This window comes from Psychromonas arctica (assembly GCF_036697365.1).
Classification (GTDB): domain Bacteria; phylum Pseudomonadota; class Gammaproteobacteria; order Enterobacterales; family Psychromonadaceae; genus Psychromonas; species Psychromonas arctica_A.
Map to the genome: position 1 here is coordinate 57,672 of NZ_JBAHZA010000013.1, position 43,813 is coordinate 101,484.

Consider the following 43,813-nt stretch of genomic DNA (forward strand, 5'->3'; position numbering starts at 1 on the left):
GTTTAATCTACTGAATAAATTACAATTATGTTGGTTAAGATGGATAAGGTGAGTGAATGAAAAAAATTAAGAATGAATCACAGTTACTGCAACATGCCACAAAATTAGGTACAGCCTACGCTTTAAAACGAGGTTATGTTGGAATCGACAGTACAACTTCAGCTAAAGACAAACAAGAGTGTATCTATCGTTTATTGGTACAGGATAAATTGATTAATCCACTCAATGTAGCCGATGAAAATACGGCAAACATCCGCCATAAGCTGGTTACTTGGATCATGAAGAACTTACCAGAAGACCATTCTTTACTTAAATAGTCCTTAAATAATGGTGAGCAAACAGTGGTTTGTTCACCATTGAGGATTGATTCTATGCTGATTTTTTACTTGGTAGGATAGCTGCTAGTGCAACTACAATAAAGATACAAAGGTAAATTGCAAAGCTAACGATCAACCATTGAGGCATTGAATAACCCAGGAAAGTCCAAACAATATCTGAGCAGTAACCAGTAGGGTTAAATAGCCATGGAAGCATTTCATGCAAAGGTAACCATTCAGGAAAATTAGGGTAAAAATCACAAGTTGCAAAAGGTGATGGGTTCATTTGATAATCAGTATGTTCTATTGCGAGTAATAAGCCCCACACAGAACCCAATGCCCAAACAGCAAAAGCACTTAATCGAATAAAAATATTATTAGGAGCAATTGCTCCTAATAATCCAGCTGCAACAATCGCTAACATAGTTAACCGTTCATAAATACACATCACACAAGGTTCAAGGTGCATAACATGTTGAAAGAACAAAGCTGTTAACTCCATTATTAGTGCACTAGCTGCTAATAATAGCCAAGGCCATCGTTGTTGAGAAAGGTATTTTAACTTGCTTTGAGAAGGGTTTGAAATCAAGGGGTTCTCCTAATAGAATATTTCAGGACGTATATAACCTCGTATTTCATAAAAATTCAACATAAATAGAAGGCGTTGAGTTTAAATTTAGATAATATAGGCGAGTTGTTATCTTTATTAAAATTAAGCATTTGATCTAAAGCAGACCGAATGAAAAATTAATTTCATTTAAAATCAATCTATTATATCTCTATAATAGATGAACTAATATGCATATTTATGGTACTAAGCATGAGAAACTCTCATCTTTATGTCGAATTACAGTCGGTTATTGCTACTGTTTTTTCAAACAGTCATCATAGAGTCAAATGAATATGTTAAGATGCGGTTATATTATATTGGAAAATCAAAATAACAATGATAATGAAAGTTAAAGGGCCTGCCGACGTAGCAGAGCAATATCTAATAGAGTCTATTTGGAATGGTAGTATACCGATTCATTCCGAGTTACCCGCTGAACGATTATTAGCAGATAAAATTGGTGTAACTAGAACAACTTTACGTGAAGTACTGCAGCGTTTATCTAAAGAAGGCTGGATAACCATTCGTCATGGTAAGGCTACTAAGGTAAATGATTTCTGGGAAACCTCTGGTTTAAATGTATTAAGCACAATTACTCGTTTAGATAAGGAACGTCGTGGCGATTTTATTGACCAACTCATGTCAGTAAGAACAAACATCAGTACGATCATTTTGCGCATGGCTGCAAAACATAACAGTAAAAGCATTATTGAGTTTTTAAAAGAGGTGCCTTCTGTTGATGCTAGTAGTGAAGCATTTACTGAGTTCGATTACCGTTTCTATCATCATGTAGCGGTATCATCAAACAATATGATTTATGTATTGATTCTTAACGGCTTACAAGATCTTTATCGTAAGGTTGGAATGTTCTATTTTTCGAACAGCGAAGCTAAACTCATTGCATTATCATTTTATGCGGATATTAAAAGAGTATTTGAAGAAGGGAACGGCCAACAAATCATGCAAATAGTGCGAGAAACAGCTTTTGCGAGTGGTAAAATTTGGCTACGTTTACGCGATCAATTACCCGATGACTTTTTAGATTAATTATATTTTCGTTTTTTACCATGCCTTAGGGCAATTTTTATATTTAGGGTTATTTTCTTGTCAAATCGCAAATTATTAAATCACCTATCAGGGGTGCAAAAATTACTGGAAGTGGGCATTATCATTAGTGCCTTCGTTGCCATCTTTATTACTTTATCCCTATTCACTTTTTCTCCTGTTGATCCAAGCTGGTCTCAGCAACAGTGGGTGGCAGAAATTCAAAATTCAGGCGGTCGAGTAGGGGCGTGGATTGCGGATATCCTATTTTTTGGGTTCGGTTTTATGGCCTATTTAATCCCCGTGATTATTGTTTCATTCGCTTGGGCTATTTTATGGAAACCATCATTTAGTTTGGATGTAGATTTTTTAAATCTCAGTTTACGAATTGTCGGTTTCATTTTCACATTCTTTAGCTTGAGTGCTCTGATTGCGCTTAATGTCAGTGATTATTTTTATTATCCTTCGGGTGGTTTAGTTGGCGATATATTAGCACAAAGTATGCTGGGCTTTTTTAGCTTGGTTGCAGTTAATCTTATCTTACTAACTTTTTTAATTTCTGGTACCACTCTTTTATTTGGCTTTTCTTGGATACGTTTAATTGATGGAATAGGTGAATACACACTTAATTTTATTGCTTGGCTAGGTAATTTGCCTGCTACGTTGAACGAAATGAAAGAAAAGCGAGAAACTGGTGAAGACCAACGTTTATTCGAGAAACAGCAATCTTTACAAGATAAATTAGAGAAAAAGCAACAAAAGCAAACAGAAAAAGAAAATAAAAGACTGGCTAAAATAGCCGAGAAAGAATCACAAATTGAAGTGGATGAACAAGATGAAGAGATCGACTTCAGTCATTCATTTGAGCAAGATAATCAACCTGATGACGCTTTCCTTGGAACAAACTTTATTGACCAACAAGAAGAGCAGTTACCTGAACTAAATATCGATAATATTGAATGGCAAGCTGAAACTGATGAAGCACAGCTCGAAGTAGAAGAACCACCAGTGGTAAAGAAACAAGCTAAAACTGACTTCTCACACTTACCTGAGCATGCTCGACCTGCAGAAAGGTTTGTCGCTGAAACAAATATTGCACCTCTGCCTAGCATTGACCTGTTGGATAGACCTGACAAAAAAGAAAATCCAGTTTCTCAACAAGAGTTGGACAATGCAGCTCGTTTAGTTGAATCAAAGCTACTTGAATTTAAAATAAAAGCAGATGTGGTTAACGTTTTACCTGGACCAGTTATTACTCGTTTCGAATTAGATTTAGCGCCAGGTATGAAAGTTAGTACCGTTAGCAGCTTAGAAAAAGATTTAGCGCGTGCTTTATCTGCAATGAGTGTACGTGTTGTTGACCAAATCCCAGGTAAGTCAGTAATTGCATTGGAGCTACCAAACCGACATCGTGAGATAGTGTACATCTCGGAAGTATTGGATTGTACAAAGTTTCATGAGAATAAGTCTGCTCTAACCATGGTATTGGGGGCTGATATTTCAGGTTCTCCTGTGGTTGTTGATTTAGCCAAAATGCCACATTTATTAGTGGCGGGTACAACCGGTTCAGGTAAGTCTGTTGGTGTGAACTGTATGCTTGTTAGTTTATTGTATAAATCCTCTCCAGAAGATTTACGCATGATCTTAATCGACCCTAAAATGTTGGAATTAAATGTTTATGAAGGTATCCCTCATCTACTCACCGAAGTTGTAACCGATATGAAAGATGCAGCTAACGCTTTACGTTGGTGTGTTGGTGAGATGGAACGTCGTTATAAACTATTAGCTGAAATTGGTGTCCGAAACTTAGCGGGTTATAACTCAGCCATTAAAAAAGCCAAAGCGGCCGGAGAACCTATTTATGATCCACTATGGAAGCCAGGTGATAGCATGGCTGAAAGTGCACCAGAGTTAGAAAAACTGCCAACAATCGTAGTTGTGGTTGATGAATTTGCTGACATGATGATGATTGTAGGTAAGAAGTGTGAGGAGTTAATTACACGTATTGCACAAAAAGCACGTGCGGCGGGTATTCACCTTATTCTTGCTACACAACGACCATCTGTGGATGTTATTACAGGTTTAATTAAAGCAAATATTCCAACACGTATTGCTTTCCAAGTATCGAGTAAAATTGACTCCCGTACTATTCTTGGCCAACAAGGTGCGGAAACATTATTAGGCCATGGTGATATGTTGTACATGCCACCAGGATCAGGTATGCCGACTCGTGTACATGGTGCCTTTGTTGATGATCATGAAGTACATAAAGTGGTTGCGGATTGGAAGAAACGTGGCCAACCAAATTATATTCAAGAAATTTTAGCTGGCGATGCAGATTTAGATATGTTGTTACCGGGGGAGCAGTCTGAAGGTGAAGAGGAAATAGATGCACTATTTGATGAAGTCGTTGCCTTTATTACTGAAACTAGAAAAGTCTCTATCTCTAGTATTCAACGTAAATTCCGCATCGGTTATAACCGTTCAGCGCGTTTAGTTGATCAATTACAAGCTCAAGGTGTGATTAGCGCACCTTCTGGTGCTAATAGTAATCGTGATGTATTAGCTCCACCACCCGTTAAGGATTAAAAATGAAAAACAAATTAATTATCGCCCTAACTTTATGGTTTTGTACCTTTTCTGCGGCACATGCGGATACTGATAGTGAGTTATTACAACAAAAGTTGGCTAAAGTAAGTACTATGCAAGCTGATTTTTCACAAGAGGTAGTTAGTGCGCAAGGCGATTTAATTCAACAAAGTGTAGGTAAACTAACTATAGCTCGTCCAGGTAATTTCCGCTGGCAAGTGACTTCACCAGATGAAGAACTTATTGTTTCGAACGGGCTTGATATGTGGCTATACAGTCCGTTCATTGAACAAGTAACTATTATGAACTTTTCTGATGCAATAGCAGGCACACCATTCGCTTTATTATCAGGAGCAGATACGTCTGAATGGACAAATTTTGATGTTGAAAAAGTAAATAACACATTTGTTGTCACTAATAACCACAATAAAGTAAATGCAAATCAATTTACTTTTGTATTTGATAAAACAGATAACATCAGCGAATTTAGTGTAAAAGAAGCACAGGGCCAAACCAGTACTTTTACACTAAGTAACAATAAGGCTGTAACTAATCTTGCTAACGATTTTTTTGAGTTTGATATACCTGCTGGTATTGAGATAGACGATCAACGCTAATGCAAGATCTGTTCTCCTTCGAAAATCAATTTCAACCTTTGGCTGCACGTATGCGGCCAAAAAACTTTGATCAATATATTGGTCAATCTCACCTCATTGCAAAAGATAAACCACTGCGTAAAGCACTAGAAGCAGGCTATGCTCACTCGATGATATTATGGGGACCTCCTGGTACCGGTAAAACAACTTTAGCGGAATTAATTGCTGAATATTGTGACGCGCATGTTGAACGTTTATCAGCGGTTACCTCTGGAATTAAAGAGATTCGTGCAGCTATTGATATTGCCAAACAAAACCAAGTTGCAGGCCGCCGTACTTTATTATTTGTCGATGAAGTGCATCGTTTTAATAAAAGCCAGCAAGATGCTTTCCTCCCTTATATCGAAGATGGAACCTTTTTATTTATTGGTGCAACCACTGAAAACCCGTCTTTTGAACTTAATAATGCATTGCTTTCTCGTGCTCGTGTTTATCTATTAAAAAAGCTAACAGAAACTGAAATAGTTGAAGTGATTATGCAAGCATGTCAATCATCAATTGGTTTAGCAGAGCAGAATATTGAATTTGCTGAAAGCGTATTGGATAAACTAGCTCAGCTAGTGCAAGGGGATGCACGAAAGGCATTAAATTATCTAGAATTATTAAGTGACATGGGCGAACAACATAATAACAAACTAGTTATTGATGTATCTTTATTAATGGAAATAGCAGGGCGAGAAGGTGTTAGCTTTGATAAACAAGGCGATCTTTTTTATGATTTGATTTCTGCTTTTCATAAGTCTGTTCGTGGTTCAGATCCAAATGCAGCTTTATATTGGTATGCACGAATGCTTGCTGGTGGTTGCGACCCTTTATATGTGGCAAGACGTTTATTAGCAATTGCTTCTGAAGATATTGGTAACGCGGATCCAAGAGCGATGCAAGTCGCTATGTCTGCTTGGGATTGTTTTACTCGAATTGGACCTAAAGAAGGTGAACGAGCAATTGCACAAGCTGCGGTTTATTGTGCTTGTGCAGCTAAAAGTAATGCGGTCTACACTGCATTTGCACAAGCTAAGCAAGCCGTTGAGGCTTATCCTGATTTAGAAGTACCAGTTCATTTACGAAATGCACCAACAGAATTAATGAAATCTTTAAATTACGGTGAAGGTTATCGTTATGCGCATGATGAACCAGGGGCTTTTGCGGCTGGAGAAGTCTATTTACCGGAAGCATTAGCGGGAATGGAATTTTATCACCCTGTGGAGCGCGGTTTAGAAAGCAAAATAGCAGAAAAACTGCGTTATTTAAAAAATAGTGACCAACAAAGTGATAAAAAACGCTATTAATCAATGTTAGTTGGCGATGCTTTGTGTGTTTGAGGATGTAAAATGAACAATCTTATGGTGAATATTGCTTTTGTTGCTTTTGGTGGCGCATTTGGTGCAACTTTCCGTTATTTAATTGGTATTGGTATGGTTAGCCTCTTTGGAAAAGGTTTTCCTTTTGCTACACTTACGGTCAATGTGATTGGCTCGCTGATAATGGGCTGTATTTATCAGTTAGTTCAACAAGAAACAATCTCCTCTTCACCTTGGTGGCCATTAATTGGTGTAGGTTTTTTAGGTGCATTAACCACATTTTCTTCATTCTCCATGGATAGCTTGTTATTAATCCAGCAGGGTGAGTTATTGAAGGCGATGTTGAATGTGGTATTAAATGTGATGGTATGCTTATTGGCAGCATATCTAGGTACTTTATTAGTTTTGAAAAGTTAGGGAATAAGATGTTAGACGCAAAGTTTCTACGTAATGATATTGAGCAAACTGCTGAGTTATTAAAAAAGCGCGGTTTTGATTTAGATATTAAATTACTCGGTGAATTAGAAGAAAAGAGAAAATCGTTACAAATCAGCACTGAAAACTTGCAATCTGAGCGTAATACTCGCTCTAAAGATATTGGTCAAGCAGCAAAACGTGGTGAAGATATTAAACCATTACGTGAAGCGATGAATGAATTAAGTGATGCGTTAGAAAAAGCAAAAGAAGAGTTTTCTGCTGTAAGCGAGCAAATTAAAACTATTTCTGACAGAGTACCTAATTTACCACATGAATCAGCACCTATTGGTAAAGATGAAAGTGAAAATGTTGAAGTATTAACGTGGGGCACGCCTAAGAAATACGACTTTGCGGTTAAAGACCATGTTGAATTAGGTGAAGCACTGGGGGGGTTAGATTTTAAATCAGCAGTCAAAATCTCTGGCTCTCGTTTTATCGTGATGCAAGGGCAAATTGCTAAACTACATCGTTCACTAGCACAATACATGCTTAATCTGCACACTAATGAGCATGGTTATACTGAAATGTATGTTCCTTATTTAGTAAATGCAGATAGCTTATACGGTACTGGCCAGTTACCAAAATTTGGTGATGATCTTTTTAATACTAATCCAGCAACGGAAGAGGGTATTGGTATGTCGTTGATTCCAACGGCTGAAGTACCTTTAACAAATATGAGTCGAGATGTGATTTATGATGAATCAGATCTACCGATTAAAATGACGGCGCATACTCCTTGTTTCCGTAGCGAAGCTGGGTCTTACGGTCGTGATACGCGCGGCCTGATCCGTCAGCATCAATTTGATAAAGTAGAAATGGTGCAACTTGTTCACCCTGATAAAAGCTTCGAAGCATTAGAAGAGCTAACGGGTCATGCAGAGCAAGTATTGAAAAACTTGGAACTACCTTACCGTAAAGTTGTATTGTGTACGGGTGATATGGGCTTTAGTGCAACTAAGACTTATGATTTAGAAGTATGGTTACCAGCACAAGATACTTATCGTGAAATCTCTTCATGTTCTAATGTGGGAGATTTCCAAGCGCGCCGTTTACAAGCAAGATTCCGTCGTGCCGGTGCGAAAAAACCTGAATTACTGCATACTCTAAATGGTTCTGGTTTAGCGGTAGGTCGTACATTAGTAGCTATTTTAGAAAACTATCAATGTGCCGATGGTCGTATTGAAGTACCTGCTGTGTTGCAAAGCTACATGGGTGGCTTAACGCATATTGGTTAAAAACTAAAGAGTTTTATTAGTCAATAGAAAAGGAGCTTAATGCTCCTTTTTAGTGTTTTTATTTATAAAGATCAGTTAATTATCGTGGTTGGCATTACTCGCTAATCATCATCGTTATAGTCACTCAATACTAAATTGGCCGCTGCAAACGCAGCTGATTCTCTTATATTTTCAGGTAAGTTTGTATTTTGTGCTATCTCATCCAATGTATTAACTGCACAAGTGATTGCTTTAGGGACATAAGCGGTATCGCCACTGCCAATTAGATTAATAAGGTTTTTGGTTTTTTCACTGTATTTGAACATAGTAGGTCCTTATGAGTACACATTTATACTAGTTAACCTCAATACTGGATAAGAAAGCGAGCCGACACTGCTATTGACACGGATTTATACATTCAACTATTTTACAATATCGGTTATTGCTTCAATAATTTGCCTTGAGCTACGTATAATTAGCGGTATTGCCTATTAAATGATTTAACTCTCTTATTTTTTATAATGTATTGTTTTCCTTAACTTAACTAGGACTGAGGTTAATTACATTAAATAAGTGTTCTAAATTTGTGTCGTAAAAATGACTTAGCTTAAGATATAATTTATTGTAAGTATTGGCTAACTTTACGAAACTTACAATGAAAATAAGTTATTTTAACAAGTAAAAAAGATCAATTAATTACTGTGATCAGTATTAGCTAAATTTTGATTTAGTCTTTTCGTGTAATGATTCTGCTGTGTCTAAATCTTACAACAATAAAGCTGTCTATAGAATCAATATAAGCAAGGTAACTCACCAATAAATGATTCTAATCAAGTTTATTCATACTAAATATCTTTTTAATTACCTTACTCAATGCCTTACTCGACACTCTTCTATCATGGCTCATTATTCCATTTCAGTAATAAACCGAAGCAGGTGTTCTACTGTGTTGTTAACGAAAAATTTTAAGCTATAAACTTAGTTTATTGATTACAGTAAATAAAACAGCTTGTGTTGGTTTGTTGTGCATCTTCTTCGATTATTGAACGAGTTTGTTCTGTTAATTCGTTTACCCAAGTCACTACTGTGCAGTAATTACTACTTTTCAATAAATTTGAGAGTAGAGTTAGTTGATCGTCTACTTTACTTGAATCGATCATTAATACTCGACTTTTATCGATTCCTGCCGCTTGAAAAAATTGTGTATTGGGTTTCCCTGGTGGTGCTAAAAATAGAATCCAACCTTTATCTTCACCCATTTGCATATGTGTTAATAAATTTTGGTAATTATTTTCTTGATAATGGACATTTACTAGTTTTGAACAAACTGGCGTTGTTGATTCATAACTCTGTAATATGAATGGATTCGTTTGTGATGTCGTCATTAATCTAGATAGCATTGGATTCACCTGTATAAATAAACACTGTATGTAACAACAGTATTATTATTTTCATTATTGATCAAGCAAATTTTGCTTAAATTGTTCATTTTTTGTATTTAATGTTTAAATAATCAGCAGATATCTATGTTTTTATACATAATGCTTTATAAGTAGGTTTGTTAGTTCAATAAGGAAGTAATAACAATTAAAGGATGTTTACAGTGCGAAGAGGTGAGTTTTTATTTGATATAAAAAAACCTGCACAAGGGCAGGTTTAATAATGAAGAGGTAAACAGTCCTTTATAAGTTCTGTTCGCCGCCGAAAATGTCCACTAAAGAAGGAACAAGCTGTTTTATTTCTCCGGTCATCAAAATAAAGTCTGCATCGAAACGCGCTGCATAGTCATCAGCTTCGATATGTTCATTTTGCTCTTGTAACACATCAGAAAATTTTAGACGTTTTAATGCAAACTCTTCTCCGATTACAAAAGAAATACTATCAGCCCAGTTTAACGCTAGTTTGGTTACAAATTTGTCTGAGTCTAAATGTTTTTTAATCTCTTCTGATAACAGATCCTGTTGTTTACAACGAATGATACCGCCACCTTCTAAGGCTGAACATAACTCTGCTTCATCTTCTAATTGGAAGTTTGCTGGGATATTGCCTTCAACTAACCAATCGGTCATTACCACATCTGTTTGATTTTGTAATTGAACAGGAACAACCGGTAAGCTACCTAAGGTTTTACGTAATAGTGAAATAAGCTCTTCTGCCTTACGCGCGCTTGAACAGTCTACGTATAGCATGTTGGTTTCATTATCTATCCATGCGTAAGTTTGGGATGTACGGCTAAATGCGCGAGGTAGCAGCTGCATAATAATATCTTCTTTCAAACTGTCTTTTTCTTTTTTCTTTAATGCTCGACCTTGTTCTAACTCAATGGCTTCAACACGTTCATTCAATTGATCTTTAATGACCCCTGCAGGTAACATTTTTTCTTCTTTTTTAAGACATATCAAAATTTGTTTTTGATGTATATGTGTGAACATACTGCCATTTTTTCCCATTGGAAAAACCCAGCCTAGTTTAGATATATCTTGGCTTCCACAAGGCTTAAATTTAAATTCCTCTAGATTTCTTTCTAGTGCGCTGTCGTCTTGTTCCATAGGGCGAGTAAAACGATAAACTTGAAGGTTTTTAAAAAACATGAAATGCACCTTAATATGTAAGAGGTTAAATAGCAGTCGAGTGTAAATGATTTTATAACAAGCATCAAAACTTGCTTTCATCAGGTAATAAATATTTCATTATTATTTACTCATTTCGATGTATTAATTTGGTTTTTTCATGGCCTTTATGTCTATACTAATACATCAGTTTCATTTTATTGGGTAAACGAGAAGCATTAAATTTTATTTTTGTACTCTACTAGGCCAAATTTAAAAGTGAGTAATAATTAATATGTCACAGAGCAACTAAATATATTACAAAATAAAATAACATAGTATAAACTCTAACTAGTTGATTTTGTTTGTTTATTGTCATGGTTGTTATTTTTTAAGATACGGATTTTTTATATGGAAATTACTAAAGTGAGCATTATGTCGCGTGTGAAACGTTATCAATATTTTTACACGGTGCTATTTGCATTATCTGGTAGCGTATTTTTTGTCGGTTCTGCTTATGCAGAGTTGGAGGAATATAATGATGCTGATGATTTACCGAGCTTGGACTTTGATAGTTTAATGGCAGCAGATATTCAAGTGACGTCTGCCATGAAGCGCTTACAAAATAAATCTGACACAGCCGCTTCTATCTATGTACTCACTAATCGTCAAATTATTCAATCAGGGGTCACTTCAGTTGCTCAAGCGTTAACGTTAGTACCAGGCATGCAAGTAAGGAAATTAGATAATAATCAATGGGCTATTACCTCTAGAAGTACTGCAGGAAGGCATTCTAGTAAATTGTTGGTGATGATTGATGGCCAAAGTATTTATAACCCTGGTTTTGCAGGTGTATATTGGGAAGCCATTAATGTGCCATTGTATGATATTGAACGTATAGAAGTCATACGCGGTCAAGGTGGCTTGTTATGGGGAAGTAATGCAACGAATGGTGTTGTTAATATTATTACTAAACATACCGCAGATACTCGAGATAATATAGCGCAATTAGCTACAGGCACAAAACAAGATTATAAAGCTGACTTTAGAGTTGGTGGTGATTTAGCTAATTATAGTTCCTTTAGGATTTCTGGAGGTGTTGAGCAAAGTGATGCATCAAGTAAAAGTAGTAGAAATGAAGAGAACTTATCTGCACAAGATAATGGTAGAAAATTAAAGCTAAATGGCCGGGTTGATTTTAATATTAGTGATGATTTAAGCTTATTAGCACAAGTTTGGTATAACAATATTGATATGGGGCAGAACCTAAGATTAGCTGATATCAATTCTACGGATTCAAATAATGTTTATGATCAATATTCCCTCGATTATTTACAATTGATGACACGCTTAGACCATCGTATATCACCTGAATCTAATCAAATGCTACAGGTTTCATTTAGCTCACAAACTGGCCAACAAGCTTATTACAGAGATAAATTTTTAACCACAGATATTGATTATCAAATGAATACGTTAATCAAACAGACTCAATTAGATTGGGGAGTAAACTATCGTTATAGTGATGTATTTATTGATGATAATGACTATTTTACTAGCATCAGTGATATTAACCATTACGACCATTTTGGTGGATTTATTCAAGCTCAATTCAATATTATACCGGACTCATTTAAATTAATTGTAGGTAACCGTTCTGAAAAAAATAGTTTTACTGGATGGGAGCATCAGCCTATTGCACGCTTTTTATGGACGCTTAATGATAAACATAGTATCTGGGGATCTGTTTCTCAGGGAGTACGCGTTCCTTCATTCCTTGAATACAATAATATTGCACGTGTTAACTCATCTTCATCTCGAAGTTACATAGCAGGCAATAATGATATTGATGCAGAAAAGTCATTCTCTAAAGAATTGGGGTATCGATATAATAACGATAACTGGGGAGCTGATGTTTCTCTGTTCCATACTAAAGCACGTGATGTGTTAGTAATTAGCCCGGAAGTCAGTGATATCATCATTTTTAATTTTGTTTCCGATGGCGAGTTAACAACCTATGGCGGAGAAGCGACATTAAATTGGACACCTAGCCGTAAATTTAATACTGAAATTGGTTATAGCTTAACTTCTTACCAATACGATCTACCAGAAGGAACAATAGAAGCAATTGGTTATGACGCTTACATGCGTCAACTTATCGCTAAAGCGAATATTACTTTAACCGAAGAGCATCATTTATCATTGATATACAGGGTTGAAGATGGAGAAGCTTACAATACTAAAGATTATGCCGTATTAGATGTCAGTTGGCGATGGCAGATTAATGACACAGTCTCATTTTCATTATCAGGTAACAATTTATTATATGGGAAGCATATCGAATATGGGAATAGTAGTGAAGCCTATACGATTGTTACCTATATTGAACCTAGCTATTTAGCCCAAATAACGGCAAAGTTCTAGGTATAACGTTATGCTGATATTACGTAAGATTCGTCTTGTATTGATATCGCTATTGCTTTTCCTTATGTCAGGAAATACTATGGCGAATTCAAGAGAGGATGCTATAAAATCTGGATTCATATACAACTTTGCTCGCTATTCACAAGGTAAATGGTTTAATGCTAGTGAACAAAAAAGTTATAATATTTGCAGTTTTAATAATGAGTTTATTGTTACGGCAACTAAAACATTAAAGGCGCTTTCAATTGAAAATCGACCTGTAGAACTAGTGCTCTTAACAGGTGATAAACCAGATATGATAAATTGTAATACTCTATTTATATCAAAAGCAGATGCTGATACTTGGCATACAATACTAAAAAATGAAGCGATGCCTCCCTTAATGCTAGTGGGTGATTTTGACCGATTTTTAGCTACTGGAGGCCATATTAATTTTTTTATAATTAGTGGTAAAGTTAGGTTTGAAGTCTCACCAAGTAGATTAAGGAAGTCCGGTATAAAAATGAGTTCTAAAGTACTACGCTTAGGTAGGGTCTTTGAGGAGACTGAATGAGTTTACCTCGAGCGCTAAGCGGGTCATTAAATGCTAAATTACTAATGATCTTAATGATGGTTGCGTTGTTTAGTAGTATGACTATCGCGGCCATGTTTACAGTATACGAACTTAATGCTGTCACCAAAGCTGAGCAATCAAAACTAAATTCAATTGCAAATATTCTTGCACCTAACCTGACTGCTACCTTGATATTCCAAGACGAAGCGAGTGCATCTGAACAGTTAGAGTCATTATTAGGGCAAAGTAATATTGTGAGTGCTGCGATCCTTGATAAGGATGGAGAGCAGTTTGTTGGTGTGTCTACTGAAAAAAACAATCAAATAAAGATTTTTAATAAATTGATGGTAAGTTCAACTCCATTAATGATGAAAGGTGTCAAACATGGCTTACTAACCATTAGTGCAGATTATTCAGTTATCGAACGAAGTTTACTTTTTTTCAGCTTCTTTGTTTTGGCTATTTTAGCCTTAATTTTACTGCTCAGTTTTTTACTTTCTCTCTTTTTAAGAAAAAGCCTTATCTATCCGTTAACCCATTTAGCCAGCGTCGCTGAAAGGGTAACGAAGACTAATAACTACAATTTACGCTCTAAAGTGTTATCTAGTGATGAAGTTGGTAATCTAGCAAATTGTTTTAACTCTATGCTAGAAACGATTAAGCAACGAGATAATTCAATGGAAGAGATTGTCCAACAACGCACAAATGCATTGGAGGCAGCTAATAATAAATTAACCACTCAGGCCTTCAGTGATCCTTTATCAAGTCTACCAAATCGACGTTATATCTTGGATAAACTATCTACTTTAACTAATTTACCAGAAGCTCATGAATTTGCTTTATTAGGGTTAGATTTAGATGGTTTCAAAGAGATTAACGACACCATGGGACATGATTATGGTGATTTACTGCTTATTGAAGTGAGTTGCTGTATTACAAAAATTCTTGATAAGCGCTCAACCTTAGCACGCCTAGGCGGCGATGAATTTTTAATCTTAGTGGAAGGTTGTATTGATAAGCCTGCTTTAAGTGCCTTAGCGACTAAAATTAATCAAGAGCTTACAAAGGGTTTTCTCATTGAAGGTAAACATGTATTTGTAACAACGAGTATTGGTATTGCATTATTTCCTATCGATGGTCAGAGTGTGGAAAATTTAATTAAATATGCCGATCTTGCTATGTACAAATCGAAAGAAGCAGGACGCAATAGCCATCACTTTTTTGAACAAAGTATGCTCAATGCAGTTATTCAAAAACATCAATTAGTTGAAGATCTTCGTCATAGTTTGGCAAACGATCATTTTGAGCTTTATTACCAGCCTATTGTTAACCTTTTAACCAATAAAATGTGCAAAGCAGAAGCATTGATTCGTTGGAATCACCCTGAGAGAGGTCTCATTCCACCGAATGAGTTTATTGCGATAGCTGAAGAGGTGGGGTTAATATTAGAGATGGGGGAGTGGGTCGCTAGAACCGCTGCTAGTGATCTTGCTCAATTTAAAAAGTTAGGTGCAGCAGACGATTTTCAAATTAGTATTAATGTTTCTCCGGTGCAGTTTAAAGGTCATGGACGATGGATATTGGATTGGTTTAAATATACAGAGGCATTAGGTCTGCCACGTGATGCAATCATCATTGAAATTACTGAAAATTTATTGATGGAAAGTGAAGATTCAGTTCGTGCTCAGCTTACCAAATTAAAAAAACGTGGTATTGCGATCGCGATTGATGACTTCGGTGTTGGGTACTCGTCATTATCTTATTTACAAAAGATGGACGTTGATGTGCTAAAAATTGATAAGTCATTCGTTGACGAATTAGAAAATGAAAAAAATAGCCGTGAACTTTGCCAAGTAATTATTATGATGGCGCATCATTTAGATATTCAAGTAGTGGCAGAAGGAATAGAAAACGCGGCACAAAAGCAAATCCTAACTAATGCCGGATGTGAGTTTGGTCAAGGCTATTTGTTTTCAAAACCCCTCCCTATTGAAACCTTTAAAAAACAATATTTTATTCATAGTTCACCTATCGACTTAAGTTTGATATAACCTATAAATATCTGCTTTAATTAAGTAAATAACACTTTTATGACAGTTTGCATACAGTTGTAATATAAATGTAATAGTCAGTGGTAATAATAGCCTTATTTAATAGACATAATGATTAGGTGGATTGAATGGCGAGTCGAATTTTAGTAGTTGAAGATGAAGTAGCAATTAGAGATATGTTAAGTTTTGTTTTAGAGCAGCATGGCTATGAAACATTAGAAGCAGATAACTACCAAGCGGCATTAAATCATTTACACGAACCTTATCCAGACTTAATTCTATTAGATTGGATGTTCCCTGGTGGTAGTGGTATCCAGCTTTTAAAGTTCCTGAAACAAGATGAGATATTACGCCAAATACCTGTTGTAATGTTAACGGCTCGTGGTGAAGAAGAGGATAAAGTACGTGGTTTAGAAAACGGTGCCGATGATTATGTAACTAAACCTTTCTCTCCGAAAGAGTTAATGGCAAGACTTAAAACCGTAATGCGTCGTGTGAACCCAACTTCATTAGATGATACCTTAAAAGTAGGAAAGTTAAAGTTAGATCCTATCTCTCATCGCGCTAGTTTAAATAATACTGCATTGGAAATGGGGCCAACTGAATTCAAGTTACTGCATTTTTTTATGACTCACCCAGAGCGAGTTTATAGCCGAGAACAGCTACTAAATAACGTATGGGGGACCAACGTTTATGTCGAAGATCGCACCGTTGATGTTCATATTCGTCGCTTACGAAAAGCATTAGTTGACCATGACCATTTAGTACAAACAGTACGTGGCGCAGGTTATCGCTTTTCCACACGTTCATAACCTATTTTTTTATAATCATTAGCAATAATTATAAATGACGAGTAACAGTCGTCCCAATGTAGAGTAGTGCATTTGAAAGTATATACATGGAAGCAGTTATCTTGGGCCATCTTCTTAATTTATGTGCCTGTTATTATATTAGGTTTATTAACCGGGCTTTTAATAGAATTATTATTAGTCTCTACCATTGTTCATATCGGTTGGCATTATTATTTCTTAAAAAAACTAAATGACTGGTTGTGGGTCAGTAAAAGTATGGTGTTGCCGCAGGGGAGATCTGTTTGGGAGCATGCTTATATTGGTATCCATAACATGCAGCAAAGGAATCGGAAGCGACGTAATCGCTTAGCCAATGTGATAAGCCGATTCCGTGAGGGCTCTGAAGCATTACCTGATGCTGTAGTGGTATTTAAAAGTGACGGCGAGATTGTTTGGTGTAATAAGTTGGCGCAATACCAATTAGGTTTTAAGTGGCCTGATGATGCGGGTGATAACATTACTAACTTGATTCGTCACCCTGACTTTGTTGAATATCTTCGTAGTGAAGCTTATAACGAACCCTTGGATCTTATTTCACCTATTAATATTGATAAAATCCTTGAATTTAGGGTGATGCCTTACGCTAAGAATCAACGTTTGTTAATTGTCCGAGACGTAACTAATTATCGCCAAATGGATGAAACCAGGCGTAATTTTGTTGCCAATGTTTCTCATGAATTACGCACTCCACTGACTGTATTACAGGGTTATATAGAAATTTTAGAGATGAGTGCACAAGATAATAAAATGCAGTTAAAAACCATTAAGGTGTTAGATCAACAAACGGCAAGAATGTGTTCATTGGTTGAACAATTGATGACATTATCTAAAATTGAAGGTGCAGCTACTTTAGATTTTCATGAGAGTATTAATATTCCTGCATTATTGACTCAAATTGAAAATGAAGCGATTACATTAGGGCGTAAGAAATCACACTCAGTTCAATTTAAAGTTGACCCTAAATTGTCTGTCGTAGGCGATGAAATGCAATTACGTAGCGCCATGTCTAACCTTGTTTACAATGCGATTAATTACACACCAGAAGGTGGCAGCATCAAAGTATTATGGAAAAAACTACCTGAAGGTGCTTATTTTTGTGTAATGGATACAGGTGATGGTATTGCGCCTGAGCATATACTTCATTTAACAGAGCGTTTCTATCGAGTTGATTCATCTCGCTCACGTGATACAGGCGGTTCAGGGCTTGGTTTATCTATTGTGAAACATGCTTTATCGCACTATGACACGCAATTACAAATTGAAAGTAACATTGGTGAAGGTAGCCAATTTTCATTCATTATTTCTAATAACTATGTTCAGTAGTTCTCAACAATGATCCATGTACGAGTTAAATATGATTTTTATTATAAATAATCATATTTAACTTCCACTTTGTTTTAATAAAAATATCAATATATTGAAAATTTCAATTCTATCGATTGTGATCGCAGTTAGTAAACTAATCATGAATGGTTCAAAGCTAACGTTACCAATCCCTTTATATTTTTTAAGTATGGCTATTCCTATCTCAAATAGACTTTTTATTAATTTTTCAATTATTTAAAAGACTTCATTAAGTTCAATAACTACTCTATTATCAGTAGTACTCACTGATTTTTAATACAAATTTAATACCGTATATCTAATACGTTGCTCGGTATATTTACGATAGGGATAATTAATGCAACCAATACTGAGTGATATTGTGACCGCGGTTAGTCAGGTCTTATTGGGGAAGGAAAAGCAGGTGAAATTGGCCGTTGCGTGCCTGATTGGGCGAGGCCATCTCTTGCTAGAAGATTTACCTGGCATGGGGAAAACCACTCTTGCCCATTGTTTGGGAAAAGTACTAGGTTTAGATTATCAACGAGTGCAATTTACCAGTGACCTATTGCCTGCCGATATTTTAGGGGCAGCGGTATTTGATAAACATCAATCGCAATTTGCATTTCATCCAGGGCCTATTTTTACTCAATTGTTGCTAGCAGATGAGATAAACCGCAGCACACCAAAAACGCAAAGTGCTTTATTAGAAGCAATGGAGGAAGGGCAAGTTAGTATTGAAGGTGAAACACGTTTATTACCCTCACCATTTTTTGTGATTGCAACTCAAAATCCTAGCTCTCAGTCTGGTACTTTTATGCTCCCTGAATCGCAATTAGATCGCTTTTTAATGCGTGTTAGCCTTGGTTATCCAGATCACCAGTCAGAACGCTTATTATTAGAAGGGGCTGATCCTCGCCAACGGATCACTGATATGCAACCAGCGATAACCCAACAACAACTGCATACATTACAGGAAGAGGTAGCAGCGATAAGATGTAGTGATGCTTTACTAGACTATTTACAAAGTCTAATCACTTTTACTCGTGAGGATGGACATTTTACTTACGGGGTGTCTCCTCGAGGTGCTCTTGCATGGTTGAGCGCCGCCAAGGCATGGGCATTACTAGCAGGACGTGATTATGTAATTCCTGAAGATATTCAAGACGTTGCGAGAGCTGTTTTAGGACATCGAGTTCGAGGTGGAGAATTTGAGCACGGGCAAACCGACATTATTGATTACTTATTAACATCGGTTAAGGTTATTGCTTAAATGAGCAATAAAAAGCAAGGATTCGCTTCTCCATTCTCCCCTTTACAAAAGCGTTTTTTTAAGTGGATAGATAAACGCAGCCCAATGACGCAAGAGGTCCTTCTCAATAGGCGAAATTTATATATATTTCCAAGTCTTACTGGTTTCAGCTTATTTACATTAAGTGCAATTCTTTGGTTGTTAGGGACCAGTTACCAAAATAATCTAGTGCTTGCTTTAAGTTATTTATTACTTAGTTTAATGATAGTGGCGATTTTTCACACCTATGCAAACTTAGCAGGGTTAACGATTAAAACACTTGGTGTTAAGCCTGTTTTTGTTAATGATGTTGCTTTGTTTAATTTAGAGTTATCAGGGATTTCTCACAAACATTATGAAAATTTAACCATACGCTGGTGGCAAGGTCAGCCAGCTAGTTATGAACTACAAAAAGGTAAAGCATCATCTATACAGGTAGGATTACAGTCAGATAAACGAGGTGTATTGAACCCTGGTAAATTACTTATAGAAACAACTTTTCCGTTAGGGGTGATCCGTTGCTGGACATGGGTTAACCTGAAAATCGCTGCAGATGTTTTTCCTCAGCCTGTTAAAGTGCCATTTCCGACACAGTTGAGTGGTGGTGATGCTGGTGAGCAAGGCAGTGGTGGGCAAGGTAGCGATGACTTTAATGGCTTGAAAGTTTATCAGGCCGGCGACCCTATTAAACATATTGCATGGAAACATTATGCCAGAGAACAAGGGTTATACTCTAAACAATATAGCGCACAATTACAGCGTGACTGTTGGCTTAATTGGGATGATTTTAGTCAATATCAAGGCGAGAGACGATTAAGTGCTTTATGTTATTGGGCCGTTTATTTTGAAAGCATTCAACAACCTTACGGTCTATCAATACCTCATAAACAGATCAAACCCAATCTAGGCGAGCAACATCGTATAAACGTGCTCACTTCATTAGCGCGATTTAATTTCGATGGAGGAAGCCTTTAATATGCAAACGCCACAGCATAGCTTTCAACAACAAAAACTAATCCAACACCATAATTTAATTTGGTTATTGGTTGCACAAGGAATCGTTATTTTACCTTTATTAGTGCAACTACCAATATGGTTGTGGGTGATATGGGGTGGGGCGCTATATTGGAGATGGAAGATCCATGTAGGTAAATATCAATTTCCTCGTAGTCTCAGCAAATCAATCATAAGTATTACAGCGATTACAGGGCTATTTTTAACTTATCAAGGCGCTTTTGGTGTTGAGGCTATGGTTGGTTTCTTAGTCTTTACTTTCATTGTTAAGTTATTAGAGCTACGCACCAGAAAAGATGGATTATTAATCATTTTTATCGGCTTTATTGCAGTAGCCGCCCAGTTTCTTTTTGTTCAATCTATCTGGGCTACCTTGTATGCTGCAGCCTCTTGTATGGTGCTAATCACTGCTTGGAAAACTATTTATACCACTGGAAATTTAACAGCAAAACGTAAGTTAACAGGTGGCGGTATTTTATTACTACAAGCATTGCCGCTAATGTTGTTAATGTTTGTTGTGATGCCTCGGCTTGGCCCTTTATGGCATACGCCTTTATTAAATCAACAAGCACAAACAGGCTTTAGTGAAAGCTTATCACCGGGTGATATTGGTAGTTTAGTGCAATCCACCGGTACCGCTTTTAGAGTGACTTTTCTTGATGATGTTACGCCAAAACAAAGTGAGCTGTATTGGCGAGGGTTAATACTTGAAAATTTTGACGGAAGAACTTGGACAAGAAAAAGACTATCACGTTTTTCAGATAGAGCTCTTGAAGCTAAGCAAGGGGATGTAAGAACGGTTAATTATGAAGTCTTGATGGAAGCACATCGCTATCCTTGGTTATTTAGTTTAGCAAACCCCATTACCGCAGATACAGGCTCGGTTCGATCTAGAATTACTAGCAGTGGCTTATTAGTTGCTAGAGAACCATTAAATACACGTTTGCAATATCAAGTTAGCAGTGTAGATCCGCGTGATACTTTAATAAATGCATTATCTCCACAACAACGCCAACAATTAACGGCTTTGCCATCAGGATTTAATCCCAAAGCAGTGGCTTTAGCGGAAAGCTGGCGTAATACATTAGAATCTCCTGAGCAAATCATTGCTAAAGCGTTAGATTTTTACCATCAAGATTTTCACTATACGTTAAGTCCTCCGCTATTAGGGGAAAATAGCGTGGATGACTTTTTATTCTCTTCAAAACAAGGGTTTTGTGAGCATTTTGCAAGTAGCTTTACCGTATTAATGCGCGCCGCGGACATTCCAGCAAGGGTTGTGGTTGGATACCAAGGAGGACGTTATGAACCATCCGAGAACTATTGGAGTGTTCGCCAAGCAGATGCCCATGCATGGACAGAAGTCTGGTTAGATGGATTGGGTTGGAAACGTATTGATCCAACCAGTGCTGTTGCACCTGATCGAGTGGAACAAGGAATTGATAATGCATTACAAGAAGCTGACAGAAATCGTATTGCAGCAGGGCAATTTAGCTCACCACAATGGTTAACTAATTTGCGTCACCGTTTTGATGCGGCAAATTACCTATGGAGTCGTTGGGTACTCAGTTATGATGCACAACAACAAAACCAATTACTTAAACAGTTATTTGGAGGCAAAGAGCCGTGGCGTATTGCTATAGTATTTTTCGCTATTATTTCATCATTAATGGGCTGTTACATTGCTTTGGTTATTCGTCCCAAATGGCAAGCAAGAAGCCCATTACAAAAAGGCTTAGCTAAATTTGATAGAACCTGTCAACAATGGAAAATACAACGCGCAGAGCATGAAACGTTAGCACAGTTTTGCGTGCGATTAGAGACCAACCAACCGCAATTAGCAGATGCTTGCAAACATCTTGGGGCTTTATCTCAAGCTGCTTTATATGATCCAAAAGAAGGTAATCAGCAACAGTTAGTAAAAGCGTTAAAACAGTTTCCTAAGGACTCGCTATATGCCCAATAAATTAAACCTTTTAGACTTAACTTATTGGCTTTTTTGCTTGGCTTTATTGAGTTTTTCTGTGAGTGCTCATTCAATGACTTCAATATCATTGAGTAAATTAACTGAACGCTTTGCTGTTCCAAAGTTTACGCGTCACATATTTGTAGATCAAAAACTTAAGCAATCTTGTCAGCATTATGACCCGACAACTAGGCAATGTGATGCGACTAAAGCGTTACAACTAGCTTTACCCAGCCTTACAGAAGCGGCCAAAATGGCTGAGCCTGGCGATCTGTTTTTGATTCGTGCTGGACGATATAAACAAGTTTTACATCTTACTAAAAGTGGTACTGCACAGGCTCACATAGGATTCAGTGCTTATCATAATGAGCAGGTATTTATCACTGGCGTTAATTCTCAGGATCAAGGTGAGCAGTATGGAGCGATATGGTTAGATGAAGTCTCTTACAATGTGATTAATGGGATAACAGTTGAAAAAAGTATTGGCTTTGGGCGTTTTAATAATGCGCATCATAATCTTTTTGCTAATAATTATTTTAACGGTTCTACTCTTTATAATGATGGTAAGGGGGCAAGTAAACGTGGTGGTTTATACATCGCCTTTAGCCACCATAATAGCATTGTTAATAATCACCTTCAGAAAGGAACGGATCTTTTAGCCTTAGTACATTCCAACTACAACTTAGTTGAAGGTAATGAGCTGTCATTAGCTGGTCATGATTTATGGAATATTAAATGCGGTAGTTTTAATGTTATTCGAAATAATATTTTTAGTAATAAAAAACAGAAAATTGGCTCAGTATTTGATTGTGAATCAGCAACAATGAACTGGCATGGAAATGGTAGATTTAAGCAAGTACAACCAGTGTTAGATGCAAGTCAATATAATGTTATTGAGCATAATATTTTCAAAGATGCAGTACGTTATTATTCGGCTAGCGGTGGTAACGGTATTCAATATGCAGGGCAAAACGGAATTATTCGTTTTAATTTATTTTACCGCACAAATGTAGGTTTTAGCTTAGCAAGTTATCAAACTGAGGCCGCTTATAACTACGGAAATCGTATTTATAACAACACGTTTCACGATAATTGGTGTGTTGGTATCGCGATAGGCCGTTGGCAAAAACGCCTCGAAGATAATCAGTTCGTTAATAATATTTTATGGAATAACCAAGGGCTAAGTATAAACCAGTGTAAGGACAGAAGTGCAAAGCAGGTTTTATTTATTGCGAGTGAAGGAGACCAGTGGTTTTTAAATAATAATATTGCTAGTAATGAAAGTAATAAGGTCATTGGTTTGTGGGGCAAGAATAAACAAATGAGCATATATGATTTTGAAGGAAGCTTTATCCCAGTACAGTTTAAAGATACTTTAGCGACTGACCCTTTATTTGTTGATTCGGCTCAATCCAATTACCAGTTATCTTCGAATAGCCCGATGATCGATGCAGGTGTGTTATTAACTAAAATACCAAGCAACAGCGGTTCTGGTAAAGTCATAGAAGTAAGTGACAGCCAGTTCTTTTTTGACGGGCAGGGAATTGCAGGAGTAAGCGGTGATAAAGTTGTTTTGCGCTCAAAGCTTACGGGCAAATTACAATATGCGGCCATTGTTAAAGTCGTGCCTGAGCAGAGCCTGCTTTATCTGGATAAAACAGTGACATGGCAAAAAGGCGATCAGGTATCTTTAACTTATTATGGTGAAAATCCAGATATTGGTGCCGTTGAATATGTTCAAAAGTAATCTTTACCTTTATCATAATAAGCTATAACAACAATTCCCCAATTTAGAAGTGAAACCTATGAATAACCGTAAACTTGCCAACAAGCTAGATCAATTTTTAGAAATCCATCAATTTAAAGATTATTGCCCTAATGGTTTGCAAATTGAAGGGAAAGAGCAAGTAAAAAAAATAGTAACTGGAGTGACGGCTAACCAAGCTTTAATCGATGCTGCTATTGAATTAAACGCAGATGCTATTTTAGTTCACCATGGATATTTTTGGAAAGGTGAGTCACAACCGATAGTAGGGATGAAATATAATCGTATCAAAGCATTAATAGAAAATGGCATTAATCTGTACGCTTACCACTTACCATTAGATGTACATCCAGAGCTAGGTAACAATAAACAACTTGCTGAATTATTAGGCATTACCGACAGGCGTCCGTTAGAACCTTGGGATAAGCGTAGTGTTGGTCGAGTAGGCAAGTTTGAACAAGCATTAACACCTCAAACATTGGCTAAAACGATCACTCAGCAATTGAACCGCGAACCTTTATGGATTGATGGTGGCAAGTCAGAAATTAAAACGATTGCTTGGTGTACTGGTGGTGGTCAAGATTATATCACCATTGCTGCCGAACAAGGGATTGATGCATTTATCAGCGGTGAAATATCAGAGCGAACGACACATATTGCCAAAGAGATGGGAATTCATTATTTTACCGCAGGTCATCATGCAACAGAGCGTTATGGTGTTAAAGCGTTAGGTGAATGGTTAGCTGACGAAATGGGATTCGATGTCACATTCATTGATATTGATAATCCTGTTTAACTTAATTTATACGTTATACGCTGCCTTGCTATGAAACTGAGCAGGCAGTGTGCCCCCCATAAAATACACATCACTAATCCAACTTTTAAAATAGAGGTTATTGCTATCTACACTTTTTACCGCTATTGATATAGATAAACAGTAAATTTATCTTACTATTGAAGCTGTTAGCGAGCAAATCAGTACGTTTTTTCAATTTATTTTTAAAAAATACGTCTATTTCCGACTTTGTATTTGCTCTTAAATACAACCATCACATTACATTCTTTCACTTTTGTATAAAGTGATAAAAATTCCAGCATTACTACACAAGAAAAACAACAGTTTATATTATTAAAATTGATTTTAGTTACCTAATTCCTATTTATTGGAATTTTAACTTTTAAAGTAATACTCTATGGATTAATGTTAACCGAATGGTCAGTTTATTGTGTGCTCAGTAAGTGCATGATATTGCACCATTAATATTTATTAATGCACTAGATTGGTGAAAAGCAGCTTGTTAGCCTTTAGATTGTGCTTTAAGTGATTGATATAATTTAAATTATTTTTTGGCTTCTATATTGCTCCCTTTCTACCTGTGTTTACTGAGTAAACTTATACTTGATTATGAAAACGTTATTATTGATTGTCTGTTTTATGTATTTTCATTACTAAGGGAATGTTAAAACAAGATGGTTTAATCATCATATAAAGGAATTAATTGTGAATAAAAATAAAATAACAAAAGCATTACTCGCAGGTTTAAGCCTTTCTTTCGCAGCAACATCATTTAATGCAATCGCTGCAGATGTCCCCGCGGGCACTAAATTAGCAGCTAAACAAGAGTTAGTGAAAGGAAATGGTTCAGAAGTCGCGTCAGTTGATCCGCACAAAACACAAGGTGTACCTGAATCAAACGTTATTTTAGATTTGTTAGAAGGATTAGTCACACAGGATGCAGAAGGGAATACAATCCCGGGTGTTGCTGAAAGTTGGGAAACAACGGATAACAAAACATTTACTTTTCATCTTCGTAAAAATGCTAAATGGTCTAACGGAGATTCTGTCACTGCGCATGATTTTGTATATAGCTTTCAACGTGCAGTAGATCCTGCGACGGCTTCTCCTTATTCGTGGTACTTGGATATGACGACCATGTTAAATGCGTCTGATATTATTGCTGGAGAAAAAGATAAAAGTACATTAGGTGTTAAAGCGATAGATGACTACACCTTCGAAGTTAAGCTCGCGACGCCTGTTCCTTATTTTGTCATGATGATGGGACATACCACCATGATGCCAGTTCATAAAGCGACAGTTGAAAAATATGGAGAGCAATGGACTAAGCCTGAGAATTTTGTGGGCAATGGCGCTTTTGTAATGAGTAAATGGGTCGTTAATGAACGTATCGAAATGACGCCAAATAAAAACTACTGGGATAACGGTAAAACTGTCTTAACTAAGGTAACTTATCTGCCATTAGAAAATTATGTGGCTGAAATGAATCGTTTTCTTGCTGGTGAAATCGATATGACTTATGACGTGCCAAATGAACACTTCAAACGTTTAAAGAAAGAACATCCAGAATCCTTAGCAATAAAAGGCGACTTGTGTACTTATTATTATAGTTTAAATACACATAAAGCTCCATTTGATGATTTACGTGTGCGTAAAGCGGTATCTTATGCCATTGACCGTAATGTAATTGCTAACTTTCTATTAGGTAAAGGTGAAAAACCCGCTTACGGACTAACACCTGAAATTGTGGCACATTTTGATCCAGTATTACCTCCTTATGCAAAATTAACTCAAAAAGAGCGTAACGCAGAAGCTAAGAAGCTATTAGAAGAAGCTGGTTATAACGCATCTAATCCACTTAAGTTTTCGCTACTTTACAATACCAGTGAAAACCACAAAAAGTTAGCCGTTGCAATCGGCTCCATGTGGAAAAAAACGTTAGGTGTAGAAGTAACTTTAGAGAATCAAGAATGGAAGACTTATTTAGAAACTAAAAACCAAGGTAACTTCCAAGCTGCCCGTGCTTCATGGTGTGGTGACTACAATGAAGCGTCGACTTTCACTTCGTTAATGGAAGGTAACAACACCACTGGTGGTGTACATTATAAAAGTGCAGAGTACGATAAGCTAACGGAACAAGCGATTCTTAGCACCTCTGAAGAAGAGCGTCAGAAGCTATATTATGCACAAGAAGCGTTACTTGCTAAAGATATGCCGATTATTCCAATCTACCAATATGTTAAAGCTCGCCTCCTTAACCCGCATGTAGGTGGTTATGCTCACCATAATGCTGAAGATAAAAACTATTCTAAAAATATGTACATCATTGCAGAGTAAATTCTGAATTTTTGTACTGTTTAAGATGAGAGGTGAATACTCGCCTCTCACTATCTATTTTGAGTCATATTAAATATGCCGGCGATTAGCTCGGTGCATTAATTTGATCTATTAAATTGAGAATATTATGTTTAAATTTATCTTAAAGAGAGTTATTGAGGCTATTCCTACACTGTTAGTCTTAATTACTGTCTCTTTCTTTTTGATGCGCTTTGCACCAGGAAGTCCTTTTTCAAGCGAACGTGAACTTCCCCCGCAGGTAATGCAAAACATCAATGCAAAATATGGTTTGGACAAACCTGTTTTTGAACAATACACCACCTATTTAACTAATGTGCTACAAGGTGATTTAGGGCCATCATTTAAATACCAGGACTTCACCGTTAATGAATTGGTGATTGCTGCTTTACCAGTGTCTGCAAAAATTGGAGCATTTGCTTTTATTTTTGCGTTAGTGTGTGGTGTTGCAATAGGGACAATAGCTGCATTAAAACAAAACACCTGGCTTGATTATGGTCTCATGTCGACCTCTATGTTGGGTATAGTGATGCCATCTTTTGTGTTAGCACCTGTGCTTATCTACATCTTTTCTATTGGTTTAGGTTGGTTTCCTGCTGGTGGATGGTTTGATGGATCGTTGAAGTACATGGTGTTGCCTGTCTTAGGCCTGGCCATGATGTATGTTGCGACCTTTGCGCGTATTACCCGCGGTAGCATGATTGAAACACTCAACAGTAACTTCATCAGAACAGCTCGAGCCAAAGGATTAAGTTTCTCTTATATCGTATTACATCATGCATTAAAGCCTGCCATGTTACCTGTTGTTTCTTATATGGGGCCTGCCTTTGTTGGTATTATTACTGGATCTGTTGTTATTGAAACTATTTTCGGTTTACCTGGAATCGGCAAATTATTTGTGAATGCTGCATTTAATCGAGATTACTCATTAGTCATGGGGATCACTATTTTAATTGGATTATTGTTTATCGTATTTAACGCCATTGTAGATATATTGCTGGCGTATGTTGATCCAAAAATTCGCTATTAAGGGCTGAATCGATGTTTACAAAAAAACAAAATGTGCAAGCGGTAGAAGCCTTTTCTACTAATCTGGAAATACAAGGGCGTAGTTTGTGGCAAGACGCACGGCTTCGTTTTATGCGAAATAAAGCCGCGATGGTCAGCTTAGTTATTTTAGCAGTGATCATATTAGCCGTTATTTTCGTGCCTATGATGGCAGAATTTACCTATGATGATACTGATTGGTATGCGTTGCATGAAGGGCCATCTACAACACATTTATTCGGAACCGATAGTTTAGGACGAGATCTATTCGTTCGCACCTTTATTGGTGGAAGAATCTCAATGATGGTAGGGGTACTAGGAGCATTAGTTGCTGTGGTTATCGGTACCGTTTATGGTGCAACGTCGGGTTTCATCGGAGGTAAAGTTGACCGTATTATGATGCGAGTGTTAGAAATCCTCTATGCGATACCTTTTATGTTCTTAGTGATTGTATTAGTTACTTTTTTTGGTCGCAATATTGTACTGATTTTTGTTGCTATTGGTGCCATTGCCTGGTTGGACATGGCGCGTATTGTGCGCGGGCAAACACTGAGTTTACGCAGCAAAGAATTTATTGAAGCTGCACATGTATCGGGTGTCAGTAAATGGAATATTATTCGTCGCCACATTATCCCTAATGTGTTGGGGATTGTTGCAGTTTACTCCACGCTGCTAGTACCTAGCATGATCCTAACTGAATCCTTCTTAAGTTTTTTAGGGCTTGGTGTACAGGAGCCGATGACCAGTTGGGGAGCTCTTTTACAAGAGGGTTCACAAAGTATGGAAGTTGCTATTTGGCAATTAGGTTTTCCCGCTGCTTTTATGGTGATCACGTTATTTTGTTTTAACTATATTGGTGATGGTCTGCGTGATGCGTTAGATCCAAAAGACCGATAGTTGCATTAAGGAAACAAAAAATGAGTTTATTAGATGTAAAAGATCTCCATGTGGAGTTCACTACCCAAGATGGCAATGTAACTGCTGTTAATGATTTAACGTTTTCTCTGCAACCCGGCGAAACATTAGGGATTGTTGGTGAATCAGGCTCAGGTAAATCACAAACAGTGTTTGCCTTAATGGGATTGCTAGCAAAAAATGGCATTATTTCTGGAAGTGCAAAATTTGAAGGTAATGAAATCCTTAATCTATCGGAGAAACAATTAAATAAAGTACGTGCTGAAAAAATTGCGATGATTTTCCAAGATCCAATGACATCATTGAATCCTTATATGAAAGTCAGTGCACAAATGATGGAAGTACTTATTTTACATAAAGGGTTAAGTAAAAAAGCTGCTTTTGAAGAATCAGTTGAAATGCTAGAGGCGGTTAAAATACCAGAAGCACGCAGTCGTATTAATATGTATCCTCATGAGTTTTCTGGTGGCATGCGACAACGAGTGATGATTGCGATGGCGTTATTATGTCGCCCTAAATTACTGATTGCTGATGAGCCTACTACTGCACTAGATGTAACAATTCAAGCGCAAATTATGGACCTACTAAATGAGCTAAAACATAAGTTTAATACAGCGATTATTATGATCACTCATGACTTAGGTGTAGTAGCAGGTAGCTGCGATAAAGTATTAGTGATGTATGCCGGACGTACTATGGAGTATGGTTCAGTTAACGAAATATTCTACAAACCAAGCCATCCTTATACAGAAGGGTTATTAAAAGCAATTCCACGCCTAGATAATCAGGCTGATGAATTACCTACCATTCCAGGGAATCCTCCTAATTTATTAAACCTTCCACAAGGTTGCCCTTATCAAGATAGGTGCCATCGAGTGGTACAGGGCGAATGTGAGCAAACTCCTCAGTTAACGGCATTTGCTGAAGGGCGTTCACGAGCTTGTTTTTCTAATTGGGAGTCATGGTAATGGAAACAGATAAAAAATTAATACTTGATATTAAATCATTAAAAGTACAATTTAATATTCCTTCTAAATCCCTGTTACCTTGGGCTAAACCGACGCCTTTAAAAGCAGTCGATGGTATTGATCTTAAGCTTTATGAAGGTGAGACCTTAGGGGTAGTGGGGGAATCTGGTTGTGGTAAATCGACATTGGCTCGTGCCATCATTGGTTTGGTGCCGGTCAGCTCAGGGCAAGTGGTTTGGTTAGGTGAAGATCTTGCTACTTTGGATGAAAAAGCATTGCGTGATAAACGTAAGCAGATTCAGATGATTTTCCAAGATCCACTCGCGTCATTGAACCCACGTATGAATGTCGGGGATATTATTGCCGAGCCATTACGTACCTTTTACCCTCAGTTAAGTAAACAGGAAGTAAAAACCCAGGTGAAAGAGATCATGGATAAGGTCGGATTGTTACCTAATGTAATCAATCGTTATCCACATGAGTTCTCAGGCGGACAGTGTCAACGTATCGGTATTGCTCGAGCTTTAATTTTAAAACCTAAGATGATTATTTGTGATGAACCCGTATCGGCATTGGATGTGTCAATTCAGGCACAAGTCGTTAATTTACTTAAATCCTTACAGAAGGAATTAGGCTTAAGTTTAATTTTTATTGCTCATGATTTATCTGTGGTGAAACACATTTCAGATCGCGTTTTGGTTATGTATTTAGGCAACGCAGTGGAATTTGGTACTTGTGAAGCGTTATTTGCCGATCCTAAACACCCATACACCAAAGCCTTGATGTCTGCTGTGCCAATTCCTGATCCTAAAATTGAACGCAATAAAAAAGTACAAATGTTGGAAGGGGACTTACCCTCACCAATGAATCCGCCATCGGGATGTGTTTTTAGAACACGTTGTCCTATTGCCGTTGATAAGTGTAGCAAGAGTGATACGCCACTTAAAGGTCGTGAAAGTCATGCTAGTGCTTGTATTTTAGAGCTGTAATAAAGTTTTTTAATAGCTAGATTGTCGGCTGTAAAAAAGAATAAAAGCACACTAATCACTAAGTGCAGTGATTAGTGTGCTTTTTACATTTAGGCTGCAAATTTTATTAATCTTTTCATTAAATTGTAAAAATTATCATCTTGCATTGAAATTCTCGCCGTTTATACCTTATGATGTGCCCCAAGAAAAACAATCGAATATCATTTAGGGAATTATAATGACTACATATAACATTGCTTTATTAGCTGGTGACGGCATCGGTCCTGAAGTTATGAAGGAAGCGGTAAAGGTTTTAAAATTAGTTGAAGAGCGTAACGCTGACGTTAATTTTGAATTAAACGACGTATTATTTGGTGCTGCTGCTTACTTCGCAACAGGTAAATCTTTCCCTGAACAAACAAAAGCGGCTTGTGATAAAGCAGATGCAATCTTAAAAGGTACGATTGGTTTAAATCACGAAGACTCTCAAAAAATTCCAGTTGACGAACAGCCTGAACGTGGCGCTTTATTACCATTACGTCGTCGTTACAACACTTATGCTAACTTCCGTCCTGTTTACTTACCAAAAGGTCTAGCTCACTTCTCTCCATTAAAAGAGTCTGTAGTAGGTGACGGTATCGACATCATGCTAATCCGTGAATTAGTAGGTGGTTTATACTTCGGTGAGAAAGAAACAGGTGTTGATGCTGAAGGTAAGCGTTTTGTTCGTGAAGTATTAGAATACGATGAAGATCAAATTCGCCAAATCATCCGCGTTGGTTTTGAAGTTTCAATGAAACGTAAAAAAGTAATGCACAACATCCATAAATCAAACGTATTAAAATCAAGTGTTTTGTGGAATGAAATCGTTGAAGAAGAAAGCAAAAACTTCCCTGAAGTTGAAGTAATCAATATTCTTGTTGATGCAGCTGCAACTTACCTATGTCTAAAACCAACAATGTTTGACGTAATGGTAATGGAAAATATGTTTGGTGATATCTTAAGTGACCAAGGTGGTGGTATCTTAGGTTCTTTAGGTCTTATGCCTTCTGCTTGTAAAGGCCCTGAGAAATCTTATTACGAACCATCTCACGGTTCTGCGCCAGATATCGCTGGTAAAGGTATTGCTAACCCATACTCAATGATTGGATCTGTTGCACTGATGTTAGAAATGAGCTTTGGTATGGAAAAAGAAGCGAAAAACCTGTGGGCTGCAATGCAAAGTGTATTTGCAAACGGTTACTCAACATCAGACCTATCTAAAGAAGGTGAAGCAAACTTAGTAAGTACTGCTGAATTCGGTGATATGGTTTGTGAAGAATTAGCTAAAATGCCTGTATAATTTTTATTCATTAAAAATTTATAAAGCCACGTTTTACGTGGCTTTTTGATATCTTGAACATGAGTTTATAAAGCTTAATCATACTGCTTAAAAATCGATTTCTTCATTATAAATACCCTAAAAATAGTTACCTCCATTAAGGTAATACCAATCACACTAATTAACTGATCTATTTTACTTGTTAAAATAACTTATTTCTTCGTTGTAACTTTCGTAAATAGAATAACTATTTAACTTAAGTTACGCCTTAAACTAAGTCATTTTTCCTGCGCAAAATTTAGATCACTTATTTAATGCAATTGGTACAACTCTCAAAATTGAATCAATACTAACTCCAGAGAGATAGCTGATCTGTTTTTCTGCTAAAAGCATTTTTTTATTTAATATTTAAATTGACTATTTATTCACTTTTGTTGATATTATGGTTTTTTTATAATTTTTAAATTTAATTATGTTAGGGATGAACATGAAAATATTTAATAAAATCATATTTATATTGGCTATTACACTTAGTAACTTATTTAACTTCGTACAGGCTACCGTTATTGATAATAATACTTACACTACGGTTAACGGGTTAGATTGGTTAGATTGGTCATTTACATCAGAGTTAACACAAGAAGAAGCAATCGAAGTATTTGATAAACCAGGTTATGGCAATGCTTTTCGTTTAGCAACACACGAAGAAGCAATCGCAATGTTGGAAGCTGTTTTTATAGATACTTATAAAGATATCGATGGTCGAGAAGGTATTCCTTGGAACGGGAATAATATAGTTTCACACCAAGACTCTTATGCAGCTGAATTTACGATTGATTTCTTAGATTTATTTGGAACATCAAATTCACCCGATACTTTTTCTGGTAGGTTTCGTTCATATGGTTATATTGATGATGGTGCATATGGGATTTATGAGGAAGAATGGATTTTTGGTGGTTCTGCATCATTTAATGCCGATCAAGGTGGAATAGCCTTAGTAAGAGTACCTGCTCCTAGTACTTCAATTCTATTTGCTATATTCTTAGCTTTTATAATCACAGCTAGACAGAAATCATCCATGTAGCTCGGGATAGAACGCTAACGAATAAGTAACATTCTAGTTAATATATTTTTAAACCACGTTATCTAACGTGGTTTTTTTTGGAGAAAGAAAAATGGCATTAAAGCCGACTATTATTAAAATGAACATCAATGTGTCTAATTTAGATGATGATGTTTATGAAACGATTCCACTAACGATTGCTCAGCACCCATCGGAAACTACTGAGCGTATGGTGACCCGTACATTGGCTTTTGTGCTGAATAATCAAGAATTTCTGAGTTTTACTAAAGGGTTAAGTGAGGCAGATGACCCTGATATTTGGGCAAAGAATTACAGTGACGAATTTTTATGCTGGATTGATGTAGGTGAACCTGCCTTTGAGCGTATTAAAAAAGCTTGCCATCAAGCTAAAAGCGTAAAAGTATATAGCTTCAATACTAAATCTAATGTGTGGTGGAAACAATCTGAAAGAGAGTTCAATACAACTAAAGCACAGGTATATCAGTTTGACTTTGAGCAAATACAAGCCTTTGCTACATTAGTAGAGAGAACGATGGATTTCAGTATTACGATGACAGATAACGTTTTCTATATTGCGACATATAAAGGAAGTTGTGAAGTCAACTTAACAACATTAAAAAGCGAATAATACCAATTATACTAAATAAGTCATCTGAACTTGGTTTATGAAAAGGTGACTAAACTAAAGCCGTAAATAGGGACATTAAAAATATTAACTAAATATATCAATTGCTTAACCTATTGTTCTTTTATCAAATCTACAGTGAAATATAAGTTATTTTAACAAGTGAAATAAACTAGTGGGGCAGTATGGCTGGTATAAACATTGCACACTACAATTGACAGCGTATAATCCGCGTTTCTTAAAATTAACACAGTCCTGAATCCAAAGTTGGTACCCCCATGAAATTTATCGTTAAACTTTTTCCTGAAATCATGATGAAAAGTAAACCTGTGCGTAAGCGTTTTAGTAAAATGCTGCAGGGAAATATCCGTAATGTATTAACTCGTCATGACGAAGATATTAAGGTAATTCTAGAGTGGGATAAAATCATCGTACGTAGTATTAACGATGATCCAGATAATAAAGCAACAGTTATTCATTACCTAAAAAGTACCCCTGGTATTGCACACTTTTTAGAAGTGACAGAATCTAGTTTTACTGACATTCATGATATCTATGAACAAACAAAAGCTTGTTTTGGTGATAGCTTAGCGGGAAAAACCTTTTGTGTTCGTGCGAAACGAATTGGTACACATGACTTTGGTTCAAATGAAGTAGAGCGTTACGTTGGTGGTGGTTTAAATCAACATACTGAAGCGCTTTCAGTTAAATTAAAAAATCCTGATGTCACCGTTAATATTGAAATAAACGAAGATAAACTGTTTATGATAGACCAACGTCATCAAGGTTTAGGCGGTTTTCCATTAGGGACGCAAGAGTCAGTATTATCACTTATTTCAGGTGGTTTTGATTCTGGTGTTTCAAGTTACAAGTTATTAAAACGTGGTTCACGTGTGCATTATTGTTTCTTTAACCTTGGTGGTGCAGCACATGAAATTGGCGTGAAACAAGTGGCTTACCATTTATGGGAACGTTTTGGTGCTTCACATCGTGTTAAATTTGTTTCCGTTCCTTTTGAACCAGTTGTTGCCGAAATCCTTGAAAAAGTAGATAACGGTCAAATGGGTGTCGTGTTAAAACGTATGATGATGCGTGCTGCAAGTAAAGTTGCTGATAATTTAGCTATTGAAGGCTTAGTGACCGGTGAAGCGTTAGGTCAAGTATCAAGTCAAACATTACGTAACCTTTCTGTTATTGACCAAGTAACCGATACATTGATTTTGCGTCCGTTAGTGGCAACGGATAAGCAAGAAATTATTGATTGTGCGCGTGAAATCGGTACATCTGAAATATCTGAAACCATCCCTGAGTATTGCGGTGTTATCTCACAACGTCCAACAGTTAAAGCTGTGATGAGTAAAATTCAGAAAGAAGAATCACACTTCAATATGGATTTAATTGATCAAGTAGTTGCTGATGCAGTGACATTGGATATTAAAGAGATTGCTGCAGCCGCTAAGCAGAAAGTGCCTGAAGTTGAATCTGTTTCTGAATTTTCAGAAAATGAAATCTTACTCGATATTCGCTCTGCAGAAGAGGAAGATGAAAAACCATTAGAGATTGATGGTGTTGAAATCAAACATATTCCTTTCTTTAAACTCGCGAATCAGTTTGAAAAGTTAGATCAAAGTAAAACTTACCTACTTTACTGTGAACGAGGAGTAATGAGTCAGTTACAAGCTCTGTATTTGAAAGAAGCTGGTTTTGAAAATGTAAAGGTATATAGACCATAGGGTAACCCTAAACAGAAAATCCATTATCTAAAAACGACATTAACCATGTCGTTTTTTTATGCAAGTAGTTTGTTAATTCACAGTTTTTTTGAAAAAGAATAGGCGAATAGCGGTAAAAAGTCGTATGCTGAAGAGGCGTTCACTCATTATTAAAAAGGATACAAAGATATGCCTCATTCAATTGATAGCTATAGATTAATTACCGGCAAAGACGATTCAGATTTTTGTAAGCGTATCACAAAAGCATTAAGTGAAGGGTACGAGCTTTATGGTTCTCCAACCATGACCTATAATGGCCAGCATGTTGTAGCCGGGCAAGCTGTGATTAAAAGACCTTCTCAACTGGTATAAATAGAGCATTATACTCTGTAAGCAAGCCAGATGTTGGCTTGTTTTATTCTTCGCTAGTCACCGCAGTTATTATTTCTTGTTTTTGCAGATTCTTAAGCACCCATTGTTGTAACTGTCCTAAATATTCATGCATAGAAATTTCTGATTTGTAGAGCTGATAGGCTGAAGGTATGTAAGTATACCAAGGCAAGCCATTGCTATTATCTTTGGCAAGATACATTGCAGGCGCCGGAGTGGGAGACTGGTTGAAACGTTTAAATAATTGCATTGCTCGTGGCATGTGAGTTGCAGAAGTTACTAAAGCAGCTTTTTTACCATCAATAATTAATGACATTACTTTCGCTTCTTGTGCTGTATCTTGAGTGTAATCTAACCTAATGATTTTTTGCTTTGGAATATTGAATTCGGTAGCCAATTGTTCTAACAGTTGTGCATGACTTTTAGTATCTCCAAAGCCAGATCCAGAAACAATAATCATCGCATCAGGGTTTGCATAGTGTAAACGAAGCACTTCGCTAAAACGGCTTAAAGCAGTCGCTGAAAGTTGTCCAGTAACGGGTAAGTTCGGGTCATCTATGCCAGAAGAACCTAGCACTAATATATAATCAAAGGATTGGTTAGCTGCCAGTAAAGGCGGATACTGACGCTCTAATGGTTTAGTTAGATGGTAGGCAGCAGGCAATAAACTGAATGAAAGTAAGATTAGGAAACTGCATAGGGTTAGCACTTTTGCGACCATCTGACGATCGCTAAAAAATAACATTAAAAGGCTAGCAAATAATAATAATAAAGCGAAAGGCAAAGGCATTAATAACCCACCAACCCATTTTTTTATTATAAATTCCATTGAGATTCCTTTATTACTTATTGTGAAGTGATACTTATCGATAATCTAGTTGATTGAATTAATACGGTTTAATTATTGATTTAGCTCACTCATCTCTACCTATTTAGTTAAGTGTTTTCATTACAATATCACTATTTATTAGGTGAAGTGAACTGAAATTATTTGCTTAGCATTTTGAATATTGTTCATATCAAGATAGATTGTTTTTGGATAAAATCACGTACAATAGCTTATTAAATTAGATAGATGAGATGTTGTAGTGAGTGATCATAACTTTGACCCGATAGCAGAAAAATTTGTAAAAAACATTTACGGTAGTGATAAAGGTAAGATCCGAAAAGCAGTTGTCTGGCGAGAACTTCAAGACTGTATAAAACGCTTAGACAAGCCGTCTTTGAAAGTTTTAGATGCTGGTGGTGGTTTTGGTTTTTTTAGTCAAAAATTAGCAGAGCTAGGTCACCAAGTTGTATTGTGCGATATTTCTGGTGAATTATTAAAAGTTGCTAAAACACAACTTGAAGGTCAGCCTTACCAACAGAATGTCACCTTATTACATTGTCCCATTCAATCTTTATCTGGTCATGTTTCTGGGCAATTTGACCTGATTTTAAATCACGCCGTATTGGAGTGGTTAGCCGACCCACAAGGGACTTTAATCAACTTATTGCAGTGGCTTAAAAGTGACGGACTTTTGTCATTAATGTTCTATAACAAAGAAGCACAACGCTTTTTTAACTTAGTGTCAGGTAATTTAAACTTTGTAGAACTGGGCATGCCTCGCAAAAAAGTGGTGCGCTTATCACCAACTAATCCGCTATATGAAAAAGATGTGTTAAATTGGCTAGATCAAGCCAGCATGGTCGCGGTGCAGAAAACAGGTGTTCGAGTTATCCATGATTACATGAAGTCACCTGACGTTGCTGAAAGCAGTTTTGAGCAGTTATTGAAGATGGAGCTTAGCTACTGCCGCCAAGAGCCTTATGCTTCATTGGGCAGGTATACGCATTTAACCTTAAAGAGGAAAGGCTAATGCAATCTTATCATTTTAGAATTAATATTAATTATCAAGAATTTGAAAAGTTATATCGAGTACCTAATACCGTGGTTAAAGTGCGAAGTGAGCAAGGTGCTACAATTCAATTACCTGCAATGCGCTTTGTCCCATTTTTTACACAATTAGGTGTCAGAGGATATTTTGAGTTACAACTAACAGACGAAAATAAATTTAAGCAGTTAATTTACCTTCACTCTTAACTTGTTTTTGACTTTAAATTGACTTTGTTTTTCTTTAATTTAAATTCTAGTATTTATTTTACCCTTAACTGAGTAGTCGCTTTGCTTGCTGTAATTATCATGCGTCTTTACTTTGAATTTGACTTTTTTTATATATAATACAAGGCGTTTTTAGCTGTTAAAGTAAATTAAGTTCTCTTAAATCTAGGTTTTTCATTTATATTTATTCGGGAAGCATTATCAATTTTCCCAAACTATTTGCTTTATCGACATAGCCAATATTGTTTTATAGGATTTTTCATGAAAAAAGTATTAACCGTTTTTGGGACTCGTCCAGAAGCGATTAAAATGGCGCCTTTAGTGCATAAGCTAGCGGCTGAGCCTGCTATAGAGAGTAAAGTCTGCGTCACAGCACAACATCGAGAGATGCTAGATCAAGTACTACATATTTTTTCAATTAAGCCTGATTATGATCTAAACATCATGAGAGCGGGGCAAGATCTATTCGATGTTACTGAAAATATACTTAATGGCTTAAAGCAGGTATTGGATGACTTTCAACCTGATGTGATATTGGTTCACGGTGATACGACGACTACTTTTTCAGCTTCATTAGCCGCTTTTTATAAACAGATTGAAATAGGGCATATAGAAGCAGGACTTCGCACCGGTGATCTCTCTTCCCCTTGGCCTGAAGAAGCTAATCGCAGGCTAACAGGCGTATTAACACGATACCACTTTGCTCCAACAGAACTATCCAAACAAAATTTACTAAAAGAACAAGTCGCCGAAGCTCATATTAGTGTGACCGGTAACACTGTTATTGATGCATTGTTATGGGTAAAGCAAAAACTAGATGCTGATGTAACGTTACAACGTAGTTTAGATGCACAGTTTCCTTTTTTAGATAGCAACAAAAAAATGGTTTTAGTTACAGGACATAGACGTGAAAGTTTTGGTGGTGGTTTTGAACGTATTTGTGAAGCATTAGCAAATATTGCCCAAGCTCAACCGGATGTACAAATTGTTTATCCAATGCACCTCAACCCTAATGTGCGAGAGCCGGTTAATCGTTTACTGACTCAGTTTGACAATATTTTCTTGATTGAACCTCAGGATTATTTACCTTTTGTCTATTTAATGAATCGTTGTTATCTGATTATTACTGATTCAGGCGGTATTCAAGAAGAAGCGCCTTCGTTAGGTAAGCCTGTGTTAGTGATGCGTGATACAACAGAAAGGCCTGAAGCGATTGTCGCAGGTACAGTGAAATTGGTTGGAACTGACGTGCAATGTATTACAGAACAGACACTGGCATTATTAACACAAGTCGACAGTTATCAAATTATGGCAAAAGCTCATAACCCTTATGGGGACGGTTTAGCCAGCGCTCGAATAGTAAACGAATTATTAAAGGATTAATTATGCCATTTCAAACCGTTTCAGTTATTGGCTTAGGGTATATTGGATTGCCCACAGCCGCCGTTATTGCTTCACGCGGTATCGATGTAATTGGTGTTGATGTTGTTAAGGAAGCAGTAGAAACGATTAATGCTGGGAAGATACATATTGTTGAACCAGATTTAGATATTGTTGTTCGTAGTGTTGTTACCACGGGTAAGTTGCGCGCGACAACGCAAGCTGAACCTGCTGATGTATTTATGGTAGCGGTACCGACTCCTTTCAAACAAGCTGCAGATGCAAACCATTCTCCTGACTTATCTTATATTGAATCTGCTGCAAAAATGATTGCGCCAGTGTTAGCCAAAGGCAATTTGGTAATTCTTGAGTCAACTTCTCCAGTAGGTACAACTGAAAAATTAGCTGGTTGGTTAAAGTCTGCTCGTCCAGATCTATCTTTCCCGCAGGATAAAGGCGATCTAGCTGATATTAAGGTTGCACATTGCCCTGAGCGTGTTTTACCGGGCCATGTATTGCAAGAGTTAGTGTCCAATGATCGAGTGATAGGTGGGATGTCTAGCGCTTGTAGTCAATTAGCCACACAGCTTTATCAAAAGTTTGTACGTGGTGAATGTATCGTGACTAGCGCGCGTACCGCGGAAATGGCGAAACTAACAGAAAACTCATTTCGTGATGTCAACATCGCTTTTGCCAACGAATTGTCGGTAATTTGTGATAAATTAAAAATCAATGTTTGGGAGTTAATCAGGTTAGCGAATCGCCACCCTCGAGTGAACATCTTAAACCCAGGACCAGGGGTTGGTGGACACTGTATTGCGGTTGATCCTTGGTTTATTGTGGATAGTTGCCCTGAAGAAGCTAAAATGATCAAACAAGCTCGTTTGATTAATGACGACAAACCACATTATGTGGTTAATCAAATAATACGTGCCGCCGATGAATTTAAACGCCCAGTGATTGCCTGTTTAGGCTTAGCATTTAAGGCGGATATTGATGATTTACGAGAAAGCCCTGCGTTAAATATTGTTGAGGATCTCGTTGATAAAGGTTTCGCAGAGATTCTTGCTGTTGAACCTAATATTAAAAAATTACCAGAATCATTATCAAAAACAGGACTACAATTAACCTCACTTGATGATGCATTAGACAAAGCCAATGTGATTGTTGTATTGGTTGACCATAAACAATTTAAAGCGACGGATCGTACTAAATTTGCAACCAAAGTAGTGATTGATACCCGGGGTATTATTTAGCGTTATCTGCTATTACTGCCCAATGAAGAAATTTAAAGGGAAGTAAATGTCAGGACAACAGCATGTAAAAGACAGTGAAAATGTTTACTCGGCGTTATACCGAGGAATCGACTTTTTAACTATTCAACTAAGCTTGTTTTTAATTCTGCTTATTAGAAAAGAAGAGTTCACCAATACTTACTTAGTTGTTGGCCTGATTGCTTCCATTGGTTTTTTCTTTGCCGCCGAGAGCTATCAGTTATATCGTTGTTGGCGTCTCGGTGAATTTTCTCGCCTTTCCAGTTCGACCTTTATATGTTGGTTTGCCGGCGTATTTTGTGTCGTCGTCTTTTTGTTTTTTAGTAAAACTGGTTTAGATATTTCCCGCCTAATTGTTGGCTTATGGATCCTGTTCAATTGCATTGCATTAGGTGGTTGGAGGGTCTTACTCTATCTGTTTATCTATAAACGTCGCAAAGCCGGTTTTTATACTCGTAAAGTAGCTGTATTTGGCTTAACACGATCTGGTGAGCTATTAGCAGAGCAGTTTATTAACAAACCTGAGACAGGTTATATTCTGACAGGGTTTTATGATGATAGAGCTGACGCACGTTCACCCAATCAATACAAAGAACATCTAATCGGCGGTATCAATCAAGGTATTGAATTAGCTAAGGCTGGTGGTATTGACGTGATCTACATTGCTTTGCCATTAGCCGCTCAAAAGCGTATTGAAGGCGTATTAAGGTCATTAGGCGATACGACTATTGATGTATTTATCGTACCTGATTTCTTTACCTTTAATCTGCTTAATGCGCGTTTATCACACCTTGGTGCTATTCAAACTATCAGTGTCTATGAATCTCCAATGACAGGGCCTTCAAGGCTGTTGAAACGCCTCGAAGATATTCTAGGTTCAATGCTCATTTTATTGATCATTTCACTACCCATGTTATTTATTGCTCTCTTAATAAAAATAGACTCACCAGGGCCTGTGCTATTTAAGCAATTACGTTATGGTCTAGATGGGCGAGCCATTAAAGTTTGGAAGTTTCGCTCCATGCACTCTATGGATAACGGAAAGGTTGTTAATCAGGTCGTACCCGGCGATACGCGAGTGACCAAGTTAGGTGCTATGTTACGTAAAACATCGCTAGATGAATTACCACAGTTTATTAACGTATTGTTTGGCAGCATGTCTTTAGTCGGCCCTAGGCCTCACGCTGTTGCACATAATGAGCAATACCGTAAGTTAGTTGATTACTACATGTTACGTCACAAAGTTAAACCAGGCATTACAGGATGGGCGCAGATTAATGGTTGGCGCGGAGAAACCGACACATTAGTTAAAATGCAAAAACGTGTTGAGTTTGATTTAGAATATATTCGAAATTGGTCAATTAGTTTCGACCTCAAGATTATCTTTCTCACTATCATCAGAGGCTTTACGGATAAGAATGCTTATTAAAGACATTATTGGTGAGAGATAAAACACCACATTTAAAACAGTGAACCACTCTTAGGCAGCTAGACAGTTAAAAATTCAGCCATTATATCAATATCTGAACTTAGTATTTAACCCATAATATTTGGGTTTTCGGGGGCGCTGGCTTCAGCCTGCTTGTTTTGGCTTTTCCTAGTCTTCATAGCCCTTAGTGGGAATATATCTATTTACAACACTGCATAGCATTTAGCACTGATTAATACCTGAGCTCGTACAGTCTGCTTTAACCTTATCAACAGTAAATAAGTCAAAAAATCTGCTTTCAAATCACTTCCCAATACAAATTGTCCTGCTTGTATTTTCTTGATAAAGCAGAATAGCCATTCATGATTTTACGACAAAGAATATATGTATATTTATACATTCTAGAGAATTTGCCATATTTCCGGTGTAAATACTGCATTTTGTCACCTTTCCACATGACTTATATTTCACATTTCATTTTAAATTGTTGATTAAAATGATGATTGCAGTAATCTAAGTCTATTATTCATCATTAGATGTTTGCCATCTTTCCGCTGGAAGTGTGACAATTTGTTATCTAATAATATGTTATGCATTCCTCAAGGAGTTTTTTTGAACAAATTTTTATTAATAGCAATAATTGCAGGTGTTTTATTTTTTTATTATCAGGATACTAAAGAAAAAAATATTGCATCTGAAAATCGAATTTCACTCTTAATTGAAGAGGTGGAAAAGGGAGAGTTTTCAGAAAAAGAAAAAAGTGAAATAAAGGAAATTGTTAGTATTTTATTCTATGAGAATACTAAGCATAAAAAGCAAAAACCACAAAAAGTAACTTCCCTCGGGGTGAAACTGTTAATTAAACAGGCGACTAAAGAAAAGCAGTGTAAAAACTTAATAGATAAATTGTTAAGTGCAATAGAATTAGGGGGAGAATATCGTACAAATTTTATTGCTAACTTTTTAGAAGCCCTTACATCCTCTGCTCGCGACATAGTAGTTGAAAGTAAAGTATGTCACTCAGTAGCGAAGTCAGCTGTAGCTTCTGGGTTATATAATGAGTTTTATAAGTCCAGTAATATTTAACGTTTCATAGAATGCATAACAAGTTGCTTAAACGGAACTAAAACAGTTGGTCATCGCTTCGCGATTATAACCAACCATTTTAGTCCGCTTAGCAAGGCGTTGAGGCTGTAGAATTTCTCCGAAAAGAACGTTTTTACGTTCTTTTTTCATAATCTCTCATTGTACAAAAAACAACCTTGATTGAGCTGATCGTCTGTGATCTAATAGTTATTATTCGTTTAGAGATAAATGTGATGGCCAACTACAAACCTGACTTATCTTGCCAAAGTAAATTCATTCCGATTGATTTTGCACAGCAAATTATCCCCGGTACTTTTGAATACGCACTTTCTCATATCGTCGACAAACACCTTGATTTAAGTACTTT

General features: G+C 36.8%; 39 protein-coding genes and 1 pseudogene. 34 read left to right on the forward strand and 6 right to left on the reverse strand.

Features of this window, described 5'->3' with window-relative positions; all coding sequences use genetic code 11:
* The first annotated feature begins 56 nt into the window (after positions 1-56).
* Positions 57-317, forward strand: coding sequence for a DUF5062 family protein (locus V5290_RS13865; protein ID WP_333386951.1), 261 nt, complete (start codon positions 57-59; stop codon positions 315-317).
* 52 nt (positions 318-369) lie between these two features.
* Here the strand turns inward: V5290_RS13865 and dsbB are convergent, their stop codons facing one another.
* Entirely contained in the window at positions 370-906 is a 537-nt protein-coding gene (gene dsbB, locus V5290_RS13870) for a disulfide bond formation protein DsbB (protein WP_333386953.1), read from the reverse strand.
* Positions 907-1,269: 363 nt separating this feature from the next.
* On the opposite strand from dsbB, the gene fadR reads away from it, so the two are divergent.
* Genes fadR through serS form a run of 6 tightly spaced genes read left to right on the forward strand, consistent with a single transcriptional unit; the run spans position 1,270 to position 8,229 of the window.
* The gene (gene fadR / locus V5290_RS13875; protein WP_333386956.1) at positions 1,270-1,974 is read left to right on the forward strand and encodes a fatty acid metabolism transcriptional regulator FadR; all 705 of its coding nucleotides are present in this window, start codon (positions 1,270-1,272) and stop codon (positions 1,972-1,974) included.
* Between the two features lie 57 nt (positions 1,975-2,031).
* Positions 2,032-4,560: a DNA translocase FtsK gene (locus V5290_RS13880; protein WP_333386958.1), complete on the forward strand. Its 2,529-nt coding sequence runs from the start codon at positions 2,032-2,034 to the stop codon at positions 4,558-4,560.
* A gap of 2 nt (positions 4,561-4,562) precedes the next feature.
* Positions 4,563-5,177 carry an outer membrane lipoprotein chaperone LolA gene (gene lolA, locus V5290_RS13885; RefSeq protein ID WP_333386960.1) on the forward strand — a complete coding sequence of 205 codons (615 nt, stop codon included), beginning with the start codon at positions 4,563-4,565 and terminating at the stop codon, positions 5,175-5,177.
* A complete protein-coding gene (locus V5290_RS13890) occupies positions 5,177-6,505 on the forward strand; it encodes a replication-associated recombination protein A (protein ID WP_333386963.1) in 1,329 nt (442 codons plus the stop codon). Before lolA ends, V5290_RS13890 begins: the two co-directional genes overlap by 1 nt.
* Positions 6,506-6,547: 42 nt before the next feature.
* The gene (gene crcB / locus V5290_RS13895) at positions 6,548-6,934 is read left to right on the forward strand and encodes a fluoride efflux transporter CrcB (protein ID WP_113819150.1); all 387 of its coding nucleotides are present in this window, start codon (positions 6,548-6,550) and stop codon (positions 6,932-6,934) included.
* Between the two features lie 8 nt (positions 6,935-6,942).
* Positions 6,943-8,229, forward strand: coding sequence for a serine--tRNA ligase (gene serS / locus V5290_RS13900; protein WP_333386966.1), 1,287 nt, complete (start codon positions 6,943-6,945; stop codon positions 8,227-8,229).
* A gap of 101 nt (positions 8,230-8,330) precedes the next feature.
* Here the strand turns inward: serS and V5290_RS13905 are convergent, their stop codons facing one another.
* The 3 genes from V5290_RS13905 to rdgC form a co-directional block, all read right to left on the reverse strand.
* The gene (locus V5290_RS13905; protein ID WP_333386969.1) at positions 8,331-8,534 is read right to left on the reverse strand and encodes a YaeP family protein; all 204 of its coding nucleotides are present in this window, start codon (positions 8,532-8,534) and stop codon (positions 8,331-8,333) included.
* A gap of 657 nt (positions 8,535-9,191) precedes the next feature.
* Positions 9,192-9,608: a SulA-like leucine-rich domain-containing protein gene (locus V5290_RS13910; protein ID WP_333386972.1), complete on the reverse strand. Its 417-nt coding sequence runs from the start codon at positions 9,606-9,608 to the stop codon at positions 9,192-9,194.
* A gap of 282 nt (positions 9,609-9,890) precedes the next feature.
* Positions 9,891-10,799, reverse strand: a complete 909-nt coding sequence (gene rdgC / locus V5290_RS13915; protein ID WP_333386974.1) for a recombination-associated protein RdgC — start codon at positions 10,797-10,799, stop codon at positions 9,891-9,893.
* A 369-nt stretch (positions 10,800-11,168) separates the two neighbouring features.
* On the opposite strand from rdgC, the gene V5290_RS13920 reads away from it, so the two are divergent.
* The 20 genes from V5290_RS13920 to V5290_RS14015 all read left to right on the forward strand — a co-directional run bounded on the left by V5290_RS13920 (position 11,169) and on the right by V5290_RS14015 (position 36,158).
* Complete coding sequence (locus tag V5290_RS13920) at positions 11,169-13,181, forward strand: TonB-dependent receptor plug domain-containing protein (RefSeq protein ID WP_333386977.1); 2,013 nt, start codon at positions 11,169-11,171, stop codon at positions 13,179-13,181.
* Positions 13,182-13,260: 79 nt separating this feature from the next.
* Entirely contained in the window at positions 13,261-13,734 is a 474-nt protein-coding gene (locus V5290_RS13925; protein ID WP_333386980.1) for a YfiR family protein, read from the forward strand.
* The gene (locus V5290_RS13930; protein ID WP_333386982.1) at positions 13,731-15,785 is read left to right on the forward strand and encodes an EAL domain-containing protein; all 2,055 of its coding nucleotides are present in this window, start codon (positions 13,731-13,733) and stop codon (positions 15,783-15,785) included. The genes V5290_RS13925 and V5290_RS13930 overlap by 4 nt, the downstream gene beginning before the upstream one ends.
* A 128-nt stretch (positions 15,786-15,913) precedes the next feature.
* Positions 15,914-16,597: a phosphate regulon transcriptional regulator PhoB gene (gene phoB / locus V5290_RS13935; protein ID WP_333386983.1), complete on the forward strand. Its 684-nt coding sequence runs from the start codon at positions 15,914-15,916 to the stop codon at positions 16,595-16,597.
* Between the two features lie 72 nt (positions 16,598-16,669).
* Positions 16,670-17,959 carry a phosphate regulon sensor histidine kinase PhoR gene (phoR, locus tag V5290_RS13940; protein ID WP_333386985.1) on the forward strand — a complete coding sequence of 430 codons (1,290 nt, stop codon included), beginning with the start codon at positions 16,670-16,672 and terminating at the stop codon, positions 17,957-17,959.
* Positions 17,960-18,317: 358 nt separating this feature from the next.
* Positions 18,318-19,232 (forward strand): MoxR family ATPase, encoded by a 915-nt coding sequence (locus V5290_RS13945; protein WP_333386987.1) that lies wholly within the window; start codon positions 18,318-18,320, stop codon positions 19,230-19,232.
* Positions 19,233-20,225, forward strand: coding sequence for a DUF58 domain-containing protein (locus tag V5290_RS13950; protein ID WP_333386990.1), 993 nt, complete (start codon positions 19,233-19,235; stop codon positions 20,223-20,225).
* Between the two features lies 1 nt (position 20,226).
* Positions 20,227-22,230, forward strand: a complete 2,004-nt coding sequence (locus V5290_RS13955) for a DUF3488 and transglutaminase-like domain-containing protein (RefSeq protein WP_333386992.1) — start codon at positions 20,227-20,229, stop codon at positions 22,228-22,230.
* A complete protein-coding gene (locus V5290_RS13960; protein WP_333386993.1) occupies positions 22,220-23,977 on the forward strand; it encodes a right-handed parallel beta-helix repeat-containing protein in 1,758 nt (585 codons plus the stop codon). The genes V5290_RS13955 and V5290_RS13960 overlap by 11 nt, the downstream gene beginning before the upstream one ends.
* 58 nt (positions 23,978-24,035) lie before the next feature.
* Complete coding sequence (locus tag V5290_RS13965) at positions 24,036-24,791, forward strand: Nif3-like dinuclear metal center hexameric protein (RefSeq protein ID WP_333386995.1); 756 nt, start codon at positions 24,036-24,038, stop codon at positions 24,789-24,791.
* Positions 24,792-25,496: 705 nt separating this feature from the next.
* Positions 25,497-27,128 carry an ABC transporter substrate-binding protein gene (locus V5290_RS13970; protein ID WP_333386996.1) on the forward strand — a complete coding sequence of 544 codons (1,632 nt, stop codon included), beginning with the start codon at positions 25,497-25,499 and terminating at the stop codon, positions 27,126-27,128.
* A 127-nt stretch (positions 27,129-27,255) separates the two neighbouring features.
* Positions 27,256-28,176: an oligopeptide ABC transporter permease OppB gene (oppB, locus tag V5290_RS13975; protein WP_333386998.1), complete on the forward strand. Its 921-nt coding sequence runs from the start codon at positions 27,256-27,258 to the stop codon at positions 28,174-28,176.
* A gap of 11 nt (positions 28,177-28,187) precedes the next feature.
* The gene (gene oppC, locus V5290_RS13980; protein WP_333387000.1) at positions 28,188-29,090 is read left to right on the forward strand and encodes an oligopeptide ABC transporter permease OppC; all 903 of its coding nucleotides are present in this window, start codon (positions 28,188-28,190) and stop codon (positions 29,088-29,090) included.
* 20 nt (positions 29,091-29,110) lie between these two features.
* Complete coding sequence (locus V5290_RS13985) at positions 29,111-30,076, forward strand: ABC transporter ATP-binding protein (protein ID WP_333387002.1); 966 nt, start codon at positions 29,111-29,113, stop codon at positions 30,074-30,076.
* Positions 30,076-31,065, forward strand: a complete 990-nt coding sequence (oppF, locus tag V5290_RS13990; protein ID WP_333387004.1) for a murein tripeptide/oligopeptide ABC transporter ATP binding protein OppF — start codon at positions 30,076-30,078, stop codon at positions 31,063-31,065. The genes V5290_RS13985 and oppF overlap by 1 nt, the downstream gene beginning before the upstream one ends.
* A 217-nt stretch (positions 31,066-31,282) precedes the next feature.
* A complete protein-coding gene (gene leuB / locus V5290_RS13995) occupies positions 31,283-32,386 on the forward strand; it encodes a 3-isopropylmalate dehydrogenase (RefSeq protein ID WP_333387005.1) in 1,104 nt (367 codons plus the stop codon).
* Positions 32,387-32,852: 466 nt separating this feature from the next.
* On the forward strand, positions 32,853-33,449 hold the full coding sequence (locus V5290_RS14000; protein ID WP_333387006.1) for a hypothetical protein: 597 nt from the start codon (positions 32,853-32,855) through the stop codon (positions 33,447-33,449).
* Between the two features lie 91 nt (positions 33,450-33,540).
* A complete protein-coding gene (locus tag V5290_RS14005) occupies positions 33,541-34,077 on the forward strand; it encodes a YaeQ family protein (RefSeq protein WP_333387008.1) in 537 nt (178 codons plus the stop codon).
* Positions 34,078-34,352: 275 nt separating this feature from the next.
* Positions 34,353-35,807, forward strand: coding sequence for a tRNA uracil 4-sulfurtransferase ThiI (gene thiI, locus V5290_RS14010; protein WP_333387010.1), 1,455 nt, complete (start codon positions 34,353-34,355; stop codon positions 35,805-35,807).
* A 168-nt stretch (positions 35,808-35,975) separates the two neighbouring features.
* On the forward strand, positions 35,976-36,158 hold the full coding sequence (locus V5290_RS14015; RefSeq protein WP_333387012.1) for a DUF1737 domain-containing protein: 183 nt from the start codon (positions 35,976-35,978) through the stop codon (positions 36,156-36,158).
* A 43-nt stretch (positions 36,159-36,201) separates the two neighbouring features.
* On the opposite strand, the gene V5290_RS14020 is transcribed toward V5290_RS14015, so the two are convergent.
* Positions 36,202-37,005, reverse strand: a complete 804-nt coding sequence (locus tag V5290_RS14020; protein ID WP_333387014.1) for an ElyC/SanA/YdcF family protein — start codon at positions 37,003-37,005, stop codon at positions 36,202-36,204.
* A gap of 259 nt (positions 37,006-37,264) precedes the next feature.
* On the opposite strand from V5290_RS14020, the gene V5290_RS14025 reads away from it, so the two are divergent.
* The 6 genes from V5290_RS14025 to V5290_RS14050 all read left to right on the forward strand — a co-directional run bounded on the left by V5290_RS14025 (position 37,265) and on the right by V5290_RS14050 (position 43,446).
* Positions 37,265-38,035, forward strand: coding sequence for a methyltransferase domain-containing protein (locus tag V5290_RS14025; protein WP_333387016.1), 771 nt, complete (start codon positions 37,265-37,267; stop codon positions 38,033-38,035).
* Positions 38,035-38,259 carry a DUF2835 family protein gene (locus V5290_RS14030; protein ID WP_333387017.1) on the forward strand — a complete coding sequence of 75 codons (225 nt, stop codon included), beginning with the start codon at positions 38,035-38,037 and terminating at the stop codon, positions 38,257-38,259. The genes V5290_RS14025 and V5290_RS14030 overlap by 1 nt, the downstream gene beginning before the upstream one ends.
* Positions 38,260-38,538: 279 nt before the next feature.
* Positions 38,539-39,660 carry a non-hydrolyzing UDP-N-acetylglucosamine 2-epimerase gene (wecB, locus tag V5290_RS14035; protein ID WP_333387019.1) on the forward strand — a complete coding sequence of 374 codons (1,122 nt, stop codon included), beginning with the start codon at positions 38,539-38,541 and terminating at the stop codon, positions 39,658-39,660.
* Between the two features lie 2 nt (positions 39,661-39,662).
* Positions 39,663-40,913: a UDP-N-acetyl-D-mannosamine dehydrogenase gene (gene wecC / locus V5290_RS14040; RefSeq protein WP_333387021.1), complete on the forward strand. Its 1,251-nt coding sequence runs from the start codon at positions 39,663-39,665 to the stop codon at positions 40,911-40,913.
* A gap of 46 nt (positions 40,914-40,959) precedes the next feature.
* Positions 40,960-42,360 (forward strand): undecaprenyl-phosphate glucose phosphotransferase, encoded by a 1,401-nt coding sequence (locus V5290_RS14045; protein WP_333387023.1) that lies wholly within the window; start codon positions 40,960-40,962, stop codon positions 42,358-42,360.
* Positions 42,361-42,972: 612 nt separating this feature from the next.
* A complete protein-coding gene (locus V5290_RS14050) occupies positions 42,973-43,446 on the forward strand; it encodes a hypothetical protein (RefSeq protein WP_333387025.1) in 474 nt (157 codons plus the stop codon).
* 27 nt (positions 43,447-43,473) lie between these two features.
* Here V5290_RS14050 and V5290_RS14055 read toward each other — a convergent pair whose 3' ends face one another.
* The gene (locus V5290_RS14055; RefSeq protein ID WP_333387027.1) at positions 43,474-43,596 is read right to left on the reverse strand and encodes a hypothetical protein; all 123 of its coding nucleotides are present in this window, start codon (positions 43,594-43,596) and stop codon (positions 43,474-43,476) included.
* A gap of 83 nt (positions 43,597-43,679) precedes the next feature.
* Here V5290_RS14055 and V5290_RS17600 point away from each other — a divergent pair.
* A pseudogene (locus tag V5290_RS17600) lies at positions 43,680-43,813 on the forward strand (transposase); the annotation flags it as partial.

What these genes read in the sequence shown, in the direction of transcription:
- V5290_RS13865 (WP_333386951.1), top strand. Translation starts at nt 57, where the DNA reads ATGAAAAAAATTAAGAATGAATCACAGTTACTGCAACATGCCACAAAA.
- fadR (WP_333386956.1), top strand. Translation starts at nt 1,270, where the DNA reads ATGAAAGTTAAAGGGCCTGCCGACGTAGCAGAGCAATATCTAATAGAG.
- lolA (WP_333386960.1), top strand. Translation starts at nt 4,563, where the DNA reads ATGAAAAACAAATTAATTATCGCCCTAACTTTATGGTTTTGTACCTTT.
- V5290_RS13890 (WP_333386963.1), top strand. Translation starts at nt 5,177, where the DNA reads ATGCAAGATCTGTTCTCCTTCGAAAATCAATTTCAACCTTTGGCTGCA.
- crcB (WP_113819150.1), top strand. Translation starts at nt 6,548, where the DNA reads ATGAACAATCTTATGGTGAATATTGCTTTTGTTGCTTTTGGTGGCGCA.
- serS (WP_333386966.1), top strand. Translation starts at nt 6,943, where the DNA reads ATGTTAGACGCAAAGTTTCTACGTAATGATATTGAGCAAACTGCTGAG.
- V5290_RS13905 (WP_333386969.1), bottom strand. Translation starts at nt 8,534, where the DNA reads ATGTTCAAATACAGTGAAAAAACCAAAAACCTTATTAATCTAATTGGC.
- V5290_RS13910 (WP_333386972.1), bottom strand. Translation starts at nt 9,608, where the DNA reads ATGCTATCTAGATTAATGACGACATCACAAACGAATCCATTCATATTA.
- rdgC (WP_333386974.1), bottom strand. Translation starts at nt 10,799, where the DNA reads ATGTTTTTTAAAAACCTTCAAGTTTATCGTTTTACTCGCCCTATGGAA.
- V5290_RS13920 (WP_333386977.1), top strand. Translation starts at nt 11,169, where the DNA reads ATGGAAATTACTAAAGTGAGCATTATGTCGCGTGTGAAACGTTATCAA.
- V5290_RS13925 (WP_333386980.1), top strand. Translation starts at nt 13,261, where the DNA reads ATGGCGAATTCAAGAGAGGATGCTATAAAATCTGGATTCATATACAAC.
- V5290_RS13930 (WP_333386982.1), top strand. Translation starts at nt 13,731, where the DNA reads ATGAGTTTACCTCGAGCGCTAAGCGGGTCATTAAATGCTAAATTACTA.
- phoB (WP_333386983.1), top strand. Translation starts at nt 15,914, where the DNA reads ATGGCGAGTCGAATTTTAGTAGTTGAAGATGAAGTAGCAATTAGAGAT.
- V5290_RS13945 (WP_333386987.1), top strand. Translation starts at nt 18,318, where the DNA reads ATGCAACCAATACTGAGTGATATTGTGACCGCGGTTAGTCAGGTCTTA.
- V5290_RS13950 (WP_333386990.1), top strand. Translation starts at nt 19,233, where the DNA reads ATGAGCAATAAAAAGCAAGGATTCGCTTCTCCATTCTCCCCTTTACAA.
- V5290_RS13955 (WP_333386992.1), top strand. Translation starts at nt 20,227, where the DNA reads ATGCAAACGCCACAGCATAGCTTTCAACAACAAAAACTAATCCAACAC.
- V5290_RS13960 (WP_333386993.1), top strand. Translation starts at nt 22,220, where the DNA reads ATGCCCAATAAATTAAACCTTTTAGACTTAACTTATTGGCTTTTTTGC.
- V5290_RS13965 (WP_333386995.1), top strand. Translation starts at nt 24,036, where the DNA reads ATGAATAACCGTAAACTTGCCAACAAGCTAGATCAATTTTTAGAAATC.
- oppB (WP_333386998.1), top strand. Translation starts at nt 27,256, where the DNA reads ATGTTTAAATTTATCTTAAAGAGAGTTATTGAGGCTATTCCTACACTG.
- oppC (WP_333387000.1), top strand. Translation starts at nt 28,188, where the DNA reads ATGTTTACAAAAAAACAAAATGTGCAAGCGGTAGAAGCCTTTTCTACT.
- V5290_RS13985 (WP_333387002.1), top strand. Translation starts at nt 29,111, where the DNA reads ATGAGTTTATTAGATGTAAAAGATCTCCATGTGGAGTTCACTACCCAA.
- oppF (WP_333387004.1), top strand. Translation starts at nt 30,076, where the DNA reads ATGGAAACAGATAAAAAATTAATACTTGATATTAAATCATTAAAAGTA.
- leuB (WP_333387005.1), top strand. Translation starts at nt 31,283, where the DNA reads ATGACTACATATAACATTGCTTTATTAGCTGGTGACGGCATCGGTCCT.
- V5290_RS14000 (WP_333387006.1), top strand. Translation starts at nt 32,853, where the DNA reads ATGAAAATATTTAATAAAATCATATTTATATTGGCTATTACACTTAGT.
- V5290_RS14005 (WP_333387008.1), top strand. Translation starts at nt 33,541, where the DNA reads ATGGCATTAAAGCCGACTATTATTAAAATGAACATCAATGTGTCTAAT.
- thiI (WP_333387010.1), top strand. Translation starts at nt 34,353, where the DNA reads ATGAAATTTATCGTTAAACTTTTTCCTGAAATCATGATGAAAAGTAAA.
- V5290_RS14015 (WP_333387012.1), top strand. Translation starts at nt 35,976, where the DNA reads ATGCCTCATTCAATTGATAGCTATAGATTAATTACCGGCAAAGACGAT.
- V5290_RS14020 (WP_333387014.1), bottom strand. Translation starts at nt 37,005, where the DNA reads ATGGAATTTATAATAAAAAAATGGGTTGGTGGGTTATTAATGCCTTTG.
- V5290_RS14030 (WP_333387017.1), top strand. Translation starts at nt 38,035, where the DNA reads ATGCAATCTTATCATTTTAGAATTAATATTAATTATCAAGAATTTGAA.
- wecB (WP_333387019.1), top strand. Translation starts at nt 38,539, where the DNA reads ATGAAAAAAGTATTAACCGTTTTTGGGACTCGTCCAGAAGCGATTAAA.
- wecC (WP_333387021.1), top strand. Translation starts at nt 39,663, where the DNA reads ATGCCATTTCAAACCGTTTCAGTTATTGGCTTAGGGTATATTGGATTG.
- V5290_RS14045 (WP_333387023.1), top strand. Translation starts at nt 40,960, where the DNA reads ATGTCAGGACAACAGCATGTAAAAGACAGTGAAAATGTTTACTCGGCG.
- V5290_RS14055 (WP_333387027.1), bottom strand. Translation starts at nt 43,596, where the DNA reads ATGAAAAAAGAACGTAAAAACGTTCTTTTCGGAGAAATTCTACAGCCT.